The sequence below is a fragment of the Achromobacter animicus genome, from assembly GCF_902859585.1.
In the GTDB taxonomy this organism is placed as follows: domain Bacteria; phylum Pseudomonadota; class Gammaproteobacteria; order Burkholderiales; family Burkholderiaceae_B; genus Achromobacter; species Achromobacter animicus.
Map to the genome: position 1 here is coordinate 964457 of NZ_CADIJM010000001.1, position 55709 is coordinate 1020165.

55 protein-coding genes (2 of these 55 running past the window's edge) are annotated in these 55709 nt (G+C 65.6%); 20 read left to right on the forward strand and 35 right to left on the reverse strand.

The features are described from left to right. On the forward strand, positions 1 to 95 hold the end of the coding sequence (locus HV681_RS04375) for an IclR family transcriptional regulator (RefSeq protein WP_056570413.1). It extends 664 nt beyond the left edge of the window; 95 of the gene's 759 nt are visible here — the last part of the coding sequence; the start codon falls outside the window, past its left edge; the stop codon is at positions 93 to 95. A 9-nt stretch (positions 96 to 104) separates the two neighbouring features. Here HV681_RS04375 and HV681_RS04380 read toward each other — a convergent pair whose 3' ends face one another. Then, positions 105 to 623, reverse strand: coding sequence for a hypothetical protein (locus tag HV681_RS04380; protein WP_175121876.1), 519 nt, complete (start codon positions 621 to 623; stop codon positions 105 to 107). Positions 624 to 769: 146 nt separating this feature from the next. Between HV681_RS04380 and dbpA the strand changes: the two genes are divergently transcribed. After that, complete coding sequence (dbpA, locus tag HV681_RS04385) at positions 770 to 2158, forward strand: ATP-dependent RNA helicase DbpA (protein ID WP_175121877.1); 1389 nt, start codon at positions 770 to 772, stop codon at positions 2156 to 2158. Between the two features lie 93 nt (positions 2159 to 2251). Here dbpA and HV681_RS04390 read toward each other — a convergent pair whose 3' ends face one another. From HV681_RS04390 to HV681_RS04400, 3 genes are read right to left on the reverse strand one after another with little or no spacing between them, the layout of a single operon-like run. Further along, positions 2252 to 4621, reverse strand: coding sequence for a DUF6493 family protein (locus HV681_RS04390; RefSeq protein ID WP_175121878.1), 2370 nt, complete (start codon positions 4619 to 4621; stop codon positions 2252 to 2254). An 8-nt stretch (positions 4622 to 4629) separates the two neighbouring features. Then, positions 4630 to 7215, reverse strand: coding sequence for a DUF6493 family protein (locus HV681_RS04395; protein WP_175121879.1), 2586 nt, complete (start codon positions 7213 to 7215; stop codon positions 4630 to 4632). Further along, positions 7212 to 8603, reverse strand: a complete 1392-nt coding sequence (locus tag HV681_RS04400; RefSeq protein ID WP_175121880.1) for an SWIM zinc finger family protein — start codon at positions 8601 to 8603, stop codon at positions 7212 to 7214. The genes HV681_RS04395 and HV681_RS04400 overlap by 4 nt, the downstream gene beginning before the upstream one ends. Positions 8604 to 8952: 349 nt before the next feature. Between HV681_RS04400 and HV681_RS04405 the strand changes: the two genes are divergently transcribed. The 4 genes from HV681_RS04405 to HV681_RS04420 all read left to right on the forward strand — a co-directional run bounded on the left by HV681_RS04405 (position 8953) and on the right by HV681_RS04420 (position 12002). Further along, complete coding sequence (locus tag HV681_RS04405) at positions 8953 to 9360, forward strand: DoxX family protein (RefSeq protein ID WP_175121881.1); 408 nt, start codon at positions 8953 to 8955, stop codon at positions 9358 to 9360. Positions 9361 to 9630: 270 nt separating this feature from the next. Beyond that, a complete protein-coding gene (locus HV681_RS04410; protein WP_175121882.1) occupies positions 9631 to 9798 on the forward strand; it encodes a hypothetical protein in 168 nt (55 codons plus the stop codon). Between the two features lie 31 nt (positions 9799 to 9829). After that, on the forward strand, positions 9830 to 11389 hold the full coding sequence (locus HV681_RS04415) for an adenylate cyclase (protein WP_175121883.1): 1560 nt from the start codon (positions 9830 to 9832) through the stop codon (positions 11387 to 11389). A 76-nt stretch (positions 11390 to 11465) separates the two neighbouring features. Then, on the forward strand, positions 11466 to 12002 hold the full coding sequence (locus HV681_RS04420) for a peroxiredoxin (protein ID WP_175121884.1): 537 nt from the start codon (positions 11466 to 11468) through the stop codon (positions 12000 to 12002). Positions 12003 to 12042: 40 nt separating this feature from the next. On the opposite strand, the gene HV681_RS04425 is transcribed toward HV681_RS04420, so the two are convergent. Continuing rightward, positions 12043 to 13491 (reverse strand): CoA transferase, encoded by a 1449-nt coding sequence (locus HV681_RS04425; protein ID WP_175121885.1) that lies wholly within the window; start codon positions 13489 to 13491, stop codon positions 12043 to 12045. Between the two features lie 307 nt (positions 13492 to 13798). On the opposite strand from HV681_RS04425, the gene phrB reads away from it, so the two are divergent. Together phrB and HV681_RS04435 are read left to right on the forward strand one after the other, a co-directional pair. Then, positions 13799 to 15217, forward strand: a complete 1419-nt coding sequence (gene phrB, locus HV681_RS04430; protein ID WP_175121886.1) for a deoxyribodipyrimidine photo-lyase — start codon at positions 13799 to 13801, stop codon at positions 15215 to 15217. A gap of 94 nt (positions 15218 to 15311) precedes the next feature. Beyond that, positions 15312 to 16334, forward strand: a complete 1023-nt coding sequence (locus HV681_RS04435; RefSeq protein WP_175121887.1) for a PAS domain-containing protein — start codon at positions 15312 to 15314, stop codon at positions 16332 to 16334. Here the strand turns inward: HV681_RS04435 and HV681_RS04440 are convergent. Next, positions 16324 to 16656: a tetratricopeptide repeat protein gene (locus tag HV681_RS04440; protein WP_175121888.1), complete on the reverse strand. Its 333-nt coding sequence runs from the start codon at positions 16654 to 16656 to the stop codon at positions 16324 to 16326. The two genes, HV681_RS04435 and HV681_RS04440, sit on opposite strands and share 11 nt — an antisense overlap. A gap of 158 nt (positions 16657 to 16814) precedes the next feature. Here HV681_RS04440 and HV681_RS04445 point away from each other — a divergent pair, with 158 nt between their 5' ends. Next, the gene (locus tag HV681_RS04445) at positions 16815 to 17306 is read left to right on the forward strand and encodes a glutathione peroxidase (protein ID WP_175121889.1); all 492 of its coding nucleotides are present in this window, start codon (positions 16815 to 16817) and stop codon (positions 17304 to 17306) included. On the opposite strand, the gene HV681_RS04450 is transcribed toward HV681_RS04445, so the two are convergent. Next, positions 17303 to 17770 carry an Lrp/AsnC family transcriptional regulator gene (locus tag HV681_RS04450; RefSeq protein WP_175121890.1) on the reverse strand — a complete coding sequence of 156 codons (468 nt, stop codon included), beginning with the start codon at positions 17768 to 17770 and terminating at the stop codon, positions 17303 to 17305. The genes HV681_RS04445 and HV681_RS04450 overlap by 4 nt on opposite strands. After that, the gene (locus tag HV681_RS04455; protein WP_175121119.1) at positions 17748 to 17894 is read right to left on the reverse strand and encodes a hypothetical protein; all 147 of its coding nucleotides are present in this window, start codon (positions 17892 to 17894) and stop codon (positions 17748 to 17750) included. The genes HV681_RS04450 and HV681_RS04455 overlap by 23 nt, the downstream gene beginning before the upstream one ends. Here HV681_RS04455 and HV681_RS04460 point away from each other — a divergent pair. The 6 genes from HV681_RS04460 (at position 17893) to HV681_RS04485 (ending at position 22081) form a co-directional block, all read left to right on the forward strand. Next, the gene (locus HV681_RS04460) at positions 17893 to 18798 is read left to right on the forward strand and encodes a DMT family transporter (protein ID WP_175121891.1); all 906 of its coding nucleotides are present in this window, start codon (positions 17893 to 17895) and stop codon (positions 18796 to 18798) included. The two genes, HV681_RS04455 and HV681_RS04460, sit on opposite strands and share 2 nt — an antisense overlap. A gap of 168 nt (positions 18799 to 18966) precedes the next feature. Next, positions 18967 to 19665, forward strand: a complete 699-nt coding sequence (locus HV681_RS04465; RefSeq protein WP_175121892.1) for a glutathione S-transferase N-terminal domain-containing protein — start codon at positions 18967 to 18969, stop codon at positions 19663 to 19665. A 17-nt stretch (positions 19666 to 19682) separates the two neighbouring features. Next, complete coding sequence (locus tag HV681_RS04470) at positions 19683 to 20147, forward strand: GNAT family N-acetyltransferase (protein ID WP_175121893.1); 465 nt, start codon at positions 19683 to 19685, stop codon at positions 20145 to 20147. A gap of 38 nt (positions 20148 to 20185) precedes the next feature. Further along, positions 20186 to 20461 carry a lipoate-protein ligase small subunit gene (gene lplB / locus HV681_RS04475; RefSeq protein ID WP_056318682.1) on the forward strand — a complete coding sequence of 92 codons (276 nt, stop codon included), beginning with the start codon at positions 20186 to 20188 and terminating at the stop codon, positions 20459 to 20461. Then, a complete protein-coding gene (locus tag HV681_RS04480; RefSeq protein WP_105238573.1) occupies positions 20458 to 21234 on the forward strand; it encodes a lipoate--protein ligase family protein in 777 nt (258 codons plus the stop codon). Before lplB ends, HV681_RS04480 begins: the two co-directional genes overlap by 4 nt. 28 nt (positions 21235 to 21262) lie before the next feature. Then, positions 21263 to 22081 (forward strand): RsiV family protein, encoded by an 819-nt coding sequence (locus HV681_RS04485; protein WP_175121894.1) that lies wholly within the window; start codon positions 21263 to 21265, stop codon positions 22079 to 22081. 187 nt (positions 22082 to 22268) lie between these two features. Here the strand turns inward: HV681_RS04485 and HV681_RS04490 are convergent, their stop codons facing one another. The 11 genes from HV681_RS04490 to mltG form a co-directional block, all read right to left on the reverse strand. Further along, positions 22269 to 23558, reverse strand: a complete 1290-nt coding sequence (locus tag HV681_RS04490) for a Glu/Leu/Phe/Val family dehydrogenase (protein WP_175121895.1) — start codon at positions 23556 to 23558, stop codon at positions 22269 to 22271. Positions 23559 to 23896: 338 nt separating this feature from the next. Continuing rightward, positions 23897 to 24844, reverse strand: coding sequence for a formimidoylglutamase (gene hutG, locus HV681_RS04495; protein ID WP_175121896.1), 948 nt, complete (start codon positions 24842 to 24844; stop codon positions 23897 to 23899). Next, positions 24841 to 25629 carry an amino acid ABC transporter ATP-binding protein gene (locus HV681_RS04500; protein WP_302478736.1) on the reverse strand — a complete coding sequence of 263 codons (789 nt, stop codon included), beginning with the start codon at positions 25627 to 25629 and terminating at the stop codon, positions 24841 to 24843. Before HV681_RS04500 ends, hutG begins: the two co-directional genes overlap by 4 nt. Continuing rightward, positions 25626 to 26294, reverse strand: coding sequence for an amino acid ABC transporter permease (locus HV681_RS04505; RefSeq protein WP_056570374.1), 669 nt, complete (start codon positions 26292 to 26294; stop codon positions 25626 to 25628). Before HV681_RS04505 ends, HV681_RS04500 begins: the two co-directional genes overlap by 4 nt. Next, the gene (locus HV681_RS04510) at positions 26291 to 27034 is read right to left on the reverse strand and encodes a transporter substrate-binding domain-containing protein (protein ID WP_175121897.1); all 744 of its coding nucleotides are present in this window, start codon (positions 27032 to 27034) and stop codon (positions 26291 to 26293) included. The genes HV681_RS04505 and HV681_RS04510 overlap by 4 nt, the downstream gene beginning before the upstream one ends. Before the next feature lie 126 nt (positions 27035 to 27160). Continuing rightward, the gene (locus HV681_RS04515; RefSeq protein ID WP_175121898.1) at positions 27161 to 27901 is read right to left on the reverse strand and encodes an IclR family transcriptional regulator; all 741 of its coding nucleotides are present in this window, start codon (positions 27899 to 27901) and stop codon (positions 27161 to 27163) included. A gap of 181 nt (positions 27902 to 28082) precedes the next feature. Next, on the reverse strand, positions 28083 to 28961 hold the full coding sequence (locus HV681_RS04520; RefSeq protein ID WP_175121899.1) for an ankyrin repeat domain-containing protein: 879 nt from the start codon (positions 28959 to 28961) through the stop codon (positions 28083 to 28085). Between the two features lie 38 nt (positions 28962 to 28999). Continuing rightward, complete coding sequence (locus tag HV681_RS04525; protein WP_175121900.1) at positions 29000 to 29770, reverse strand: TatD family hydrolase; 771 nt, start codon at positions 29768 to 29770, stop codon at positions 29000 to 29002. Between the two features lie 17 nt (positions 29771 to 29787). Then, a complete protein-coding gene (gene holB / locus HV681_RS04530) occupies positions 29788 to 30837 on the reverse strand; it encodes a DNA polymerase III subunit delta' (RefSeq protein WP_175121901.1) in 1050 nt (349 codons plus the stop codon). Beyond that, positions 30834 to 31457: a dTMP kinase gene (gene tmk / locus HV681_RS04535; protein WP_175121902.1), complete on the reverse strand. Its 624-nt coding sequence runs from the start codon at positions 31455 to 31457 to the stop codon at positions 30834 to 30836. Before tmk ends, holB begins: the two co-directional genes overlap by 4 nt. Continuing rightward, complete coding sequence (mltG, locus tag HV681_RS04540; RefSeq protein ID WP_376784685.1) at positions 31454 to 32554, reverse strand: endolytic transglycosylase MltG; 1101 nt, start codon at positions 32552 to 32554, stop codon at positions 31454 to 31456. Before mltG ends, tmk begins: the two co-directional genes overlap by 4 nt. Before the next feature lie 159 nt (positions 32555 to 32713). Here mltG and ygfZ point away from each other — a divergent pair, with 159 nt between their 5' ends. Continuing rightward, a complete protein-coding gene (ygfZ, locus tag HV681_RS04545) occupies positions 32714 to 33712 on the forward strand; it encodes a CAF17-like 4Fe-4S cluster assembly/insertion protein YgfZ (protein WP_175121904.1) in 999 nt (332 codons plus the stop codon). Positions 33713 to 33765: 53 nt separating this feature from the next. Here the strand turns inward: ygfZ and HV681_RS04550 are convergent, their stop codons facing one another. The 7 genes from HV681_RS04550 to HV681_RS04580 form a co-directional block, all read right to left on the reverse strand. After that, a complete protein-coding gene (locus HV681_RS04550) occupies positions 33766 to 34455 on the reverse strand; it encodes a VIT1/CCC1 transporter family protein (protein WP_175121905.1) in 690 nt (229 codons plus the stop codon). Positions 34456 to 34544: 89 nt separating this feature from the next. Then, on the reverse strand, positions 34545 to 34982 hold the full coding sequence (locus HV681_RS04555) for a PaaI family thioesterase (protein ID WP_175121906.1): 438 nt from the start codon (positions 34980 to 34982) through the stop codon (positions 34545 to 34547). Between the two features lies 1 nt (position 34983). After that, positions 34984 to 35874, reverse strand: a complete 891-nt coding sequence (gene mmsB / locus HV681_RS04560) for a 3-hydroxyisobutyrate dehydrogenase (protein ID WP_175121907.1) — start codon at positions 35872 to 35874, stop codon at positions 34984 to 34986. A gap of 124 nt (positions 35875 to 35998) precedes the next feature. Continuing rightward, the gene (locus tag HV681_RS04565) at positions 35999 to 37174 is read right to left on the reverse strand and encodes an enoyl-CoA hydratase/isomerase family protein (RefSeq protein ID WP_175121908.1); all 1176 of its coding nucleotides are present in this window, start codon (positions 37172 to 37174) and stop codon (positions 35999 to 36001) included. Further along, the gene (locus HV681_RS04570; protein ID WP_175121909.1) at positions 37171 to 38325 is read right to left on the reverse strand and encodes an acyl-CoA dehydrogenase family protein; all 1155 of its coding nucleotides are present in this window, start codon (positions 38323 to 38325) and stop codon (positions 37171 to 37173) included. Before HV681_RS04570 ends, HV681_RS04565 begins: the two co-directional genes overlap by 4 nt. Before the next feature lie 261 nt (positions 38326 to 38586). After that, complete coding sequence (locus HV681_RS04575) at positions 38587 to 38934, reverse strand: RnfH family protein (protein WP_175121910.1); 348 nt, start codon at positions 38932 to 38934, stop codon at positions 38587 to 38589. Continuing rightward, positions 38924 to 39358 (reverse strand): type II toxin-antitoxin system RatA family toxin, encoded by a 435-nt coding sequence (locus HV681_RS04580; protein WP_175121911.1) that lies wholly within the window; start codon positions 39356 to 39358, stop codon positions 38924 to 38926. Before HV681_RS04580 ends, HV681_RS04575 begins: the two co-directional genes overlap by 11 nt. A 137-nt stretch (positions 39359 to 39495) precedes the next feature. On the opposite strand from HV681_RS04580, the gene smpB reads away from it, so the two are divergent. Further along, positions 39496 to 40005, forward strand: a complete 510-nt coding sequence (gene smpB / locus HV681_RS04585; protein WP_224776897.1) for an SsrA-binding protein SmpB — start codon at positions 39496 to 39498, stop codon at positions 40003 to 40005. A gap of 1 nt (position 40006) precedes the next feature. On the opposite strand, the gene HV681_RS04590 is transcribed toward smpB, so the two are convergent. The 3 genes from HV681_RS04590 to HV681_RS04600 all read right to left on the reverse strand — a co-directional run bounded on the left by HV681_RS04590 (position 40007) and on the right by HV681_RS04600 (position 42675). After that, a complete protein-coding gene (locus HV681_RS04590; RefSeq protein ID WP_175121912.1) occupies positions 40007 to 41194 on the reverse strand; it encodes a GGDEF domain-containing protein in 1188 nt (395 codons plus the stop codon). 26 nt (positions 41195 to 41220) lie between these two features. Beyond that, the gene (locus tag HV681_RS04595) at positions 41221 to 42147 is read right to left on the reverse strand and encodes an SPFH domain-containing protein (RefSeq protein WP_008167745.1); all 927 of its coding nucleotides are present in this window, start codon (positions 42145 to 42147) and stop codon (positions 41221 to 41223) included. Between the two features lie 96 nt (positions 42148 to 42243). After that, complete coding sequence (locus HV681_RS04600; RefSeq protein WP_175121913.1) at positions 42244 to 42675, reverse strand: NfeD family protein; 432 nt, start codon at positions 42673 to 42675, stop codon at positions 42244 to 42246. Positions 42676 to 42846: 171 nt separating this feature from the next. Between HV681_RS04600 and HV681_RS04605 the strand changes: the two genes are divergently transcribed. Beyond that, positions 42847 to 43587 carry a glutamine amidotransferase gene (locus HV681_RS04605; protein ID WP_175121914.1) on the forward strand — a complete coding sequence of 247 codons (741 nt, stop codon included), beginning with the start codon at positions 42847 to 42849 and terminating at the stop codon, positions 43585 to 43587. Between the two features lie 136 nt (positions 43588 to 43723). Continuing rightward, entirely contained in the window at positions 43724 to 44569 is an 846-nt protein-coding gene (locus HV681_RS04610; RefSeq protein WP_175121915.1) for a bifunctional transcriptional activator/DNA repair enzyme AdaA, read from the forward strand. 135 nt (positions 44570 to 44704) lie between these two features. Here the strand turns inward: HV681_RS04610 and HV681_RS04615 are convergent, their stop codons facing one another. The 5 genes from HV681_RS04615 to ppsA form a co-directional block, all read right to left on the reverse strand. After that, positions 44705 to 45688, reverse strand: a complete 984-nt coding sequence (locus HV681_RS04615; RefSeq protein ID WP_175121916.1) for a DUF6708 domain-containing protein — start codon at positions 45686 to 45688, stop codon at positions 44705 to 44707. Positions 45689 to 45739: 51 nt separating this feature from the next. Continuing rightward, on the reverse strand, positions 45740 to 48385 hold the full coding sequence (locus tag HV681_RS04620; RefSeq protein WP_367647230.1) for a T6SS effector BTH_I2691 family protein: 2646 nt from the start codon (positions 48383 to 48385) through the stop codon (positions 45740 to 45742). Beyond that, a complete protein-coding gene (locus HV681_RS04625) occupies positions 48298 to 49170 on the reverse strand; it encodes a DUF4123 domain-containing protein (protein WP_175121918.1) in 873 nt (290 codons plus the stop codon). Before HV681_RS04625 ends, HV681_RS04620 begins: the two co-directional genes overlap by 88 nt. Positions 49171 to 49177: 7 nt before the next feature. Next, positions 49178 to 51328 carry a type VI secretion system Vgr family protein gene (locus HV681_RS04630; protein WP_254594881.1) on the reverse strand — a complete coding sequence of 717 codons (2151 nt, stop codon included), beginning with the start codon at positions 51326 to 51328 and terminating at the stop codon, positions 49178 to 49180. Between the two features lie 268 nt (positions 51329 to 51596). Next, on the reverse strand, positions 51597 to 53963 hold the full coding sequence (ppsA, locus tag HV681_RS04635) for a phosphoenolpyruvate synthase (RefSeq protein WP_175121919.1): 2367 nt from the start codon (positions 53961 to 53963) through the stop codon (positions 51597 to 51599). A 215-nt stretch (positions 53964 to 54178) separates the two neighbouring features. On the opposite strand from ppsA, the gene ppsR reads away from it, so the two are divergent. Beyond that, entirely contained in the window at positions 54179 to 55006 is an 828-nt protein-coding gene (ppsR, locus tag HV681_RS04640; protein ID WP_175121920.1) for a posphoenolpyruvate synthetase regulatory kinase/phosphorylase PpsR, read from the forward strand. Positions 55007 to 55069: 63 nt separating this feature from the next. Here the strand turns inward: ppsR and HV681_RS04645 are convergent, their stop codons facing one another. After that, positions 55070 to 55709, reverse strand: the 3' portion of a protein-coding gene (locus HV681_RS04645; protein ID WP_175121921.1) for a TrmH family RNA methyltransferase. Its footprint extends 149 nt past the window's final position; the window shows 640 of its 789 coding nt (coding positions 150-789); its start codon lies off the right edge, out of view; the stop codon is at positions 55070 to 55072.

The window sequence follows — 55709 nt, forward strand, 5'->3', positions numbered from 1 at the left end:
TGGCCAGGTTGTCGATCGATGGCGCCCGGGCGTGGCTGCCGCGCATGCAAGAGGCGGCGCGGGCGCTGGCGGGGACGTATGAGGCGTCCGCGTAACGCCGTTAATCAGCCGTCGCGGTCCTTGTCTGCGGCGCCCGATTGCGCGCGCTCCTGACGGCGGTTACGTGCCCCTTCAATCTTCGCAAGCAGCGGCTGCTTCTTCTGGATGACGATTTCCAGATAGCGTTCCCGGGGCAGGACCAGCCTGATGACGGTGGGCAGCGCCTCGTAAGCGCGTTCCAGCACGTCCTTGACCATCGCATCGTCCTTGAGCTTTTCGGCCGACACGCTGAGCAGGCCGTCGACTGTCACGCGCTCGATCGTCTGCCAATGCTGCTCAACAAGCGCGCTGCCTTTTTCTGCCGTGGCGCCGGCCAGTTCCCGGCCCTTTTCTGCGGTGGCGCCTGCCAGTTCACGCCCCCTTTCCGCCGTGGCGCCCGCCAGCTCAAGGCCCTTGGCCCGCGCATTCGCCACGGCATCGCCCAACTGGGCTTTTGAGCTTTCGAGCGCGCCTGCCGTGCGGCTGGTCAGCGCCTTTGCCTTGACGGCTGCGCCTTCCCGTAGCGCCTTCAATTTGTCGAACATGATCCACCCTGACGTCGGTTGCTTGTTGTGATCGAGTCAGGCCCGCCCCGCAGCCGGCCATGCCCGTCGCCAGATCATACCGACTCAGGCTTTACACTAACGCGCAACTCAGCCTTTTTCCGATCCCTTGCGGGATCCGCCCCGCCGTGACCGACACCGCCTTCTCCTCCCTCCCCCTCCTGCCGCCCCTGCTTGAAAACCTGAAAACCCTGGGTTTCGAACAGATGACGCCGATCCAGGCGCAGGCCCTGCCGTTGATTCTTGAACGGCGCGACGTGATCGCGCAGGCCAAGACCGGCAGCGGCAAGACCGCCTCGTTCGGCCTGGGCGTGCTGCAGAACCTGGACGTGAACCGCCTGATCCCGCAAGGACTGGTGGTTTGCCCCACCCGCGAACTGGCCGACCAGGTCGCCCAAGAGCTGCGCCGGCTGGCGCGCCTGATTCCCAACGTCAAGATCCTGACGCTGTGCGGCGGCGCCGCAGCCCGGCCGCAGGCCGAATCGCTGGCCCGCGGCACGCATCTGGTGGTGGGCACGCCCGGCCGCATCCAGGACCACCTGGAACGCGGCAGCCTGGACCTGTCGGGACTGAACACGCTGGTGCTGGACGAAGCCGACCGCATGGTTGACATGGGCTTTTACGACGACATCGTCGCCATCGCCTCGCACTGCCCCGCCAAGCGCCAGACGCTGCTGTTCTCGGCCACCTACCCCGACAACATCCGCAAGCTCAGCGCGCGCTTTCTGCGCAACCCGGCCGAGGTCAAGGTCGAGGCGCAGCACGACGCCAGCCGCATCGAACAGATTTTCTACGAGATCAATGAAGGCGAACGCCTGGATGCGGTGGCCAAGCTGCTGGCGCATTTCCGGCCGGTGTCCACCCTGGCTTTCTGCAACACCAAGATCCGCAGCCATGACCTGGTAGAACGTCTGCAGGCCGAAGGCATCAGCGCGCAGGCGCTGAACGGCGACCTGGAACAGCGCGAACGCGACGAAATCCTGATCCAGTTCGCCAACCAGAGCTGCGCCGTGCTGGTCGCCACCGACGTGGCCGCGCGCGGGCTCGACATCCAGAATCTGGGAGCCGTCATCAATGTGGACGTGACCAAGGACACCGAGGTCCACGTGCACCGCATCGGCCGCAGCGGCCGTGGCGATCAGAAGGGACTGGCGCTCAGCCTGTGTTCGCCAGAGGAAATGCGCTGGGCCAATCTGATCGAGCAATACCAGGGCGCGCCGCTGAAGTGGGCCGACTTGAAGTCGTTGCGCCCCAAGGCCGACCGCCCGCTCCGCGCCCCCATGGTCACGCTGAGCATCCAGGGCGGCAAGAAGGACAAGCTGCGTCCCGGCGACCTGCTGGGCGCGCTGACCGGCGACGGCGGCCTGACGTTCGAGCAGGTCGGCAAGATCAACATCACCGAGTTCAACTCGTACGTGGCCCTGGACCGGCAGATCGCCAAGCAGGCGTTCTCGCGCATTTCCAACAGCAACATCAAGGGACGGCGCTTTCGCATGCGCTTTCTGGAAGAGTTCTGAGCGCGTTGCTGCCGAAGCGGATTGAAGGCGGGTTTACACCTTGGCGTTCTTTCCGCCCCGCGAGCGACGGCGGCGCTGACGCCGCCGGTCGCGCTATGGCGTCTTCAGCGCCAATAGTGCCTTGGCAGCCTTGCCGGCGGCTGACGTGCCGGTAAAGCCCGCCAGCCAGCCGCGCAGGTCCGCATCCGCCACAGGATGCGCATGGCGCAGCGACTCATCCAGCAGCACCGTGAGCAACGATCCGATACCGCGCGCTTTGTGATCCAGGTGGGGCAACAGGCCGCCCAGCACAGCGATGACGGCAGCAGGCGCCAGCGTCGCCGCATCGGTGAAGGCCGCTGCCCAGCGCGTGAGGACGATCGCCGGCGCGCAGGCGGCGTAGGCTTGCGCCGCGACCGTTGCGTCCACGCGGTGCGGGATCGCGGCCGCAAAGACTTCCACCGCTTGCGCGCGCACCTCGGCCTGCTTGGCCGACATTCCCAGGGCCAGCAACTGGACCGTTTCCGGCTGCCAGACGCCCGGATGCACGGCCAGGACGCGCAAGACGGCAGGCGCCCGATGCTCGGCCTCATCGCCCGCCGCCGCGTTCATGATCTCAACGCTGGCCGCGGCCAGCGGCAGGGTCGATGCCGGATTGGCCAGACCGAGTTCGGCGCAGACCAGCGCGTGGGCGTCGACGCCTTCCTGGTGCTGCGGCGGGCCTGACGGAATCAGCGCTGGCTGCGTGGCCGTCGGCGCCTCGGCCGGCTCGGCATGGACCGCCGGACTCCACCACACCCACTGCGGCGAGCCATCGGCCTTCAAGGCGCTCGATCCGCGGCTGCGCCACTCGATCCGCACCGTGTCGGTGATCTGCGGCCCTGCGCCGCCGGTCGCCTCGACCACCCTCGCGCGGTCCCCGGGATGCACGCGTAACAAGGCCTGCACGAGATCCACCGGGAGCGGCGCGCCGCTGTCCCTGCCTGCCGCGAATCGGGCCAGCAGGACATCGGCGTCGATCCAGCCCTGCGTGTCGGTGGGCGTGGCCAGCAACGGCCGGCGCGGCGCCCTGCCTTGAACGATCCCGGCTACCTCGCGCAGGCGGGTAATGAAGCTGGGCAGCAGGGAGGATTGTTCGGCGCTCGGCAGCGGCTGGGGTTCGCCCACTTTCTCATACACCCACTCGCCATGGACGACCTGGCTCGTGGTTTTCTGCCAATATTTTTGCGGCAGGAACGGGGCCTTGGGATCCTGCGCCGCCAGCAGCAGCGCCGCCGCGTAGTGCTGCGCGTCGCGCTCCACCAGTTGGCGGGCGCGCTTGGCCAAGGGCGCGACGGTGGCCGCCACTTGTCCGGACGTTGCCAGCCACGCCAGCGCCAGCTCGAATTCCAGCACGTCGGCGGGCGCTTCCAGCAGCGCCGCATAGCGTTCAAGGGCGTCAGTGTCGGTCCACGGGCGCAGCGGCCCGGGCGAGGGCAAGCCGGTCGGCATGTCTGACGGGAGATGCGCATGGGCGCCTTCCGCGGCCCCATCCGGCAGCAGCACGGCCACCGCCGGCGCCAGCGCGTCGCGCTGCTGCTGCGCCAGGTCTGTCCGCCCCAGCTTCGCCAGCGCCTTCACCGCCGCCCGCTGCACGTCGGCATGCGGATGCGCGAGGCCCAGGGCCAGCGCCTGCGCCACGGATTCGGGTTCGGCACGCGCCTGCGCGCCCAGCGCCTCCAGGATGCGCACCACAGACAGCGCCGCAGCCTTCGATCCCGAGAAAGCGCCTCCGCAGGCGTCCACGAAGGGCGCGGCGTCGAGCAGACCCTGCTTGTGCAGGGCTTCGAACTGCTTCACGGCCAGCGCGACCGTGGCCGTGATCGGCGAACCCAGACTCTGGCGCAGCAGCGGCTGGTCCGCCGCTGCCTCGTCGGGCGCGGGGGCCAGCGTTACGTACAGACGCGAGAACCAGCCGGCGCGATAGGCGGAGAAATCCCGGTTGAGCGCCTCCAGGCAGCTGCGCAGCACGCGCCGACGATCCAGCGTGCCTTCGTTGGTCAGCAGCACGACCGTGTTGTGCCAGTTCAATTCCTCACGCGAGAACTTGTCGATGTTGGCGAGCGAGATCTCGCCGCCGCCCTCCACCTCGAAGATCCGCCAGAACGCCCCATCGCGCAGCGCATGATCGTGGCGCAGCATGAAAAGGCGCACTTCCTGTTCCTGCCGCCCGCCCAGCCCGCCGACCATCGCCAACACGTAGTCATCCGTAGGGTCGACCTGCAGCCCGTTGAATAGCTCGTTCAGGCGGATCGGCAAAAAATTCGGGCGCTGGGACCAGCCCTGCGCCATCTCCCGCAAGCGCTTGGGCGAGGCCTGCACCGCGCGCATGTCTTCCGACTGCACGCCCAGCATGGCGTCGTACAGCGTGCGCAACGTTGCGCCCTCCTCGACCAGCCGCGCCGTATCGCGGTAGAAGTCCCAGAGGTTTTTGTAGGGGGTCATGCGAGGGGCTATCCTTCGAGAGATCGCTGCGCGGCGGCAGCGGCGGTTGTGGCCAACGACGTCACGCGCGGCGCGACGGCTTCCAGACTGCGCAGGGTCACCGCCAGCACGGACGCGCCCTTGCGCCGCGCCGCCAGCGTGGCGGGCAAGGCGATCGGCATACCGTAGTCGTTGGACAGGCGCGCAGCCAGTTCGATGAGCTTGCCGGCCTGGGCCAGCGGCTTGCCTTCGGCATCGAGCAATTGCGGCAGCAGCGCCTCCAGCGTCTGGAGCGCGCGGCAGCCGGTGATCGCGCTGATGGATGCGGCGTCTGCCAGCGTCTGCGCGAGCCGTCCGGCCAGGGCGAAGCCCTGCGCCAGATGCGCCGCGATCTGCGCGGCGAACGGCGCGGGGTCCAGTAAACCGGCGTCGGCCAGCCGCGCGATTGCCTCAGCCGCCTGTGCGCGCTGTTCGGCCATCTTCGCCGATGCGGCCAGCGCCAAGGCCGAGTACACGGGCTCGCCGGGCGGCAACCGGGACGCGCCCAGCGCCGTCAGCAGCGGCCCCAGGCCGCGCACGTTGATGACCTGCACCGCCGCGCACAACATTGGATGGAAATGCGCGGCCAACGTGTCGGGGTTGGATTGCAGCAGCCAGGCCGTCCATTGCACGACCTGGTCGTAGCCATCCTGCTCGCGCGCCTCCTGTGCGCGGAAAGTGAATTCAGCGGGCACGTCCCCGACATCGAGGGCCGGCGACGCGGAGGCCGCGGCGTCTGTCGCCATCCAGAACGGCTTGGCGCCATCGCCCAGCACGGCCAGGTCTCGCGAAAACGTGCCATCGCCCGGCTCGGCAAGCACGCGCTCCCACCCGACGCGCTGCGCGGGGACGGGCGCCGGCGGGCGGAACGGCTTGCCCTGCGCCCGGCTCGACCGCAGGTCGTGAAAGACGCCGGCCAGCAAGGCCAGCGGCGAATGCGTCGGCAGGTATTGGTAGCCCCAGCGGGAAGTCCAGGTTTCATCGGCCTTCCAGTCGCCAGTCTCTGCGTCGTAGCGGCTGCTGGAGACCGTTTGTTCTTGCAAAGCCACGCCGACGGGATCCGGCTTACCCGCGATGGCCACGACGTACCGGGCATAGCCTCGAAAACTGACGTTTTCCCGGCCCAGCAGCGCGGCGGCCAGCAGGCGTCGCGGCGACGCGTCGCGTTCCTCCCACACCGACTCGATGATCTCGGCGGCGCGGTGTTGCAATGCTTCAGGCAACGATTGGTGCGGACGGACGGCCAGGTAATCGAAGATGCGCGGCAAGTCGGCGCCGTGTCCTGTGCCCTCGAACTGCGCCGCGATCAGCGCGTGCAACTCCTCGTCGCCGCAGATGCCGGGCGCTTGCTCGGGGAGATCCGGCAGCGGCTTGCGGCGCGGCGCCGGCATCGTGATCGCCTGCGATGCACAGTCGCCGCCAACCTTGGCGCGCGCTTGACCATGCGCCTGACCGCTGGCCTCGGCCGGTTGCGTTTCGCGGGATGGCGTCACCAGCTTGCGCGCCAGCGACGCCAGGTCCAACGGCATGCCGTCCAGCGCGTCGCCCACGATCCGCGAGACGCGATCCTGCTGGCCGGCATCTGTCTTTAGCGCCGCAAACAGCCCGAGCTGGGCCTTGACGAGCTTCTTTTCCGAACGGGTCAAAACGGCGGACCCGGCCTCGATCATCGCGTCCACATCCAACTGTCCGGTGGCGCGCTTGAGCATGTCCAGCGCCAGTCCGACCGCCGTGCTGGGCGCTGTGCCCAGCACGGCAAAGTACGTGTGCTGACGGGCCGCGATCTCGTGCGCGGCCGGATCGGCCAAGCGATGCATGCGCAAATACCACGCAATGGTCTTCGCTGGAAAATCGCGCAGCAGCGCTTCCAACGATTCGGCGAGCAGGCGGTCGCGGAACGCGGGGTTGTCCTGGCAAAGCGTGAGGACGGCGGCGTCCCAGGCGGGCCCGGTGCGCTCCATGAGCAGGTAATCGGCGCCCATGCCCTCAACCCGGAACAGAGCCCAGAACTCGCGCTCGATCTGATCGGGGTTGGCCTGCAGATAGGCGGCCATGCACTTGCCATGATCCGCGTCCAGCTGTCCGTCCCCGCCGACGGCGCTGACCTGTTGCACGAAACAGCGCAGATACGGCATGGATAACGGCGCATCGCCGTCCAACCGGACCAGCGCGTGGCATACCGGCCAGGCCAGATCCTCGGCCCACCAGCGCTGCTCCGCCAGCAGCTCGACGAACGCGGCGCGCCACGGCGCGTCCCGTCCGGCCGCAGCGTCGGTGACAGCCGGCGCCATCTCGGCGTGTCGCCCGGCATATTCGCGCTTGCGCACCATGTCCGCGGGCGCCAGCGTGTCCGCCACGAGCTTGGGCTTGCCCAACGCCGCCAACACAAAGCACGCCCGGGGCGTGGGACCTTCCGCGCTGAACAGGCGGGATGGCGGCAAGGTCTTGGCCAGCGCGGCGCGATCCTCTTCGTTCGCGCCATCCAGTGCGCGCGCCAAAGACGCAATATCCGCCGCGTCGCCGCCGGCGGCGGCCTCGCGCAGCGCCGCACGGCGTTCGGTCAGGCAGAGGGTCATGCGTCGGTTCCAGATGCATTAAGCGGGTCAAGAAACATGCGTACCGCCAGCGTGTGCTTGCAGGGCCCGCGCGTGCCTTGATATTTGGCGTGCCAAGGGCAGGTGCAGCGGTCCAGGACAGGCTCGGCGCCCAGCGCAACCCGGTAGCGCTGCTGCGCCGACTGCACGGAGTACTGCCCCTCGCCTTCCCGCCGGACGCCACCGCCGGCCACCAGCTTGCGCGCGTCGGCAAGCCGCGGATGCAGCGTATCGAGCAGCCCAGCCTGCACCGGCAGCGGCCGATGGAAATACGCGCCGGCCGCCAGATCGAAGCCCACCTGGCCGGAAGACGCCAGCACGCTCAGCGCGGACAGGATCTGCGATTCCGGCAGCAGAGCCCGCTCGGCCAGCCGCGCAATATCGATGCGTGGCTCGAAAGCCAGCAGCGTCGATACGAACGCCGCATCCTCATTCGCATCTGCGCCCGCGACCCGATGCAGCACCGCCCCCTCGCCCGAGAATCCGCGCGATTTCTCCGGGCTGAGGCCCAGCGTGACCCGCGCACCCGGCAGCTCCAGCACCCAGGCGCTGGCTAGCGGCAACGCCCCTGCCGCCACATCGGCGCCATACGCGCGCAGCGCCGTGGCATGTCGCAGCAAGGGTTCCAGGACGCGCAGCCGTTCCGGTCCCGCCACGCAGACCGCGCCGGGCGTGGCCTGCGTGGCCAGCCGTAGCGAGCGGGCAGCCTGCGTCGCCCACATCACGGTCTTGGTCGCCGACGACCGCGGCAAGGCCTGCACGAACTGGCGCAAGGCCGGCCCCGTCAGCGCGTGGCGGCACGCCATGTCCGCCGACAGCATCTGCGTCTCGGCAAAGCCTTTGAGCCAGCGCGCGGGCAGCGGCACTTTCTCTTCGACGATCTCACCCGCCTGCGTCGTCACCCGCAACGCATCGCTACCCACGTTCAGGTGCAGAGCCTCCGACGGGCGCAGCCCCGCCAGCGCCTGGCGCAACGGCGGATTCACGTCCACGTTGGTGACGCCTGCCGCCAGGTGCGTGGCGTCCAGCGCCTCCGCGTCCACGTCCAGGCGCGCGTACACGCCGCAGCACACGCTGAAGGACTCGAAGCGCAGGCCCTCGGGCGTGGACGTCACGACCGGATCCGCCGCCCGCAGCACCGCCGCCAGCGTGTTTGGCGGCACGTAGAAGCGCGTGCGCGCCACCCGCGCCAGCATCAGCAGCGCTTGCGCCACCACGGCGGGCTGCGCGACAAATCCGGAAAAGAAGAAGGGATGCGCCACCGCGCCCGACGGCGCAAGACCGCCGCTGGTGGCCAGGTTGAGGTCGGCCTGGCCCTGCCGCTGGGCGATGTCGGAGGGGGCAAGATAGGCGTAGGCCAGCTCCGTCATGCTTCGTGGCTCCTGGACCGCGGCGGAACGCGGCACGGATCCTTTGCCGTCAAAGGCAGGGACGAATACAGGCGATCTGGCTTGGGCGCACGCCTGCCGCAGGGGGTCAGCGCCAATGAGACTTTCAGCTGCTTGTTCATTGGGGACACATCTTAACTGGCCTGGGCAGGCGCCCGGCCACCGACTGCGCGCAAAGCTTGTGGGTTTGACACCGGCTTTGCCATAATGGCGCCGCCTGTACGCCCGTATGCTGGATTTTTCGAATGTGCGGCGGGCACGGAACCAAAGGCAAGCGGTGCGTTCCAACTCGGCGCACTGTCCCCCTTAACCATCAAAAGAGAAACTCACCATGATCAAGTCCGATGACACCGGCAAGCTGATCCTGCGCCTGACCCTCGGTATTCTGATTCTGCTCCATGGCCTGGCCAAACTGACCGGCGGCGGCGTCGGCGGCATCAGCGGCATGCTGTCCTCCCACGGCTTGCCCGGGTTCCTGGCCTACGGCGTCTACGTGGGCGAAATCATCGCCCCTGTCCTGCTGATCATCGGCGTCTACACGCGTCTGGGCGGTCTGATCATCGCCATCAACATGGTTGTCGCCATCCTGCTGGCGCACAGCGGCAGCATTGCCAGCATGACCAACAACGGCGGCTGGGCGCTTGAACTGCAGGGCATGTTCCTCTTCACCGGACTGGCCATCGCCTTCATGGGCGCCGGCCGTTTCAGCCTGGCCGGCAACGGCGGACGCTGGAACTGACCTTACGTCGCGCCCGCTGCGCATTGCCGCGGGCGATCAAGGCAACAGGGGGACCGCATCATGCGGTCCCTTTCTTTTTGCGACGCAAATCACGCGTATCCGCAGACATTGATACGAACGACATCGACCGTCACGCAGGCGCAATCACTGGTCACGCGAAAGCTGTTTCGGAACGATTACAGTCCCGAACTCGACCCCGCGGCCGTGGCCTAATCCCTATGAGCGCAGGAAAGGCGTATCTCGCGCCTTGCGCCCGGCGGGAGCCGAAATATGAAGAAGCTTGTGTTGTTGTTGATAGCGATGGTCAGTGCCCTGAGCGGCTGCGTGGTTGTGCCGGCCCGGCCGGCCTACTACCGGCCCGCGCCGGTCTATTACACGCCGCATTATCACTACTACCCGGCGTATCCCGCCCCGCATTATTACTATCGCGGCTATTGACCCGCGGACCTGCTGCGCAAAGGACATTCTCATGAACCCATCCTTCCAGATCGCCCGCTTGCGCCCCCTCGCCACTGCTGCGCTCCTGGCAGCCAGCGCGGCCGCTGCCGCGCAGAACGTCTATTCCACGCAGCAGGTGCCGGTTCCATCCGGCGCGAACGTCTATTCCACGCAGCAGGCGCCGGCTCCATCCACCTATCAGCCCGGGTACGACGACGGCGACCCCGCCAACGCAAACCTCGCATTGGTCGACCGCAGTCCCGAACCACCCCCGCCCCTGCCCGTCTATGTGCAACCGCCCGCCCCAGCCGACGGCTATATGTGGGTACCCGGCTACTGGAGCCGCAACCGCTACGGCTTCTTCTGGGTCCCGGGCGCGTGGGTGCTGGCGCCGTATCAGGGTGCGCTCTGGACGCCCGGATACTGGGGCTTCTCAAACGGCGTGTACCTCTGGAATCCGGGCTACTGGGGTCCGCATGTGGGCTTTTATGGCGGGATCAACTATGGCTTCGGCTACACCGGCCTGGGGTATGTCGGCGGCTACTGGAAGCGCGACCGCTTCTACTACAACCGGTCCGTCACGAACGTGAACGTGACGCGCGTGACCAATGTCTACCACCGCGACATCATCGTCAACAATGTGGACAACCGCCGTGTCAGCTATCACGGCGGACCTCAAGGTGTGCGTCGCAACGCCGACCCGCGTGAACTGGCCGCGCGCCGCGACCGCCATTCCGGCCCCACGGACGTGCAACGCGGCTACATCCGCGATGCGGGCGGCAACCGTGCGCAGTTCTTTGAACACAACAAGGGACGGCCGCCTCAGGCGTACCTGGATCATGCTGACAACGGCAGACCAGGTCGGGATGGCAGGAATGCGCAAGGCCGTCCCGACAGCGGCCCCACCGCCGTCCAGCGGAGCTTGGGGCTGACGGAAGATCGGGGCCGCGACGGTCGGCGGCAAGGGCCGTCGCCGCAGGACCGCCTGCCGCAGGACCGCCTGCCGCAGGACCGCCAGCAGCAAGCGCGTGACCAGCAGGCCCGTGACCAGCTCGTCCGCGATCAACTCAAGAACGACCAGCGGCGGCAGCAACAGGTCCGTGAGCAGGACAACCGCAACCGCCTGCAGAACGACGCCCAGGCCCAACAGCAGCTCAGGCAGCAGCAGATGCGGGACCAGCAGGCGCGCCAGCAACTGCAGCGTGACCAACAGAACCAGCAGGATCTGCGTGATCGGCGGCAACAGGAACAACAGGCGCGCCAGCAGCGCGATCGCGATGACCGGGCCAGGCAGATGGCGCGCGACCGGCAGGAGCACGAGCAACAGGCGCGGCAGGAGCGGCAGGAGCGGCAACGTGACCAGCAGCAGTTGCTCCAGCAATCCAGACAGCAACAGCAACGCGATCAGCAGTCTCAGCAAGCCCGCCAACAGCAGCAGCAACAGCTGATTCAGACCCGACAGCAACAACAGCGTGATCAGCAGGCCCAGCAGGCTCGGCAACAGCAGCAGCAGCGGGATGCCCAGCAATCCCGCCCGCCCTCCGTGCGCGACCAGCTCAAGGGCAATGGGCGCGGGCCTGATGGCGGCTGAACTGGACCCTCGTTCGCCTCGCCGCTACAGTAGGCAGCTTGCCGCGGCATTTCCGCGGTCCCGATAGGAGACACCCATGAAGCGCATTGCCCCCTGGATCCTGGTCTGCGGCCTGATGGCCGGGACGTCGGCGCACGCGGCACTTCCCGTGGGCGCAGCCGCGCCGGACTTCAGCGTGCCCGCCTCGCTGGGCGGCAACGAATACACATTCAAGCTGAACGAAGCGCTCAAGCAAGGCCCGGTGGTGCTGTATTTCTTCCCGGCGGCATTCACGCAGGGCTGCACCATCGAAGCCCACAACTTTGCCGAAGCCACCGACGAATACAAGGCGCTGGGCGCCACCGTCGTCGGCGTCTCCACCGACAACATCGACACGCTCAAGAAGTTTTCCGTCAGCGAATGCCGCAACAAATTTGCCGTCGCGGCAGACAGCGACGGCAAGGTGATGAAGGCGTATGACGCTGTGCACGACAGGCGGCCCGAGTATGCGCAACGCGTGTCGTACGTGATCTCGCCCGAAGGCAAGATCCTGTATGAATTCACGGACATGAGTCCCGAATCGCACGTGGCGAACACGATGCGGGCGCTGCGGGACTGGAAGGCAAAGCAGTAGGACGGCAGCGCGCCAACAAGATGCGCGCCGCCTGCAAGCCTTAATCGAACGGCCAGACCGTCGGGTGCGTGCCCGGGGGGCTGGACGGCCGGATCCATCGCGCCGGCGTCTCCGAAAAGCGCGCCGCATGGCGCACGGCGACCAGTTCACCAAAGCCTGACGGCGACGTCTCCATCAGCCCGTCAAATCCAGGCATCGCACAGTCCAACCCGCCGTCCACCCGACCCAGGCCGCGCAGCCAGTGCGCCGTCTGAGCAAGCGACACGCGCACGTGCCAACTGCCGCCTTCGGTCGCCTGACGCGCCAGCGCCACCTGCGCGCCGAACGCCATCAGATAACCGGACGCATGATCCAGGATCTGCATGGGCAGCGCTTTGGGCGCGGCTTGGCCGGCCGCCAGCGCTTCCGCGTGGTTGAAGCCCGTGGCCGTCTGCACCAGGGAATCGAAGCCGCGGCGGTTCGCCCACGGGCCCGTCGTGCCATACGCACTAAGCGACACGTAGACAATGCCGGGCCGGATGCGCGCCGCATCCTGCGGACCGAAGCCCAGCGCGGACATCCCGCCCGGCCGGTAGCCCTGCACAAAGATGTGCGCGCTGCGCAGCAGGTTGCCCAGCGCGATGCGCCCATCGGCCGTGTCCAGGTCGGCCAGCACAGACAGCTTGCCGCGGCTGGTGTCAATGATGTTGTCGATGTTGGGCAGTTGCGGACTGTTGACCAGCATGACGTCCGCGCCGTAAGCCGCCAGCGCCCGGCCGCAAACCGGACCGGCGATGATGCGCGTCAGGTCCAGCACACGGATGTCCTGCAACGGACGCGCGTTCTGTGCGTACTTGGGCAGCGGGCGCGGGTCGGCCTCGCCGATGCGTTCGATGGTCAGCAGCGGCTGCGCCGCGACGGCCTGCCCTTGCGGGTGGCGGTCCCATTCCTCGAAAGAGCGCATGGCTGACACGACCATGCCGGCATCGGCAGCAACCTGTTCGAAGTCCAGCGCCTTCCAGCGGCTCAGCGCGCGCTCCACCGCCTCGCGCGTCGCGCCGTCGCCGGTCGGGCAGCCCAGCAACGCCAGCGCCCCGTCGCGGTGATGCGCGAAATTGGCGTGAATGCGCACCCAGCCGCCATCGCCGCAGCGATAGACACCCGTAATGGGATCCCAGATGTTGGGCGTGACCCCGTTGATCGTGAAGTGGCTGCGGCACTCCTGCGCCGCGTGCAGCATGTCGACGCTAACCTGCTGCCGCGCGCCGCCGCGCAAATGCCAGACCTCTGCAGCGGCCAGCGCGGCGGCCGACATGCTGGCCTGCGCGGCGGTACCCACGGCGAACGAGGAGGGGACGACAGGGTCGGCGCCCGTCAGCACCACGTGCTCCAGCGACTCGCCCGGCAAATCGACCGATTGCCAGAGCTTCTGCAAGACATCCCGGGTCGTCTTGCCGGCGGGTGTTCGTCCCTTCAGAAAGGACGGGCGAAAGTCCATCAGATTTCCCATAGCGTTTGCCTGCTTTAGTCGTTTATTTGCATTACATGGCGCGCCCCACCCTGCGTCAATACGCCCCGCGCGCCAGCGTGTTTCGGGGTTTGACGGCAGAATCCGGCCCGCCGGCCGCCCGCAGGCCTGCCCGCCGCTGCCCCTCGCTCGGGCCCGGCACAGCGGGTTGCACCGCAACACCCGTCACATCTCCTCGTAGTTTTTACATCGGCTTCCAAGCGCCGCCCGCCGGGGACAGGGGCAGGCACAGGATAGAATCGCAGCCTCGCCGGCCCGCCCGCCCGGCCCGTCTCCTGGAGCCCTTCCGATGAATACGCTGCTCTGGCTGCGCACCGACCTGCGCATGCACGACAACGCCGCGCTGGCCGCGGCGGCCGAGGCCGGCACGGTCACCGCCCTATTCCTGGCCGCCCCGGGTCAATGGCGCCAGCATGGCGATTCCCCGGCCAAGGTGGATTTCTGGCTGCGCAACCTGCGTGAGCTGTCCCGCGACCTGGCGCAAGTCGGCATTCCCCTGAAGCTGGTGACCGTGGACGACTGGCGCCACGCGCCGCGCGCCTTGGCCGAGTTCTGCCAGGAGCACGCGATCGAACAGGTCCATGCCAACGCCGAATGGGGCGTCAACGAGCGGCGCCGCGACGACGCGGTCGCAAGCGCCCTGGGGGACATTGGTGTCGACTGGACCCTGCACCATGGCGCAACACTGCTGCGTCCGGGCACCGTGCTCAACGGCAAGGGCGAGTGCTACCGCGTCTACACGCCCTACGCCCGCACCTGCCGCGAGCGACTGCGCAGCGCGCCGCTGCGTCCCATCCCCGCGCCGCGCGCTCAGACGCCACCGCGCTGGCAGGCCGATCCGCTGCCGGAATCGTTCAAGGGGTTCGACGCGCCCAATGACGCCGTGCGGGCGCTGTGGCCGGCGGGGGAAACCGCGGCCAGCGACCGTCTGGCCGCCTTTGCCGACGACGCCATCTTTGCGTACAAGGACGAGCGCGACTTTCCGTCGCTGCCCGCAACCAGTTGCCTGTCGCCTTACCTGGCCGCGGGCGTCCTGTCGCCGGGGCAGGCGCTACGCGCTGCGCTGGCGGCCAACCAGGGTGAGATCGACAGCGGCAAGGCCGGCGCCGCCACCTGGATCAACGAACTGCTATGGCGCGAGTTCTACCAGCACCTGCTGGCCGCCTTTCCCGCCCTGTCCATGCACCGGCCCATGAAGCCGGAAACCGCCGCCGTGCCGTGGCGCGACGCGCCCGACGACCTGGCGGCCTGGCAGCAGGGCAAGACCGGCATCCCGATCGTGGACGCCGCCATGCGCCAGATGCTGGCGCTGGGCTGGATGCACAACCGGCTGCGTATGGTGACGGCCATGTTCCTGTCCAAGAATCTGCTGATCGACTGGCGTCTGGGCGAAGCGTGGTTCATGAGCCAGCTCGTGGACGGCGACCTGGCCGCCAACAACGGCGGCTGGCAATGGAGCGCCTCGACGGGCGCCGACGCCGTGCCCTATTTCCGCGTCTTCAATCCGTTGTCGCAATCGCGCAGGTTCGATCCGCGCGGCGTGTTCCTGCGCGAATGGCTGCCCGAGCTGGCGCACCTGGACGACAAGGCGATCCACGATCCCAGCCCGATGGAGCGCGCCGCCGCAGGCTATCCCGAGCCGATCGTCGACCTGGCGCAAAGCCGATTGCGCGCGCTGGAAGCCTTCGGCAACCTGCCCGCCGCCTGAGGGGCGTTGAACCCTGAGCGGCGTTGACGTACGTCATTGCCGCCGCCGCGGCAGTCCCCGATGATGCCCTCGCCCATCACAGGACGAGCAACGCATGCGCAGCAGTCAGCCGGTCAATGACCGGGAATATGTACTACGCGACGAGCAATACCTGATCTCCCGCACCGATTCCCGCGGCCGGATCATCTATGCGAATCCGGCCTTTGTCGAGGTCAGCGGCTTCTCGCGCGAGGAACTGGTCGGCGCGCCCCACAACATCGTCCGCCACCCGGACATGCCGCCCGCCGCCTTCGACGACCTGTGGCGCACCATTCAGCGCGGCGAACCGTGGACGGGCATGGTCAAGAATCGCCGCAAGGACGGCGGCTTTTATTGGGTGCTGGCCAATGTCACGCCCATCATCGAGCGCGGCGTGACGGTCTGCTACGCGTCGGTGCGCGTCAAGCCGACACGCGCGCAGATCGAGGCCGCGCAAGCCGCCTACGACAGGCTGCGGACCGCCACCGCGCCAGGCATCCGCCTGCACGGCGGCCAGGTCCAGCCCACCGGGCTGCGCGGCGTCCTGGCACGGCTGACGCGCGGGCGGCTGACCGGCGTGCGCGCCCGCATGCTGGCATGGGCGGTGCTGTCGTCCTTCCTTTTCCTGGCCGCGGCCGGCGCGGCGATCTACGGTCTGCACACGCGCCTGACCCCCGAGGCATTGGCCTTTGCCGCGGCGTTGACCGCGGGCGGGGTCGCCCTGATCTTTGCGGCGGGCTGGGGCTTTGCCCGGTCCATCGCCGGGCTGCTGGGGTCGGCAACCGACTTCACGCGCCAGATCGCGGCGGGCAACCTGAGCACGCCGCTTCCCGGCGCTCTGCCCCGGGACGAGATCGGCGAGCTGAAGTTCTCCCTGGAAGTCATGCGCAAGAGCCTTGTCAGCATCACCCGCGACGTACACGCCGGCATCGACGCCGTAAGCCGCACGATTACCGAAACCGAAAGCGCCGCGCAGGACAACGCCGCGCGTGCCGAGCTGGCCTCGCAGGCCGTGGAAAACCTGCGCACCGATGGCGCCCGGTTGCGTGACGCCATCGAAGTGTTCCGCGTGTCCGCCACCGGCGCGTTCAGGCGCTAGCGGCCGCTTCCTTATCCAGGCGCTTGATGAACACCTGCAACTCCTTGACGACCTGCTGGTCGCCCCGCGCCTGAGCCGCTTGCAATCCGGACTCCCAGGCGGCGCGCGCGCCCGGCTTGTCGCCCAGCCCGAGGTTGGCCTTGCCCAGCCACTTCCAGGCGACGGAATACGTGGGATCAAACGCCAGCGCCGCGCGCAGATGCGTGGCGGCTTCGGCATAGCTTTCCTGCTCCGCATAAGCCTTGCCCAGCGAATACCGCAGCAGCAGGTTGTCCGTGCCCTTGGCCAGCATCGCCTCAAGCCGCTCGATCATTCCTTCCATGCGGGGCTCCTCTCATCTCTGATCTTCAGCAACACCGCATCATAGAACCGGCATGGCCTCGCGGCGCCAAAGCCCCCACGCCCCTGTCCGGCGCTACACTCGCAGGTCTGCCCCGCGCCCGCGCCGCCGCGCACGGACGCCCGATTTCAGGAGCCCGCATGAGCACGATCCATGATTTCTCCGCCCGCGCCATCGACGGCACGGAACAGTCTCTAGAAACGTACCGCGGCCGCGTGCTGCTGGTGGTGAACGTCGCGTCCAAATGCGGATTCACACCGCAATATGCGGGCCTCGAGGATCTTTACCGGTCGTTCCACGACGACGGACTGACCGTGCTGGGTTTTCCGTGCGACCAGTTCGGCCACCAAGAGCCCGGCAACGAGGCCGAGATCCAGAATTTCTGCAGCACCCAGTACGACATCACTTTCCCGCTGTTCGCCAAGATTGACGTCAACGGCGCAAACGCCCACCCGCTGTACCAGTGGCTCAAGGGCGAGAAGCCGGGCGTCTTCGGCACTGAAGGCATCAAGTGGAACTTCACCAAGTTCCTGGTCGGGCGCGACGGCCGCGTCATCAGGCGGTATGCGCCCACCGACACGCCGGCCAGTCTGCGCGAGGACATCGAGAAGGCCCTGTCCGCCCCCGTCTAACGCAGCGGCGGCAGCCGCCTGCGCACCGTGTGCGTCTTGACGATGGCGGTGTTGGTCTCGGCAAATTCGGTCACGCGCTCCAATATGCCATCCAGATGCGTGATCGACCTGAGCACCATGCGGGCGATGAAGCAGTCATCGCCCGTCACCTTGTCGCACTCCACGAATTCCGGAATCTGCTGGATCAGGCCCTCGACGTGGCGTAACTGCCCAGGTAGCGGCCGGATGCGCACAATGGCTTCCAGCGTATAACCCAGCGCCACCGGATCCACATCCAGCGTGTACGCGCGAATCACCCCCGACTCTTCAAGCCGCCGCATGCGGTCCGCGACGCTAGGCGCGGACATGCCGACCTGCCGCGCCAGATCGGCCGTGGTGGTGCGCGCATTGGCCGACAGCATCTCCACCAGACGGCGGTCGATTCCATCCAGCACCGGACTTTCATTTTTTAGGTCGTTCTGCATAAATTCCACCCAAAGCAAGGTTGAATCGCGAAAGTGCCACCGCAAGATCATATAAGCAGATTGAACCGCCTGGGATAATTTCTCCATCAAATTCCTGGCCAGACGGCCCTTGGAGAACCATCATGATCCCCTCAACCGAACGCACCGGCCTCCTGCAGATGGCAGCCGCCATGACCCTGTCGGGCACCCTGGGCGTTTTCGTACTGGAGTCCGGGCAAAGCGCCTGGAACGTCGTCTTCTTTCGCTGTGTGTTCGGGGCGCTCTCGCTCTTTCTGTATTGCTGGGCGCGCGGTCTGCTCAAGCCCGGTCTTTTCACCGCGAAAACACTGGCCCTGGCGCTGATCGCCGGCGCGGCGCTGGTGCTGAACTGGGTGCTGCTGTTCTCGGCCTATCGCCTGGCGTCCATTTCGCTGGCCACCGCCGTCTACAACGTGCAGCCGTTTTTCCTGATCGGTCTGGGCGTGCTGTTCCTGGGTGAACGTCCTTCGCGCGGCAAGGTCGCCTGGTCGCTCGTGGCCTTTGCGGGCCTGCTGCTGGTGCTGCGTCTAGGCGACTCCGGCGCGGCGGGCGGCGGCGCGTATCTCTCGGGGCTGATGCTGGGACTGGGCGCGGCCGCGCTCTATGGCATCACGGCCATCATCGTGAAGCGCCTGAAGGGCATCCCGCCGCAAGTGCTGGCGCTGGTGCAGGTGACGCTGGGCGCGGTCATGCTGCTGCCCATGGCGGACTTTAACGCCCTGCCCGCGCAGCCCGTGCAATGGGGCTATCTGGTGGCGCTGGGCCTCATCCATACCTGCCTGATGTACATCCTGATGTACTCGGCCATCCAGAAGCTGCCCACCACCTCCACCGCCGCGCTCAGCTTCATCTATCCCGCGGTCGCCATCCTGCTGGACTTCGTGGTCTACGGCCATCGCATGGATGCGACGCAGGTGGCGGGCGTGGCGCTGATCTTCCTGGCCGCTGCCGCCGTCAGCCTGAACTGGAACTGGCGCCTGCCGCGCAGCCCGCGGGCCGGTGCAGTCTGAACAGGCGGCATGGCCGGGGTCTTGCCCGCAGGAGCTGTCGAGGCAGCCTGCGGGCAAACCCGCACCCGGTCCCCGGTTATTCAGGCGTGCGTCCGGTTCGCGCCGCTATCATGGCCCTTCCCATCCGCGGGCGGCTGCCCGCGGCGCCATGATGAACAGGACACTCCCATGATCGATCTCTATTACTGGACTACCCCCAACGGTCACAAGATCACGATGTTCCTTGAAGAGACCGGGCTGCCGTACAAGATTCACCCCGTCAACATCGGCCGCGGCGACCAGTTCAAACCCGAATTCCTGGCCATCGCGCCCAACAACCGCATCCCCGCCATCGTCGACCAGGCCCCTGCCGATGGCGGCGCGCCGATTCCGTTGTTCGAGTCAGGCGCCATCCTGCAGTACCTGGCCGAAAAGACCGGCAAGTTCCTGCCCGCCGACGTGCGCGGCCGCGCCGAAGTGTCGCAATGGCTCTTCTGGCAGATGGGCGGCCTGGGCCCCATGGCCGGCCAGAACCACCACTTCTCCGGCTATGCGCAGGAACGCATCGCCTACGCCATCGATCGCTACGTCAACGAAACCAATCGCCTGTACGGCGTGCTGAACAAACGGTTGGCCGACCGCGAATTCGTCGCCTGCGACTATTCCATCGCCGACATGGCGGCCTACCCGTGGATCGTGCCGCACGCCAAGCAGGGCCAGGACCTGAACGACTTTCCGCACCTCAAGCGCTGGTTCGACACGATCCGCGCGCGCCCCGCGACGCAACGCGCGTACGCGCTGGCCGACACGGTCAACACCACGCCCCCGCTCAGCGACGACGAGGCGCGCCGCATCCTGTTCGGCCAGACCGCCCAACACGTCCGCTAACGCCCAAGGAGCGTGCCATGAACGCACCGGAACGCGTCTTTCGCCGCGCGCGCGCGGCCGATCTGCCTGCCATCGTGGCCATGCTGGCCGATGACGACCTGGGCGCCGGTCGCGAGGACGCCTCCGTCCCGCTGAACCCGCGCTATGTTGCCGCCTTCGAGGCAATTGAGCAGGATTCCAACCAATTCCTGGCCGTGGTTGAGCAGGATTCACAACTGGTGGGCTGTTTGCAGTTATCGTTCATACCCGGCCTGTCGCGGCTGGGCCTGTGGCGGGGCCAGATCGAAAGCGTGCGCATCGCGTCGGCGTTCCGCGGCGCGGGCCTGGGCCGCGCCATGTTCGAATGGGCCATCGAACAGTGCCGCAGCCAGGGCTGCGGGCTGGTCCAGCTCACCACGGACCGGGCGCGCCCCGATGCGCGCCGGTTCTACGAAAGCCTGGGTTTCAAGGCCAGCCACGATGGCATGAAGCTCAGCCTGTAACGTCTGATTCTGATTTTCGAAAGGAGCGCCCAATGCCCTTGCATGGCGAATACAAAGTCCCCGGCGGCAAACTGGTGGTCGCGGATCTGGAAGTGCGCGATGGCCGCCTGGCCGACGTGCGCATCAGCGGCGACTTTTTTCTTGAGCCGCCCGAAGCGCTTGAAGCCATCAACCGCGGCCTGAACGGCATGCCCGCGGACGCCGGTGAACTGGAACTGGCGGTGGCCGTGCAATCGGCCCTGCCGGCCGACGCCGAAATGTTCGGCTTCTCGGCCGAAGCCATCGCCGTGGTGCTGCGGAGGGCGCTGGCATGAGCCGTACCGACTGGAACGACTACGACTGGCAACTGATCCACGAAGGCCCGCAGCCGCCCGCGCTGCACATGGCGCTGGACGCAGTCATTACCGACGAAGTGGGCGCCGGCCAGCGGCCGCCCACGCTGCGCATCTGGGAATGGTCGGCGCCGGCCGTCGTGATTGGCCGCTTTCAATCGCTGAAGAACGAAGTCGATCCGGACGGCGCTGCGCGCCACGGCATCGAGGTGGTGCGCCGCGTGAGCGGTGGCGGCGCGATGTTCATCGAGCCGGGCAACTCCATTACCTATTCGCTGAGCGCTCCGCAGGCGCTGGTCCACGGCATGAGCTTCCAGGAGTCATACGCCTTCCTGGACGCCTGGGTGCTGACCGCGCTGCAAGGCCTGGGGATCAAGGCCTGGTATCAGCCGCTGAACGACATCGCCTCCGACATCGGCAAGATCGGCGGCGCGGCGCAGGCCCGCCGTGCGGGCGCCGTGCTGCATCACGTCACCATGTCCTACGACATCGACGCGGACAAGATGGTCGAAGTCCTGCGCATCGGCCGCGAGAAGCTCTCCGACAAGGGCACCACCAGCGCCAAGAAGCGCGTTGACCCCCTGCGCACGCAGACCGGGCTGGCGCGCGAGGTCATCATCGACCGCATGGTGGAAACTTTTGCCGGCCTGCATCGTCTGACCCCGGGCAGCGTAGGCAGCGAAACGCTGGCGCGCGCCCAGGCGCAGGCGGACGAAAAGTTCTCCCGCGCCGAGTGGACAGGCGTCGTACCCTGACGGCGCCTCGGTTTTTGGAGGTAATTGCATGAGTCGCACATTCACGCCGCCCGGCGCGATACGCGGTCTGATCCTGGGCGCCGCCCTGCTGGCCATCGCCGGCTGCAGCAGCACGCCCCCGTCGAACATCACGCTGGCCGATTCCAACGCCCAATCTTCAGCCACGCCCCAAAAGGTGGGCGACCTGTCCACCGAGCGCATCAAGTGGGCCGCCAGCAAGCCGGGCTGCGAGGGAGACTGCCCGCGCATCGAGATCGACAGCGTGGCCTTCCCGGGCATCCCGAAGCTGACGGCGCTGGTGGACCACGTTCTCGCCTACATGACCGGCACCGACGCCAACCGGCGCGGCCCCTACGACACGCTGTCGGAATACACGAAGTATTTCTGGTCCACGGCGCGCCCGCGCGACGCGACCTACTTCAAAGCCAGCGTGAAGGACACGGTCGGCGACATCGTTGCCATCGAACTGCATACGGAGCAGTACCTGACCGGCGCCGCGCACGGCATTCCGGCCACGCAATATCTGAACTGGGAGCGCAGCCGCGGCCGCGTCATGAGCCTGGACGAAGCGCTGATCCCGGGGCGGCGCGCCGAGTACGTCGCGGCCCTGCAGCGTGCGCACGCAAAATGGCTGACCGGCAACCCGGACGCCAAACGCGACCCGGCGGCGTACAACAAGATGTGGCCGTTCCAGGAAAGCGACAACTTCGCGCTGACGCGGGACGGCATCGTGGTCAAGTACGACGCCTATTCCATCGCGCCGTATTCGCACGGCGAGCCTGAGTTGGCGATTTCGTACCAGGATCTGCGCGGCATACTCAAGCCGGAGCTGCTGCCGGCGTCGTAAAGCCCCCCGCGGCGGCCGGCTTCATGAATCCACGGCCCCGGCCGGCCTCCGCAAACGAAAATGCCGGGCATCCGCCCGGCATTTTTTTGCGCCACAAATAGGAATCGCCCCTTGCGGAGCGATTCCTTTTTTTGTCTCTCTCTGCCTCCTCGGCGACGCGCCCGCGGGCGCATCGCCGATTCAGTCTTTACGGATACAGACCGCGCACCTGGCGGGCCTGCAGGATCCGCGTGCAAGCCACGATGAACGCGGCGGTGCGCAGCGTCACCTTGTGCTCGCGCGACACCTGCGCCACCGCGGCGTAGGCCTCGCGCATCAGGCGTTCGAGGCGCTGGTTGATCTCTTCTTCGCTCCAGAAGAAGCTGGAGAAGTCCTGCACCCATTCAAAGTAGCTGACCGTCACGCCGCCGGCGTTGGCCAGCACGTCCGGCACGACGTAGACGCCGTTCTCGGCCAGGATGTCGTCCGCTTCCGGGGTCGTCGGGCCGTTGGCGCCTTCGACCACGATCTTGGCGCGCACCTTGGCGGCGTTGTCGACGGTGATCTGGCTTTCCAGGGCTGCCGGGATCAGGAATTCGGTTTCCAGCGTCCAGAACTCAGCCTTGTCCAGCGCCTGGCCGCCCGAGAAGCCGCCCACGCCGCCGGTCTGCGACACGTGCGACAGCAGCTTGTGCACGTCCAGGCCAGCCGCGTTGTGCACGGTTCCGGTGTGATCCTGCGCGGCAATGACCTTGGCGCCGGCTTCATGGAACAGGCGGGCGGCGGTGCCGCCCACGTTGCCGAAGCCCTGCACGACAACGCGCGCGCCGGCCACATCGATGTTCCGGTCGCGCGCGGCTTCGCACGCCACGACGAACACGCCGCGGCCAGTGGCCTCGACGCGGCCCAGGCTGCCGCCCAGTGCGATCGGCTTGCCGGTGACCACACCCGTGGCGGTGGCGCCTTCATTCATGGAGTACGTGTCCATCATCCAGGCCATGGTCTGGGCGTTGGTGTTCACGTCAGGGGCGGGAATGTCCTTGGACGGTCCGATGATGACGCCGATTTCGCTGGTGTAGCGGCGCGTCATGCGTTCGAGTTCCGAGGCGGAGAGCTTGCGCGGGTCGACACGGATGCCGCCCTTGGCGCCGCCGTACGGCAGGTTGACTGCGGCGTTCTTGACCGACATCCAGGCGGCCAGCGCCATCACTTCGGACAGCGTCACGTCCTGGTGGAAACGCACACCACCCTTGCCCGGACCGCGCGACACGTTGTGCTGCACCCGGTAGCCCTCGAAGTGGGCGATGGTGCCGTTGTCCAGTTCGATCGGCACATCGACGATCAGCGAGCGCTTCGGACGCTTCAGCGTCTCGACCCACCGGCTCAGGGAACCGAGGTACGGCGTGACCCGGTCGACTTGTTGCAGGTAATTACCCCAAGGGCCGAGGTCCTCGGCATTCAGATAAGACGGCAAGGCATGGGTGGGAGTTTGAGACATGAGCATGCTCTCCTGACAAAGTTGCGCCATTTTATCCACGAAAGTTATAGCGTCCCTATTTAAAGTTTAAATATTTTAAATAGGGACGCATTAACGTTGCGGATACCGAACGGGTCGCAGGCGGGCCCGGAAGCTGCACCTATCCTAAGCCGCGAAATTGGCGGCGTCCAGCCTGCGGCCGGGATACTCGGGGCGAAAAAAAGGCGGCCTCTTTTGGAAGACCGCCCTTTACATCCACGCCTACCTTGCAGACCGCCCCGGTGTCGGACACCGGGGTAAGGCGCGCTTTCACGGTGTGCCACCGAAGCAAAGGCGTCGGACACCTCTGCCGCGCCGAGTCACGCCGACAGCAACTGCCACGCCAGACGCGCCGCCGCGCGCGCGCCATGGCCGTCGACGTCGAACTTGGGGTTGAACTCCGCCAAGTCCGCCAATCGGAGCTTGCCGCTCGCCTTGACCCGCAGGACGATTTCCTCGATCACGGCCATCGGCACGCCATAAGGCGCCGGCGCGGACACCCCCGGCATCACGCCGGCGGGCAGCACGTCCAGATCGATCGTCAGATACACGTGCTGCGCCTTGGCCAGCAGCGCATCCACGTCGGCCAGACGGGCTTCCAGATGCCGCTCCTGCATGTCGCGGTCTTCGATCCACACGGCCCCGATTTCCGCGGCGCGGGCGTAGAGCGCTGGGGTGTTGGCCAGCCGCGAGACGCCAAGGCAAGCGTATTGCAGGTCGCGCCCGCGTGCCTCGCTGTCTGTCGAGATCTGGTCGAACGGGGTGCCGGAACTGCCGGGACGGCCCGTGCGCAGATCGAAGTGCGCATCCAGATTCAGCACCAGCACGGCGCCCGCGTCGCCGCGCGCGTCCAGCCAGCGGGCCAGTCCCTGGAAACTGCCCCAGGCGATTTCATGGCCGCCACCCAGGACGACCGGCCGCGCGCCCCGCCCCATCAGTTCGGCCAGACGCAGGCCCAGGCGTTCCTGCGCGTCTTCCAGCTTGTCGCCGTGGCAGTCGACGTCGCCGGCATCCAGCAGGCGCGTCAGCCCATGCGCCGGCAGGCCCGCCAGATACTTGCGGATGCCCGCAGGTCCCGCGGCAGCGCCCACCCGGCCCTGATTGCGCGCCACGCCCGCATCGCAGGCAAAGCCCAGCAGCACGGCCTCACCCATCTCGCCCTGCCCCGCTTCGGCCTCGACGATGTGCGCGAGCCGGCGGGTGTCGCCCTGCTCGGCGCTGTCGTCGCGGGCCTTCCAGAGGCTCTTGTCCAGTGTCGGCGCGCTCATGCTGCGGCTCCCGGACCGGCGCTCAGGACCGCCTGCAGGAATTCGCGGGTGCGGGCTTCGCGCGGCTCGCTGAAAATCACCTCCGGCGGCCCGGATTCCAGGATGACGCCGCCGTCCATCACGGCCACCACGTCCGCCACATCACGGGCAAAACCCATCTCGTGCGTCACGACCATCATCGTCATGCCTTCGCGGGCCAGCAGCTTCATGACCTGCAGCACTTCCCCCACCAGCTCCGGGTCCAGCGCCGAGGTCGGCTCGTCGAACAGCATGACCTGCGGCTGCATGGCCAGCGCGCGCGCAATGGCCACGCGCTGCTTCTGACCGCCGGACAGGCTGGCGGGCATGGCCGCCATCTTCTGCGACAGCCCCACCTTGTTAAGCAGGTCCGCCGCCAACCCATTGGCCTGTTCGCGGCCCATGCCCAGCAGCGTGCGGGGCCCGACGGTCACGTTGTCCAGCACCGACAGATGCGGGAACAGATTGAAGCCCTGAAACACCATGCCCACCTGCGTGCGCAACTGGTTCAGTTCGGCTTCTGGCAACATCGCCCCGTCTTCCTGCAGCGTCTGGCCGCAGATATCGACCGTGCCGCGCTGGGCGACTTCCAGCCCGTTGCAGCAACGCAGCAAGGTGCTCTTGCCCGAGCCGCTGGGCCCGATGACCACCACCACCTGCGACTTCAGCACATCGAAATCGATGCCGCGCAGGACGGCGTGATCGCCGTAGGACTTGTGCAGGCCGCGGATGCGGATCATTTCCTGACCTTCGATGACGAGGCTCATTGCACCATCCCTCCCGCGCGCAGACGATGCTCGATCTTGCGCAAAATCACCATGGCGGTCGTGGTCAGCGCCAGATAGATCAAAGCCACTACCAGGTAGGTTTCCAGCGAGCGATATGACACGCTGATGATCTTCTGCCCTTCGTGCATCAGATCGTGAATGGTCAACAGCGAGACCAGCGCCGAGTTCTTGATGAGCGCGATAAACTCGTTGCCCAGCGGCGGAATCATGCGCACGAATGCCTGCGGCAGGATGATGATGCGCATCGCCTGGCCGGACGACATGCCCAGCGAGCGCGCCGCCTCCGTCTGGCCGCGATCCACCGACTGGATCGCGCCCCGCACGATCTCCGACACATAGGCCCCGGAATACATACCCAGGCCCAGCACGCCGCAGGCGAACGCCGGGAGCGTCACGCCGAACTGCGGCAGGCCGAAGAACCAGATGAACAACTGCACCAGCAGCGGCGTGCCCCGGAAGAACAGCAGGTACGTGCTGCACAGGTGGTACGTGATGCGGCGCTGCGGGTTGAGGCGGCCGATCCCGACCAGCAGCCCCATCACGCAGCCCAGCAGCAAGGCGCCGGCGGTCACCTCGATGGTGACCAGCGCGCCCCGCATCAGCGCGTCGAAGTCGGCGAAGACGGGTGAAAATTCCAGGTTCATTTCGCGGGCGCCTCGAACCACTTGTTCACGATGGCCTGGTAGCTGCCATCGGCCTTCAGCTTTTGCAGCGCGGCGTTCAGGTCGCGCGTGAGCTCAGGCTTGTTCTTGGGCACGGCGATGCCATAGTCCTCGGTCGTGACCTGATCGTTCAGCACGGTCAGGCCGTTGGTGCTCTGCGCGAACAGCTTGGCCGCGGGCTTGCCCGTCACCGCGGCATCGGCGCGGCCGATCTGCACCAGGTTGAACATCTCCTGGTTCTTTTCGACTTCCACGCGCTGCACCTTGGGGAAATGCTCTTTCAGGTAGTTCACTGACTTCGTGCCGACCTGCACCGACACCTTGCGGCCATCCAGATCCTTGATCGACTTGACGGGGCCGTCGGCCTTGGTCAGGACCACAAGGCCGCCAGCGTAGTACGGATCGGTGAAATCGACGACCTTGCTGCGCTCGGGCGTGATGTAGATGGCGGACACCGCGATGTCGGCGCGGCCGGCCTGCAGCGCCGGAATCAGGCCCTTGAAGTCGATGTCGATCCATTCAACCTTCTTGCCCATCGCGCCGGCCAGCGCTTCGACCAGCTCGATGTCAAAGCCGGTGCGCTTGCCGTCCTTGACGAATTCCATCGGCGGGAAGGTGGCGTCGGTGACGGCGCGGATCGTTTCCTGGGCGTGCGCGGCGCCAGCGGCCCAGGCGAGGCTCAGGGTCAGGGCGGCGGACAGCAGGGTGCGGCGAGTGGTCATGGTGGGGTCCTATGGAGGTGGGTGCGACAGGTGGTACGACGGTGGGTACGACGATCGTTGCGGCTAGGTACGGGCTAAGCGATGAAGCAGGTGAAACAGGTATTCGATAAGGCGGACGACACGGCGTCAGGCGGCCTTCAGGCGCTCCGAGATGCGGCGGGCGGCCGCGAGGGTCATCTCGATCAGCGCGTCCGGATGCTGCGCGGCGCGGGTGGACGGCGCCATCAGCGTGATCGAGGCCACGGCCTGGTTTGCCCGTTGAAAGATCGGCACGCTAACGCCCCAGACGCCGGCGTCGACTTCGCTGTCGGTCACGGCATAGCCCTGCGCGCGGATGGCCTCCAGCTCGCCGGTCAGGCGGGCGGCATCCACGCCGGCTTCATCGGCCAGGTAGGTCAGCGCGGCCTGCAGGCGGGCCTGCGGCATGAACGCCAGCAGCGACTTGGCCGACGCGCCGCGCGCCAGCGGCAGCCCGCGGCCCTTGGTGAACGAGCAGCGCAGCGGATGCTGGCTTTCCACCATGTCCAGGCACACGGCCTGGTCCTTCACGGCGACGAGCAGGCCGATGGTCTCGCCGGACGACGCGGCCAGCGCGGCCATGTCGGGTTGCGCTTCGTGAATCAGGAACGACGACTGGTCAAAGCCCCAGGCGAGCTGCACGCACAGCGGGCCGGGTCCGTACTCGCCTTCGTGTTCGGCGACGAATCCCCAGCGCTTGAGGAGCGCGATCTGCCGGTAGAGCGTGCTCTGCGCCAGGCCCGTTTTCTCGGTCAGGGCGGCAATGCTGAGCGGGCCGTCGTGCCGGGCCAGGGTGGCCAGCACATACAGGACGCGATCCGCGCCCGCCCCGACAGACGATTCCGACATGAAGATTCAACTCCCAGCAATATGGGAGCGAGATTATCAATTTGTGGCGGTTTCCCTTCTGATTTTTCCCATCGATTGAGAATCGCAAGGGAAAACCCCGAAATCCGGGCGTAAAAAAACCCGCCGTGAGGCGGGTTCTGATGGGCCGGTAGCGGGATGTTTCCGCATCTGCCGGCGATCGTCACGGCGCGGGGGGCTTCTCGTAATCCGACAGCCCGACGCCGGAGACGCCCTTCACACCACCACCGGGCGCCGCAGCGGCCGGTGCCGGCGCCGACGGGGCCGCAGGCGCTGGAACCGCCGCCGGCGCCTCAGCCGCCGGCGCGGTATCCGCTTGCTGGGGCGCGCCCTGCGCGGCTGCGCGGCGTTTGCGCCTGGCGTCCTCTTCCTTCTTGACCAGCGCCGTCAGCTCGGCGGCGAGCGACGCCGACTTGCCCGTGGCCGCCCACGCGGCGGCGTCCTGCCCCTTCGTGTCCTGCGTGGTGACGTCGGCGCCGGCCTTGAGCAGCAGCTCGACCATGGGCTTGCGGCCGGACAGCGCCGCCATCATCAGCGGCGTCTCGCCATTGGGCGCGGGCGCATTGACCATGGCCTTGTTCGCCAGCAGCAGCCGCGCCATTTCCATCTGCCCCTTGGACGCGGCGTAATGCAGCGGCGTCCAGCCCAGGCGGTTGACCTGCGCGCCACGGGCGATCAACTTCTTGGCGCGTTCGGTTTGCCCCGCGATGGCCAGGTACATCAGCGGCGTCTCGCCCGCCGGGTTCTCGGCATTGACGTCCGTGCGCTTGTCCGCGGCCAGCACGTCGAAGACGTTCCAGGCGTTGTCCACGACCGCGCGCATGATGGCCGGCTGGCCGTTCTTGTAGCGCACGTTGGGATCCGAGCCTTGCGCCAGCAGATCCTTGATGTCGTCGGGATAATCATTGGCGACATAGACCCACCAGTCGGCGGGATTGGCGGCCTGCGCCGCGGGTGCGGCCAGGCCGATGGCCAGCGCCAGCAGACCGGCGCGGCCGCATGACAGTAAGGCTTGATGGGCGGAGGCGATGCGGATGGCCATGGCTGTCCTCGGATGCAAATTCAGTGAATCGGGATGACCTATTTCTTGATCTTGCTGAACAGCTTGAAGAAATTGTCGGTAGATGCGCGCGCGACCTCGGCCGCCGTGATGCCGCGCAGGTCCGCGATCTTTTCGGCCACGTGGATCACCTTGGACGGATCATTGAGCTTGCCGCGGAACGGCACCGGCGCCAGGTACGGCGAGTCGGTTTCGATCAGCAACCGGTCCAGCGGGACCTTGGCGGCCACTTCGTGCACGATCTGCGCGTTCTTGAACGTGACGATGCCGGACAGCGAAATGTAGAAGTTCTGGTCCAGCGCGGCCTGCGCCACTTCCCAGGTCTCGGTGAAGCAGTGCATCACGCCGCCCGCCTCGGCCGCCTTTTCCTCGGCCAGCATGCGCACGGTGTCCTCAGCGGACGACCGGGTGTGTACGATGAGCGGCAGGCCCGCGTCGCGCGCGGCGCGGATGTGGCGGCGGAAACGTTCGCGCTGCCAGTCCAGCGGCTCGGACAGCCGGTAGTAGTCCAGCCCGGTTTCGCCAATGGCCACGACCTTGGGATGCTCGGCCAGGCGCACCAGTTCTTCGGCCGTGGGGTCCGGCGTATCTTCGTAATCGGGGTGCACGCCCACCGACGCCCACAGGCGCGGCTCGGGCTCGACCAGCGACATCAGGCCGGGCCATTCCGGCATGTTGACGCTGACGACCAGCGCGTGCGTGACTTGATTGGCGGTCATGCGGTCAAGAATGGCCGGCAGATCGTTGGCAAGCTCGGGAAAATTCAGATGACAGTGTGAATCGACGTACATGGAGAGTCTGGTAGGGCTTACGCCTGGCAGGATAGCACCACGCGTTGCAGGGTGGCGTGGGCGAAAAGCTTGGCGTTCAGGGGGTGCGTGGCCAGCGCGCGCTGGCGCGTCAGCCAGCGGGCCGATTCGGCCACGCGGGCGGGATTGATACGGGCGGCAACCTGCGCCACACCGGCTTGCAGCGACGGGAAATAGCGCACCGGCGCGCCCGCGCTGGCCAGCATCAGATCGGTGTAGAGCCGTTGCAAGGCATCGATCCATTCAGCCGCCGCCACCTTTTCCAGGGATTCGGCCAGCGTGCCGACATCGGGCGTCTGGCACTTGGACAACGGATTGACCAACTGGCCCAGCCACGCCGGACAGGCGGATTCGCCCGACTGCGCCAACCGCAATGCCGCCAGCGGCGCGCCGCCTGCGGCAGCCAGCCATTCGCGCGCCGGTTCCACGTTCTGGTCGCGCAACCATTGCAGCGCCGTATCCGCATCGGGCGCGGGCAGCGGCAGCCGGCGGCAGCGCGACACCAGCGTGGGCAGCAACCGGTCCGGCGCGTCCGCGACCAGCAGGAAGACGGTATGGGGAGGCGGTTCTTCCAGCACCTTGAGCAAGGCGTTGGATGACACGACGTTCAGCGCATGGGCGGGATACAGCAGCGCCACGCGCCAGCCGCCACGGTGCGTGGCGGTGTTGAACCAGGATTCCAGCGAGCGGATCTGGTCGATACGGATTTCCTTGGAGGGCGCGCGCTTGGCGGCGCCCGCCGCCGGCTCGGCGTCTTCGGCCTGTTCGGCCGCGTCCGCGCCCTCTTCCACGGCCACCGCCTCGGGGCGGATACGGCGCAGGTCCGGGTGATTGCCGCTGGCGAACCAGTTGCAGGCCGCGCAGTGGCCGCACGCCAGCCCGTTCTCGGGCGTCTCGCACAGCAGGCTGGCTGCCGCCGCGATGGCGAAATCCAGCTTGCCGATGCCGGCCAGCCCGTGCACCAGCCAGGCATGCGCGAACCGGTCACGATTGCCCAGCCACGCACGGGCCGTCTCCATCTGCCAGGGGTGGAACTGGGGCGCGCTCATGCAGGAACGGCCAGCAGCTCGCGCAGGCCCGCCTCGAGGTCTGCGCGGATCTGAGCAATGGAACGGGTGGAATCGACGACTCGGATGCGGTCGGGATCGGCCTTGGCGCGGGCATGGTAGGCCTCGCGGGTGCGCTCGAAGAACGCCGCGCCTTCGCGTTCGAAGCGGTCGGGCTCGCGCGCATCGGCCAGCCGCGCCCGCGCGACTTCAAGCGGCACGTCGAACAGCCAGGTCCGATCGGGACGGCCGGCGCGCATCCAGTCTTCCAGGACCGCCACGCGCTCGGCGCCCAGGCCGCGGCCGCCGCCCTGATAGGCGTAGCTGGCGTCGGTGTAGCGGTCGCAGACGACCCACGCGCCGCGCGCAATCGCCGGCTCAATGACCTGGCGGGCGTGTTCGCAACGGGCGGCAAACATCAGCAGCGTTTCGGTGTCCAGCCCCATGGCATCGTTCAGCACCAGCGCGCGCAGTTTTTCGCCAAGCGGGGTGCCACCCGGCTCGCGGGTGGACACGACCTCAAGGCCCTGCCCCCGCAGGAAATCCGCGATCCAGTCCGTGTGCGTGCTTTTGCCCGCGCCGTCCACGCCCTCCAGCGTAATGAAGCGTCCGCGTGAGGTCATTGATCTTGTCCTTGTGCTGATTCGGGTTCGGGGTCGGCCGGCGCGGCGGCGGGCGCGGGAGTTGGCGTAGGCGTGGGTGCGGGCGTGGCGCGCTGGCCCTGACCCAGAATGTAGCGGGCGACGTTGCGGTTGTGCTCGGACAGATTGGCCGAGAACTCGCTGGTGCCGTTGCCGCGCGAGACGAAATACAGGAACTTGTGCTGTTCAGGCTGCACGGCGGCCAGCAAGGCGGCGCGGCCCGGCGCGGCGATCGGCGTGGGCGGCAGGCCCGGACGCGTGTAGGTGTTCCAGGGCGTGTCGGTCTGCAGGTCGCGCTTGCGGATGCGGCCCTGGTAGGCCTCGCCCATGCCGTAGATCACGGTCGGGTCGGTCTGCAGCAACATGCCGATCTTCAGCCGGTTGGTGAACACGCCCGACACGCGCCGGCGCTCCGGACCGTGGCCGGTTTCTTTCTCGATGATCGACGCCAGGACCAGCGCTTCATAGGGCGTGGCGACGGCCACGTCGGATTGGCGCTTGTCCCAGGTGTCGTTCAGGATGCGCTGGCCTTCCTGGTAGGCGCGGCGCAGCAGGTCAAAGTCGGTGCTGCCCGGCGTGAAGATATAGGTGTCGGGGAAGAACAGGCCTTCGGGGTGCTTGATGGTCGAGCCCAGCCGTTCCAACAAGTCTTCGTCGCTGACGCCGTCCAGCGTCTGCTTGACGTCCGGGTTGTCGCGCAGCGCCTGGCGGATCTGGCGATAGGTCCAGCCTTCCAGGAACGTGATCTGGCGCTGGGTCATGTCGCCGCGCGCCAGGCGTTCGAGCAGCAGCCACGGCGTATCGCCATTGATCGCCTGATAGCCGCCCGCCTTCATCAGCTTGTCGCGTTCAGACAGACGCGCCATCCACACGAAACCGGGCTCCCACATCGGCACGCCGGCCGCGTTGAGCGCGCGCGCGACAGTGCGCGGACTGCTGCCCGGATCAACCACGAAGTCAATCTTGTCGGCCGCCAGCGTCATCGGGCGGTGCATCCACATGTAGGCAGCGCCCACCGCGCCGCCAACGGCCAGAACGATGAGCAGCAGGAACCACAGGACGAAATTTCGGAGTCGCATCTTCATAAGTGTCGGAAGTTTAATGGATCGCGGGCCTTGCCCGGGACACAACCGGGGCCGGATGGCGCGACGCGCCCCTTTGCCCATCGGGGACATGGCAAGCCCGTGCCGGGATCGGGGCTATCATCAGCACTTTGATGACGCGATAACCCCGCCGCCATGCACGCCTATTACGCTTCGATTCCCGTCCGCGCCGAAGGTTGCGCCCAATGCGCCCCGCTGGAAGATCTGACGGTCTTCACCGCCGCCGGCGCCGACGCCCTCACCTTTCTGCACGGCCAGCTCACGCAGGACGTCACCGGTCTGACCCCGGACGCCGCCCGCCTGGCCGGCTATTGCACCGCCAAGGGCCGCCTGCTGGCCACGCTGGTCATGTGGCGCGGCGCGGGCGATGCCGATGACGCACCCCAGTTCTACGGCATGGTCCGGCAGGACCTGTCCCAGGCCCTCATCAAGCGCCTGTCCATGTTCGTGCTGCGCGCCAAGGTCAAGCTGGCCGCCGCGCCGCTGCACGTGGCCGGTGTGCAGGCCACCTCGGAACAGGCCGCCGCGCTGGAAGCCCTGACGGGCACGTTGCCGCGCGCCACCTGGCAGCGCGCGGACCTGCCGTCCGGCACGTGGATCGTCGCGCCGTCGGCCGACGACCGCCTGCGCTGGTGGTGGATCGCCTCGGACGCGCAGCTGGAACAATCCGGCGCGCTCACGCAGGCGCTGGGACTGGCGCCGGCCGCGCACTGGCATGCAGGAGACCTGGCGGCCGGCATTCCCTGGATTGCCGCCGCCACGCAGGATGTCTTCATTCCACAAACGGTCAATCTGGACCTGATCCAGGGCGTCAGCTTCACCAAGGGCTGTTATCCCGGCCAGGAAGTCGTGGCGCGCAGCCACTACCGGGGCACCGTCAAACGGCGCATGGCTTACGGCACCATTGCCGACGCCGGCCTGAAAGTCCCGGCGCTCGCGGGGGTGGATGTGTTCGACGCCGCGCAGCCCGGCGAAGCCATTGGCCGCGTGGTGCAGGCCGCCACCGACGCGGGTGTCGTGTCGGTGCTGTTCGAAACCACGCTGGCCGCGCTGCCCGAAGGCGATCTGCGTCTGGCCAGCGCCGACGGTCCCCGCATCGCGGCGGCGCCGCTGCCGTACTCGATCAATCCCTGATCTTCCGGGCCTGCTCGCGCTGATTTCCGCGCGCGCAGGCCTGGCGGCCATCGTCAGACCGCCACCCCGAACAACGCTCCCACACCGGCCGTCACGGCCATCGCCGCCGCGCCCAGCACGGTGACGCGCAACGCCGCGGGCAGTTTGGGTGCGCCGCCCGCCTTTGCGGCCATGGTGCCAAGCGCCGCCAGACAGCACACCGACGCGCCGATGACCCAGCCGATCAGGTGCGGTCCGGGCGACACCGCCGCCACCGCCAGCGGCACTGCGGCGCCGCCGGCGAACGACGCGGCCGACGCCAGCGCCGCCTGCACCGGTCGCGCACGGTTGTGCAGCGAGATGCCTAGTTCGTCGCGCGCGTGCGCGTCCAGCGCGTCGTGGCTGGTGAGCTGGCGCGCCACCTGTTCCGCCAGATCGCGCGTCAGCCCCCGGGCCACATAAATGTCCACCAGTTCGGCCAGCTCTTCGCCGGAATTGCGCTTGAGCGAGCGTTGTTCCATGCGCAGGTCGGCGGCTTCGGTGTCGGCCTGGGTGCGCACCGACACGTATTCGCCCGCCGCCATCGACAAGGCGCCGGCCACGAGGCCCGCCAGTCCGGAAGTCAGAATTGCGCCATGCGAGGCCTGGGCCGCGGCAACGCCGGTGATGAGGCTGGCTGTCGAGACGATGCCGTCGTTGGCGCCCAGCACCGCGGCGCGCAGCCAGTTGCTGCGGAAAATTCGATGATGTTCTTTTGCTGGCATTGCCGGAAAACCCATGCGAGGCGCGACAGACGCGAGGCGCGACAGACGCGAGGCGCGCCAGGCATGGCCCGGCGCGCCCCGCGCGGAGTTCATCGCGGCGTCACGCGTACCGCGGTCAGCAAGCCTATCACGCACAGCGTGGCGTGTTCGCCGTCGTAGGCATGCATTTCCACCTGGCAGACCGAAAGACGCTTGCCCGGCTTGACCACGCGCCCGCTCGCGACAAAACGATCACCCTTTGCGGGCGCCAGGAAGTTCATTTTGAACTCCGACGTCAGCACGTCCTCGCCCGGTCCGAACAGCGTGAACGCGGCATAGCCGCCCGCACTGTCGGCAATGGTGGTGGAAATGCCCGCGTGCAGAAAGCCGTTCTGCTGGCAAAGGTCGGCGCGGTAAGGCAGAACGATGTCCACCCTGCCCGGCTCGACCGTGTCCAGCTTGGCGCCCAGCAGCGCCATGATGCTTTGCTGGCTGAAACTGGCCTGGACCCGCGAGGCCGGGTCCACAGCGGCGTTGGACGGCGTCACGTCAGTCCTGCTCGCGCTTGACCAGGTTGACGATGCTGGAAAAGTCCAGCTTGCCGGAGCCGCCGCCGCTGTGCAGCGAATACAGATTGCGCGCCAGCTCGCCCAGCGGAATCGAGGCACGCGCCGACAGCGCCGCCTCGGCCGCCAGGCCCAGATCCTTGAGCATCAGGTCCACGCCGAAGCCGCCGGCATAGCCCTTGGACGCCGGCGCATGTTCCATGACGCCCGGCCACGGGTTGTAGAGTTCGGTCGCCCAGTTGCGTCCCGAGCTCTTGGCGATGATGTCCGACAGCACCTTGGGATCAAGACCGTTGGCCACGCCCAGCGCCAGCGCCTCGGACGTGCCGGCCATCAGGATGCCGAGCAGCATGTTGTTGCAGATCTTGGCCACCTGCCCCGCGCCTGCCGGGCCCGCATGGAAGATGTTCTTGCCCATTTTCTCGAGCACGGGTCGCGCGCGTTCCAGCGAGGCTTCGGCGCCGCCCACGATGAAGGTCAGCGTGCCCGCGGCCGCGCCGCCCGTGCCGCCCGAGACCGGCGCGTCGATCATGGCGATGCCGCGCGCCTCGGCCGCCTGGGCCACCTTGCGCGCCGAGTCGGGCGCTATCGTGCTGCATTCAATGACCAGCGCGCTCGAAGCGATCTTGCCGAGCAGATCCTGATCCAGGTACAGGCCCTCGACGTGCTTGCTGGCCGGCAGCATCGAGATCACGACTTCGGCCCCTTCGACCGCTTCCGACGCGGACGCCGCCGCCGTCGCGCCGGCGTCGGTCAGCAGCTTGATGGCCGCCGGCACCAGGTCGAACACCTTCAGGGTGTGGCCGGCCTTGACCAGGTTCAATGCCATGGGCGCGCCCATGTTGCCCAAACCGATAAACGCGATGCTGCTCATGATGTCTTGTCTCCTGTTGCTATTGCTGTAGGTATGGATTCATCGTGACCTGCGAAACTGCGTGACCTGCGTGACGGGCAGAAGCCAAGGGCCGGCTGGCGGGCCGGCCTCTATCAGCGACCAATCAGCGCCCTTCCTGCCCCAGATCGGCCAGCGGATGCGGCTCGCCCTCAGGCCAGGGTTCCTCAAAGAATTTCTGCACCCAGGCGTCGGTGGCCATGTCGATGACGGCCGGGTTCCAGCGCGGGTTCTTGTCCTTGTCGACCAGCAACGCGCGAATGCCCTCGGCAAAATCGCCATGCGCGGTGCATGCCAGCGCGGCGATGTACTCGACGCGGAACACGTCATCCAGCGACCGCAGGCGCGTGCGCTGCTGCAGCGCGAACGCCAGCCGCACCGATCCGGGCGAGCCCGCCAGCATGGTCTTGGCGGCGCGCGACAGCCACGGATCCTCGTGGTCCTTCAGGAAGGACAGTTCCTCGTAGATGTCGTCCAGCCGGTTGCCGTTGCACAGGTTGTTGACGACAAACGAGTGCTGGCGCAGCGGGCCGGGTTCCAGCGGCGTGGCCGGCTCAAGGGCGGTCAGTGCGCGGCGCAACAGGCCGTCGTTGATGGAGCGCGGCGGAATGGCGTCTTCGGCAGCGCCTGCGGCCTGCCCGGCCCACGGCTGCTGTTCCAGCGACGACAGCAGCGCGGGCCAGTCCGCGCTGTTCAGGCGGAAGTCCGCCAGCCCCGCAAAGAAGGCGTCGGACGTGTTCAACTGCGCGCCCGTCAGCGCCAGGAACACGCCGCTGCGGCCCGGCATACGGTTCAGCAGCCAGCTTCCGCCCACGTCCGGGAACAGCCCGATCGACACTTCCGGCATGGCCAGGCGGGAGGTCTCGCTGACGACGCGGTGGCTGGCGCCCATCATCAGGCCAATGCCGCCGCCCATGACGATGCCGTGGCCCCAGCACAGCACGGGCTTCGGATAGGTGTGGATGCGATAGTCCAGCCGGTATTCGCGTTCGAAGAAGGTGCGCGCGTAAGTGTTGCTCCAGCCGGACCTTCCCGCGTTCTCTTGCATGCTGCGGTAAAGGCCGTGCAGATCGCCGCCGGCGCAGAACGCCTTGTCGCCCGCGCCTTGCAGCACCACCAATGCCACACCGGGATCCCGCGCCCACGCGTCCAGACGGTCAGCCAGCAGGTCCACCATCTCGAGCGACAGACCGTTCAGTGTTTGCGGCGCATTCAGCGTCGCAATGCCGAAACGCATTCCATTGGCAGCGGATCTTTCTTCGAACAGCACCGGTGCATTCATCTTATGTCGGCTCCTTTTTCCAACAATTGGCGGGCAATGATCACGCGCATGATCTCGTTGGTGCCCTCCAGAATCTGATGAACGCGAGTATCGCGCACCAGACGCTCCAAGGGATAGTCTTTCAGGTAACCATAACCACCATGGATCTGTTGTGCGTCCAGGCAGATCTGGAAGCCCATGTCGGTGGCAAAGCGCTTGGCCATCGCGCAATAGGTGGACGCGTCCGCCGCGCCAGCGTCCAGCTTGCAGGCTGCAAGCCGCACCATCTGGCGCGCCGCGACCAGGTGGGTGGCCATGTCCGCGAGCTTGAATTGCAACGCCTGGAATTCCGCCAGACGGCGGTTGAACTGGCGGCGCTCATCCATGTAACGGCGGGCAGCGTCCAGCGCGCCTTGCGCGGCGCCTACCGAGCAGGTGCCGATATTGATCCGGCCGCCGTCCAGGCCCTTCATGGCGATCTTGAAGCCCTCGCCTTCCACGCCCAGCATGTTGGCGGCCGGCACGCGGACGTTTTCAAAGGTGATGGGGCGCGTGGACTGGCTGTTCCAGCCCATCTTCTCTTCCTTGCGGCCGTAGCCGATGCCCTCGCTGTCGGCCGGAATCGCGAAGGCGCTGATGCCCGCGGCGCCCTCGCCGCCGGTGCGGGCCATCACCACCAGCAGGTCGGTGTCGCCGCCTCCGGAGATGAAGGCCTTGGCCCCGTTGACGATGTAGCTGTCGCCGTCGCGCTGCGCCCGCGTGGCAAGCGATGCCGCGTCGGAACCGGCGCCCGGCTCGGTCAGGCAATAGGAGGCCAGCTTTTCCCCGCTGGCGAGCAGAGGACCCCAGGCGTCCCGCAGGCCCGGCTGGCCCCACTTGCCCACCATCCAGGTCGCCATGTTGTGTATCGTCAGGAACGCCGTGGTGGACGGATCCACCGCCGCCATTTCCTCGAACACCAGCGTGGCATCCAGTCGCGGCAGACCCAGGCCGCCGATATCTTCGCTGGCGTAGATTGCGCAAAAGCCCATTTCGCCCGCCCGGGCGAAGGCTTCGCGGGGGAAGATGCCCTCGGCATCCCAGCGCGCGGCGTGGGGAGCCAGTTCGCCCTCTGCGTAATCGCGCGCGGCCTGCGCAAACGCGCGCTGCTCGTCGGTCAGTTCCAAGTCCACAGCCTGTCTCCTGTTGTAGTCGGTATTGTCTGGTGGCGTTGCTGCCGTCTCGTGAACACCAGCCCGCCGATTTTGACATGACGTTGACGTAAACGTAAACGGACACCCGGCTTAATGTTACGCCCGAAGCGGCCGGGCGTTTTGTCTTATTGACGACAATGTGCGGAGACGGCCGCCGGCGACGGCCGCCAGCAGGGAAACAGGGCGACGCGCCACGGCGGTGTCACGCCTGGGTGGCGATCAGGGCGTCGGTGCAGCGCGCTACAGCAGCCCCGCCGGCCTGACGCGCCCATTGCGGGCGGTCTTGGTGCGGCGGTGCTCGGCGCGGCGACGGCGCGATTCCTTGGGGTCGAAGGTCAGCCCGCGATAGATTTCCACGCGGTCACCATCGGCCAGACGCGCGTGCGGCTCGGTGGCGCGGCCAAACACGCCCACGCCCCGTTCCCATGGTTTGACCACAGGAAACGCCTGCGCAAATCCGCTGGCGGCCAGCGCGTCTTCGACCGTCGCACCGTCAGGCAGGCGCACTTCCCGCTGCCACGCGTGGCCGGGCAAGGCGTAGCAGACGACCACGCCGATCTGCCCTGCCGCGGACGCCTCACTCGCCATACTTGGCCTGCGCGCGCTTGGTGAAGGAATCAATGAAGCTGGTCGCAATGCGGTTGAAGACCGGCCCCACCACCATTTCCAACGGCCGGTTCGAGAACGCATATTCCATGGTGAACAGGACCTTGCAGGCGTCTTCGGCCAGCGGCTGGAACACCCAATGGCCCACCAGGCTGGAGAACGGGCCATCCACGAGTTCCAGGTCGATCCGCTCGGGATAGACGTGGGTATTGCGCGTGGTGAAGCGTTGCTTCATGCCCGCAAAGGAAATCAGGATGGAGGCCTGCATGCCGTGTTCGTCGCGGCTCTGCACCTCGGCGCCGCCACACCACGGCATGAACTCGGGGTACTTCTCCACGTCGGCGACCAGGTCGAACATCTGGGCGGCGCTGTAAGGCACCAGGACGGATCGTTGTACTTTGTGCATCGACTATCGCAAATGGCTAGAATGGCAAGATTTTACCGGCACAGCGCTTCGTGGGCCTAAATGGGCCGAAACACTGGACCAGCACATCGCGCAGAATAACGAGCAATCCCCGTTCGCAACAACCCGCAATCGGCCGGATAGCCAGATTCGCAGAATCCCAGCAAGAAGGCTTTATGAGCATTATCGACAACCGCAAGGCCACGCACGACTATTTCATCGAAGACCGCTACGAGGCCGGCCTTGTCCTGCAAGGCTGGGAAGTCAAGGCGATCCGGGACGGCCGCGTGCAGCTCAAGGAAAGCTACGTCATCGTGCGCGATGGCGAACTGTTCCTGCTGGGCATGCACGTCAGCCCCCTGCCCACGGCCTCCACGCACATCCACCCGGACGCCATGCGCACGCGCAAGCTGCTGCTCAAGGCCGAAGAAATCAGCAAGCTCATCGGCAAGGTCGAGCAGCGCGGCTACACGCTGGTGCCGCTGAACCTGCACTACAAGAACGGCCGCATCAAGCTGGATTTCGCGCTGGGCCGCGGCAAGAAGCAGTTTGACAAGCGCGACACCGCGCGTGAAAAAGACTGGGCGCGCGAAAAAGAACGCATCATGAAGCACGACACCCGCGCCCCCCGCCGCAGCAAGGACGACTGATCTACGCGGCCACCGGCAGCGCCGGGCGCTCGGCCTCGTGGCCGGGGCCCACGATGCGGTTGCGCCCCGCCGACTTGGCCGCATAAAGCTTGCGGTCGGCCCGCTCAAACAGCACCTGCAGGTTCTCGCCGGGTATCCAGTCTTCCACACCCGCGCTGAACGTATACGAAATCGTGCTGCCACCGTGCGCGCACGGCGTGCGCCGCACAGAATCCAGCAGCCGCTCGGCCACCTCCAGCACCGCGTCGCTGCGCATGTCCGCAAACAGCACGCAGAACTCCTCGCCACCCACCCGGCCCACGTGATCGCCGGTACGCAGCGTAGCCGTTGCCAGCAGGCCAAAATGGCGCAGCACCGCATCGCCGGCTGCGTGGCCGTGCGTATCGTTGATGCGCTTGAAATGATCGATGTCCAGCAGCAGCAAGGTCAGCGGACGGCGCATACGCAGGGCCTGGGCGCAATAGCGCTCGGCCTGCAACCACCACGCCTTGCGCGACATCAGACCCGTCAGGAAGTCAGTACTGGCCTCTTGTTCGCGATCGGCCAGCATGCGGTCGTGGATGATCATGATGGTGCCCAGTGTCAGGCAAGGCATGATCAGCACCCCCAGCGTCAGGAACGCGACGCTCCACAAAGTGGGCTCCAGAAAGGCCGACACCATGTCCAGCTCGACCAGGTAAACCGCCGCACGAAGCGCGCACACCACGGCGGAGATCAGCGTCACCACCCACACGAAACGGTAGCTGTAGCGCGAGCGGTGCGCCGGCATGTTGCGCTGGACGACGATGGCCACGGCCAGCATGAAGCCCATCTGCAGCAGCGACATCGCCACGATGCGCGGCCCCACCTGCCAGTCCACGTACGTATAGACCGCCACGACCGACAGCGCGGCCACGCAGCCCAGCGTCATCAGATGCCGGGGCACCGTCAGCCCGAGCAGCCGGCGCACGCCCGCGTAGTACGCACAGAGGGCAAGCGCGATGGCCGTATTGGGCACCAGGATGGACGCCCACAGCGGCGCCTTGGTGTTCTGCAGCGCAAAAGTAGAAAACGCCAACAGCGTGAGCAGGTTGGCGCGGATAGTTTCGCGGATGCCGGCCATGCCGCTGCGCGCCAGCGACCCCAGCACGCAAAGGGAAAGCACTCCCGCCAGCGCTGCTATCAGAAGCAAATTAACGGGAGCGATCATGGGCGGGCGCGCCGCAAGGCGCGGTATCAGGTGTTGCGCGTGGACTTCACGATGGTCATGGCGGAGGCGATCATGCCGCCGACGTCGGACAGGTTGGCCGGCAGGATGAGCGTGTTGCCTTCCTTGGCCACGTTGCCGAACGCCTCGACGTAACGCTCGGCGACCTTCAGGTTCACGGCTTCCATGCCGCCCGGCTGGCGTACGGCATCGGCAACCTGCGTGATGGCCTTGGCGGTGGCTTCGGCGATCGCCAGCACCGCGGCGGCTTCGCCCTGCGCCTGGTTGATCTGCGCCTGCTTCTCGCCCTCGGAACGTGCAATGGCGGCTTCACGTTCGCCGGTGGCGATGTTGATCTGTTCCTGACGGCGGCCTTCGGAGGCGGCGATCAGCGCGCGCTTCTCGCGTTCGGCGGTGATCTGTGCCTGCATCGAGCGCAGGATTTCGTTGGGCGGCGTCAGGTCCTTGATTTCGTAGCGCAGCACCTTCACACCCCAGTTCAGCGCCGCCTCGTCCAGCGAAGAGACGATGTTGCTGTTGATGGAATCGCGCTCTTCAAAGGTGCGGTCCAGTTCCATCTTGCCGATGACCGAGCGCAGGGTCGTCTGGGCCAGCTGCGTGATCGCCGAAATGTAGTTGGACGAACCGTACGACGCGCGCATTGGGTCGGTGACCTGGAAGTACAGCACGCCGTCGACCTGAAGCTGCGTATTGTCGCGCGTGATGCAGACCTGGCTGGGCACGTCTAGCGGAATTTCCTTCAGCGAATGCTTGTAGGCCACGCGTTCGATAAAGGGAATCACGAATCCGGCGCCCGGCGACAGGACGCGGTCAAACTTGCCCAGCCGTTCGACCACCCAGGCATGCTGCTGCGGCACGATGGCGATCGCCTTGACGACGATCAGGATTGCCAGTGCAACGATGACGAGCAGCACGATGGTTGAAGTATCGATCATGGTGTGAAGCCTCTTTTCGAGTGGGTGCGCTGGCCTGCCCCGCCATGCCGGCCAGGGTTCCAGCGTTTGCCCGCGGCGCTGCGCGGGCGCGTTCTGCTATGTCGAGCCGCCGCGCTTGGGAGTAAGCACGAGGATCGAGCCGCGCAATTCAGTAATGGTGTGTTCGCCGGGCTGGGCGGCATGTCCCTTGGCCAGTTCAGCCTGCCAATGTGCGCCGCGGTACCAGACGCGCGTCGACCCGCTGTCGGACCAGGCCTCGACCGTGACGGTCTGGCCTATGTCCAAAATGACGTCGGCGTTGCGGGCCGAATTGACCTCGCGCTTTTTCAGTACCCGCGTTTTGCGCAGCACCACGAGTCCCAGCAGCAGCACGACGCCGCACGCCACCAGCTCCCATTGCAGGCCCGCATTCAGCCAGGCGGCAATACCGCCGGCGGCCAGACCCAAGGCGACCAGCAGCAAATAGAAGGTTCCTGTCGCCAGCTCACCGATGAGGGCCAGCGCGGCCAATCCCAGCCAAATCCACATAGTCTCGAGAATCGTCTGTAAGGATGAGTATCTGAGCGGATTGTACGTATTTCCGGGACGGAGCGGGAATTGCCGTGCGCCGACCAGAACATTTTCGCTGGATTATGATGTGCCCCTGGCGCGCCGGGTCGCGGGACCCCTCACGCCGCCCTTATTCATCCACACGCTTTTATGACCGCCGCAACTTCTTCTGCTCTCCCCGTCCTGATCCTGCATACCGGCGATCCGGACGACACGCTCAAAAGCCAGTTCGGCGGCTATGCCGAACAAATCATGCAGGCGGCCGGACTGACCCCCAGCGCCGTCGACATCGTCGCGGTCTACGAAGACCAGCGTCCGCAGGCGCCCTCCAGCTACCGCGCCGCTTTGATTACCGGTTCGCCCGCCATGGTCTCCGACAAGGAACCCTGGAGCGAAGACACCGCCGCCTGGCTGCGTGAGGCCCTGGAGGCCGGCCTGCCCATGTTTGGCGTCTGCTACGGCCATCAATTGCTGGCGCACGCGTTCGGCGGCAAGGTCGGCTACAACCCCGCCGGCCGCGAAGTCGGCACCCAGACCGTCGAATTGCTGCCGACGGCCGGCGGCGATCAGCTCATGGCCGGCGTGCCGACCACCTTTCCCGCCCAGATGCTGCACGCGCAGACCGTGCTGCAACTGCCCGCGGGCGCAGCCGTGCTGGCGCGCTCGGACCTGGACGAGCACCAGATGATCCGCATCGGCCGCAACGTCTTTTCCACCCAGTTCCACCCCGAGTTCGGCCCGGACTTCATCCGGGCCCACCTTGAACGCTATGGCCGCCGCTACGCAGCCGAAAACCTCGACGTGCCGGGGCTGTCCGCCAACGTGCGCGCGACGCCGGTGGCGGCCGGCCTGCTGCGCCGGTTCCTGGAAACCTACGCGCCCGGCGCCTGACGCCTGCGCCCGCGGCTCCGCCGGCAATGCGGAGACCGTCGGCAGGGACAGCCGCAACAAGCGGAGTGCGCAGGCCGGCCCGCCTTGAGACCATAGCGCCAAGCGTACGAAATCACGCAAGAGCCAGGAGTCCCTTATGAGCCCCGCCGCCGCCCCCTTGAGCAAACAGCACGCCGCCGCCGTGGAGCGCGCCTGCCGCGCCCTGGAAGCCGACCAGCCGCCCGATCTGTCGGCGCTGGCCGAACAGGCTGGCATGAGCCGGTTCCATTTCCACCGCATTTTCAAGGCCGCCACGGGCATCACGCCCAAGGCCTATGCCAACGCCCTGCGGGCCAGCCGCGCCCGCCAGCGCCTGGAAGACAGCGCCAGCGTCACCGACGCCATGTACGACGCCGGCTTCAATTCAAGCGGACGCTTCTACGAAGCCGCCCCCGCCATCCTGGGCATGACGCCCACCGCATTCCGCAAGAACGGCGAAGGCGTGGACATCCGGTTCGCGGTGGCGCAGTGCTCGCTAGGCGCGCTGCTGGTGGCCGCCAGCAGCACCGGCATCTGCGAAATCGCGCTGGACGAGGACCCGGACCGATTGGTCCAGAATCTGCAGGACCGCTTCCACGCCGCGAAACTGATCGGCGCCGACCCCCGGTTCGAAAGCTGGGTGGCGGACGTGGTCGGCTTTGTCGAAGATCCTTCGCGCGGCCTGGACCTGCCGCTGGACGTGCGCGGCACGGCATTCCAGCGCAAGGTCTGGGAGGCGCTGTGCGAGATCCCGCTCGGCGAAACCGCCACGTACTCCGAAGTGGCCGAACGCATCGGCGCACCCGCCGCTGTACGCGCCGTCGCCCGCGCCTGCGCCACCAACAACATCGCGCTGGCCATCCCCTGCCACCGCGTGGTGCGCACGGACGGATCGCTGGCGGGCTACCGCTGGGGCATTGACCGCAAGCGCGAATTGATCGCCCGCGAAGCCAAGGCAGCCTGATCCGGACCGGCCCGGCCTGCTCCAAACGCCGCGAGGCCACCTCGAAGGCCACCACTTTTTCAGGTAGGTGGAAGTGATCCTGATGGTAACTCTGCAGTTCTCAGCTTCCTCGGCGCGCTGAAAGCAGCGTCAGGACTATCGCCCCGCCTCTTCGATGTCCCGGGGAAATCGAGGTTCGTAGCAAAGCAGCAGCGAAAGCCAGTGGCCGGCCGCATGGATCAAGATAGCGGGCAACATCAACAGGTTCGCAACGACAAAAACCCACAACGCGCTGTGCCGCAGAAACTGGGTGTCCAAGCCCCAGGCCGCTTTGAACGAAAGCCAGGGCCAGGGGAACTTGCTAACGAATTTTTTGGGGGCCGGCACGGCGGCGGGGCCGTCCTCCATGTAACGGCGAATGTACTCCCAAAACGCTAGGAGTTCGCTAGCGTTGCGAGTGGGTTTGCCTACAAAAGTGACTTCGAGGTTGTCGGTGGGAGTTCCCTGCAAGTTCACACCATGACCCCTATCCCAGACCAAGACAACGAAACCTCCAGTCCCTTCCAATTCGCTCATGTTTTTGTCGATGAATATCTCGGTCTTGTCCCAGTCCATGACGCGGATGCCACCGAGATGCTCAGGGCGCAATAAGTAGACTTTACGAGTGACGCGATTAAAGCGAACCACAATGCGTCGAGCGGTAAACATCTCCAAGCGGATAAATCTGATGGTGAACTTGAAAAAAAAATAAAGGACAATGTTTGCCGTCAGCGGACTAAGCACCAGGCCAAATACGTAAAATTCCCAATCGAGCTTTCCGTCCGAGGTCAGAAGGTCTCTTGCTGCCAGCCATATGGTCGTCACCCCCGCCCATAAGAGCATTCCGCCTAAAACGAAGAAAAAAAACGTAATCACTCCCCTCTTTTCATCGTTGGGTGTGCGAGCATCAATAAAAATATTGTTTTGAGCATAGAGAGATAGATTATCGGCTGGGCTATCCGAAATCGCTTCGTGGACACCATCCGGCGGATGGAGTTTCGCCTGACCCGGCTGACGTTGTTTCGTATTGAATTCTTCAGCAGCCTCGTCATAAGTCATCAAGGTTTTGGACCATTGAAAACCTCGCTCCAATATATACATCAGAGCTTTCTCTCTACCGCGCGCTGCATAATCTCGATTTCTTCCATCTCACTATCCACGATGCCCCTTGCTACGGTCTTTTCGGAACGAACTGTGCGCTAGAAATGTTTGCAGATTGTTGGGCAAAACGAATATCTCAAACAACGCTACCGCGAGCAGGAAGACGTTGAGTCCAAAGAACAAACGAAGCATCAGCACCATACGCGATGCCATCGCGGCTGAGGCTCGGGATCCAAATTCGGCGGCCTTTGCAAGGTTCGTCTGCGTGCCAAATTTTTTGACCAAGTATTCAAAATAAGGACCTGCGTATGCCAAACCGATCGTGATCGAGAGAGCCGCCGCCCCTGTCTGCGCAGCGGCTCGGAGAAGATAGACGTATGCAATAGAGTACCTACGCATTTTCCACTGATCCGAAAACTCCGCGAAATCAAAGTACGCACCAACCGCACCTGCCGAGCCAGACAAAACTCCCGCCCCTAGGCGCAGCCCGCTTCCAAACAGCTTCGCGCCTCGCTGAACAGCAACGTTGCTGCTCCTCTCCGCAAAGCCCACCGCGCTGGCGCCCACTTCGACACCCGTTGCGGTAAGCGCTAGCAGTGCCGCAGCAAGCTCGACATATTCCTTGCTTCGCTTGTTTTCCGCGGTCATTCTGTTGTAGAGGTTCCACATTTCCAAGAACACGAGCGTGCTCCCAATGCGTAGCTCAGTCATCGGCCCCATCTTTCCGGCCCGCAACGCCTCATCAAACTGCCGGCTGGTGGAGCGGTCCATACGTGCCAATGTCCCCCGACTCAGTTCCTTGCCGTACCGCAATTCAAGACGATAATGCTGCGCGTAACGACCTAGGCGCGCGAGCAGCACTGACGCCGCGAGATTATTCAGTGGAGCATCCATAATGGCGGCAGCGGTCTTGCTTTGAAATAATGAGCTGCCTAGCGTATTGATCAGCATTGCACCGCCAACCAGATAGCCGGACGGTGGACCTCCGCCCGTTGAGGCATCTGCCATCGAATCGAGCATGGCGTGGCTCTTTTCGTAAAGATCCGCCAGCTTCTTTAGTCGGTTCTGCAACGCGACGGGGTCGACGGATTTCAGCGTCTCGCGCTCGCCGAAAAGTCCATTCACTTCGCTTTCCATGCTCTCCTGGTTCTGCGCCAACGACCGCCAGAACAGGTTTTCTCTGGATATCCCCGCTTTGCGCCAGCGATCAAGCAGTTCCTCGCCAACCGCCGTGGCATTCATGCCGGCGATAGCCTTTCCCATTTGGTCTTCAAATAGCAAGGCCTGCTCGGTATCGTTGCGGTCAAATGTGTCGAGCGCGTCGAGAAGCGGTTCGCTCTGCAGCCAGAGAAGGTGGTCCGAGGCCCGCGCGTCTTTGGCCGCGTCCGCCTTATCGACTTCTTCCCGATAGCGCTTCAGGAAATCCTGACGCATTTCCTCATCGATGTAGTCGGCGTACTTGCTCCAACTTTTGGCACGGCGCTCCTTGGCTGCGGCTTCCTGAACTTGCCGTTGATGCTGCGGGTTGCGAAAGTTGATGAAATCACCCCGCGATTGCAAAGTCATGTGGTTGTTGCTCATCTCGTACCCGCGATCCGAGTAACGCACGCCGTAGTTCTGCTGCTCCTTGTAATAGAGTTTCTCGGCTTCGTCCTCTACCAGTTTCCTGATGTTTTCAATGCCGAAAGCGATCGTGAACTTGCGATGGTTGGTAAGCTTTTCGTTGTCCTCGTACGCCATGAATGCATCGAGTGCGTCGACACTCGCATTGCGCCAGGCGTTCAGTTCCTGAGTAATGCCGAGAGCGTCCTCTACGACGACGGCCGCACCACGGAACCGATTGTGCGCGGCCGTGGGCCGCATTTCAGCCTGGGTCGCCTGCAGGGGTGGCGCAAGAACACTGAACGCCTGCGTTTTGAGCAGCGTACTCAATCGGGGCTGGTTTACAGCCGCGAAGTCGGCAACGCAATCAAGCTGATCAAAAGTCAGCACGCCGTCTTGCGAGCGGACACAATCCATTTCTTCGGGAGGCAGCGACGATAGTTTGGCGATATCCACCGAGACCAACTTATCCCTGCTTGCCGGGAGCGAGCGATATCTGCGCAGCGTTTCCTTGGTCAAAGGGCATGGGCTAAAGAGCAGGCGAAGATCCTTGATGTCGTCTACGTCATGGACTTTGAACATCCACTTCCAGCCGGTGTATGCATCCATGATGCCCTGCCCCGCGGCGGGTTTCGGCTCCCACGGCTCGTCGGCATTCATATAGGCGAGCGTTCCGGCTTCCGATACCCGGTACTGGCTGTGCCATTCATAGGTTCCCGCGCTCACGCGCTGCACAAGGACGTACAGGAATCCCTGGCGCAGCGGGCGTATGGCGTAAGTTGATTCGCTCACACTGCCCACTCTGCTTGGCTTATTCAAATGCTCGGGCAAAGACGGAAGGAGTTTGCGCTGTTCGGCGCTACCTCCCACGACGCCATACCGTAGCGGAAGTATCGTGAAGGTGCGAGTGCAAGTTACCTCCGCCCCTCGATTCAAGATTCCATCGAGAAGCGTGCGATTCTCTGCACACGCATTAAAGGTGTCGTTCCAATCGAACATTGGCGTCCTCAACCATTTAATCTGCGCATGCGCACTTGCAGGGCCTGCGCCAGGGGTTCGCGCAGCGCTTTCGCCTCGTGCAATGCGTCGTTCCATGCCGAAGAACCGTCGAGCGCCTTGCCTTGCAACGCCATCAAGGTCACGTAGTCGATCCGGTCGCTCTGTCGGCTCAGACCGATGCGATCCGCTTCAGCTAACAAGTCATGTACGAGTCCAAGCCGGGTGCCATGGCAGTTTTCGCGGTCGCCCTTCTTTTCAAGCGGCGCCCGAAGCTGGTCCGCCAGACGGTACGTGAGCGGGTCGCCCGCGAGCGCCTCCCAGCATGACTCGTCCAATTGAATAGCTGGCGTCCGATATGACTTGGCCGAACCGTGACCTGTAAAGTGTTTCCAGGCCTTGCGCTCTCGGTGGGGAAATACCAGCCACCATGATCGAACCGGCGCCAGCCAGTCTGATATTCCGGGGAGATCCTGGCGCGCATGAAGCACGGGAAACGCCATTTCCGTATGAAAGCGCAGTAAGTAAGTACCGCCATCCGGGCCCTTCGCAGTCGTGGCGTGGCCAAGGTGCTCGGCCAACTGAGGCGGGGACATGGCACTGGTCAGCCAGACGCAAACTGCGTCTCCGGCAATGCCAGCAACGTCGCAGAGAAAGTCGTACTGTCCTTGCAGGTTGTTCTGGGCGGAAGGCGTGAACAGCCATGGGCCAATCTCGCGGAGATTCTCCAACTCTCGCTGCTGCAGTAGCGGCCAACCGGAGAATCGCTCCATCAGGTGCCTTCGGACATCAGCCTTCATGCGAGCCATTTCGATGATGGCTGTCAGCCCATGATCGGGGAGCTGGCGCAGTTCGTTTACAACGCTTTCAGAAAATGGATTCATGTGTGGCCTATCCACCGAACCGCACGACGCTGCGGCCTTCTGCGATGGCTTTCAGCAGGCATCCCACACAAACGGGTTCGCCGGGTTCCGGCGTGCCGTTGACGGAGATAGAGTTCGTGCCGCCACCGGGCTTTTGATTCATCGGACCCTCGATCAGAATGGCGACCCCATCAAGCGTGATACCTGACGCGTCGATTCGGATGGTTCCCCCCGGCCCCTTGATAGTCAGGCTCTCTGCCGCTTGGCTCTCAAAAACCTTCGTGCGCTGCCGGATCGCCTGCCCCGCCTGCAGTTCCGAGTACCCCTCGACCGTATGCTCCTGGTGTCCGCCTATACTCACCCAATGATTCGCTGCGGTCTGGTCGCGGCGGTTGTTGCCCACTTCCTCGGTGCGGTCCTTGGCGGTGTGGACGATGTGATTGCGCCCCACGGTCAAACAGTCATCCCGCCCTATGTCATGCCGCCGGTCCTGGCCGATGTTGACCTGTTCGTCGTTGCCCACCGTCTCCATGCGGTCGTGGCCGATGATGATGGTTTCATCGTTCTCGACCTGCTCGCTGCGGTGATGGCCCACGAACGTCGACTCGTCGTTGTTGACGTGGATGTTCTGGTCCTTCTGCGCATGGACGTAGATTTCTTCCTGGTCCTTCTCATCTTCAAAACGCAGTTCGTTGTACCCCTCGCCCTTGTGGGTCTTGCTCTTGATCGTCATCCGCGTCTTATGTCGCGGCAGTTCGTAGGGCGGCAATTGCAGGCGGTTGTAGGCGCGGCCGGTGATCACAGGCTGGTCCGGATCCCCATCGAAGTAAGAGACGATGACCTCCTGCCCAATGCGCGGGATAGCCATGTGACCCCAGGTCGCGCCGGCGATGTCCTGTGAAACGCGGATCCAGCAGGAGCTGCGTTCGTCCTCCTTGCCGAGCCGATCCCACGGGAACTGGACCTTCACCCGGCCGTACTCATCGGTATAGATCTCTTCATTGGGCGGGCCGACCACCATGGCGTTCTGCGGGCCATCGATGCGGGGCCTGGGTAGCGGTTCTGCCCGCCACTCGGCGTCGTCCGGGACCAGTTCGGCTTCGTGGCTGTAGTGCGTACCCATCTGGGCTTGTGCACTTTCCTCGGCCTGACTCGTGTGTTGGATGCCCCGGTGGACAATGCGTACCGGACGCCAGCCGCGGTTCAGGTCTTCGCGCGGATGATCGGCGAGGGTGAATGAAATGCCTGGCTGGAGCCGCGGGTCATCGCCTTCAACGAAGGCGACGCGCGAATCGCGGCGATGGCCGCGCAGACGGTTCTCGGCGAAGGGCTTGCCGGCTTCGTCGAACTTGGCCCGAGCGGGATAGTCGTAGCGCTCGTAACGGCGGCCTTGATGGTCCAGATCTCGGCCATCGCGGCTGTGCTGGTGGGTGTAGCGCGGATGGTGAAAGGTGTAGTCGCGCTGGGTCTGGCGCGCGGTGCGCACGTTCTCGGTGTACGAGAAGCGGCGCAGCGCTGGCCGCGGCTGGTCGCCGCCGGGCGTGGGGTTGTACTGAACCGGTTCATCACCGACGCGGCCATGGATGAACAGGCGGTCGCTGTGGATCAGCTTATGGCCCTCGGCGGCATGGCGGAAGGAGTAGAAAAAGCCTTCCTCGCGCATGATGCGCTCGACGAAGTGATAGTCGGTGTCGCCGGCCTGCACGCAGTATTCGCGCGCCTGGTGTTCGGTGGTGCTGCGCTGCTCGTAATCCTGGTTGAGACCATGCGCCTTGAGCACCGCCTCAGCGATCTGCGGGACGCTTTGCGACTGGAAGATGCGCCAGTCGGAACTCAGTTTCAAGCGCGCCAGACGCGGCTCGACGATCACGGAATAGCGTGAGCGGCGAAAGCCCGTATCGCGCTGAGCGAAAGCGGAGACCGCGCCGTGTACGTACCGCACCGGCGTGTCGCCGTGCCAGATGGTCAGCAGTGCCGCGCCGTCCAGGACTGCGCCGAAATCGATGGCGGAATTGGCGCTGGCCAGGTCCACTTCCAGCAGGAAGGTCTCGGACAACCCTTCCTGCAGCGTAAATTCGACGACTTCAAATGACTCGTCGCCAATGGTGAAAGTGAACCGCAGATCGGATTGGGTAGGAATGACGTGCTCCCGCAGCGACAGACCTTTCGCACTTGCCATGAGCGCGCGGTCCGCCTATGGAGACGCGTCCGCTGCAAATGAAGAATTTCGCAACGGACGCGAATGGAATACGGGGTCCATTACGTCACACGATCCAATCTATGGATATCAGAAGACTCTTACTTTGATCGGGGGCATCTGAAGAGAGCATTCGTCGCCGAGGCTCGACGAGCACTTTTCCATTAGCGCGGCTGCGCCCTATTCCCACGCCGTATAAAAAAAGCCCCGCGTCCCATAAGGACGCGGGGCTTTCCCTTCAACCGGCCAATCAGTTCTTGGCCAGACGCTGCCACGTATCGACAACGGTGTCCGGATTCAGCGACATCGACAGGATGCCTTCGTCCTTCAGCCACTGCGCGAAGTCCGGATGGTCGCTGGGGCCTTGGCCGCAGATACCCACGTACTTCTTGGCGGCCAGGCATGCCTTGATCGCACGGCGCAGCATGAACTTGACGGCTTCGTCGCGCTCGTCGAAGTCGGCGGCCAAGAGTTCCATGCCCGAGTCGCGGTCCAGGCCCAGCGTGAGCTGGGTCATATCGTTCGAGCCGATGGAGAAGCCATCGAAGTACTGCAGGAATTCGTCGGCCAAAATGGCGTTGGACGGAACCTCGCACATCATGATCAGCTTCAGGCCGTTTTCGCCGCGCGCCAGGCCGTGCTTGGCAAGCAGGTTCACGACCTTCTCGGCCTGACCCAGCGTGCGCACGAACGGCACCATGATTTCGACGTTCGTCAGGCCCATTTCATCGCGCACCTTCTTGAGCGCTTCGCATTCCATGCGGAAGCACTCGGCGAAGTCTTCGGCGATGTAGCGCGACGCGCCGCGGAAGCCCAGCATGGGGTTCTCTTCCTCGGGCTCGTAGCGCGAGCCGCCGACCAGCTTGCGGTATTCGTTGGACTTGAAGTCCGACATGCGCACGATGACCGGCTTGGGGTAGAAGGCGGCGGCGATGGTCGCCACGCCTTCAGCCATCTTCTCGACGAAGAAGGCGCGCGGGCTGGCATGGCCACGGGCGGCCGATTCCACGGCCTTCTTCAGCTCGCCGTCCACGTTCGGGTAGTCCAGGACCGCCTTCGGGTGGATGCCGATGTTGTTGTTGATGATGAATTCCAGGCGAGCCAGGCCGACGCCGCCGTTCGGAATCTGGGCGAAGTCGAACGCCAGTTGGGGGTTGCCCACGTTCATCATGATCTTCAGATCGATGGCGGGCATGTCGCCGCGGCGCACTTCCTCGACCTCGGTTTCGATCAGGCCGTCATAGATGCGGCCTTCGTCGCCTTCGGCGCACGACACGGTCACGGCCTGGCCTTCCTTGAGCAGGTCGGTCGCGTTGCCGCAGCCCACCACCGCCGGAATGCCCAGCTCACGCGCGATGATCGCCGCGTGGCACGTGCGGCCGCCGCGGTTCGTCACGATGGCCGAGGCGCGCTTCATCACGGGCTCCCAGTTGGGATCCGTCATGTCGGTGACCAGAACGTCGCCCGGCTGGACCTTGTCCATGTCGGAGATGTCGCCCACCACGCGCACCGGACCCGAACCGATCTTCTGGCCGATGGCACGGCCGGTGATCAGGACCTGGCCGGTCGCCTTCAGGCGGTAGCGCTGCTGCACGTCATTGACGCCCTGCTGCGACTTCACGGTTTCCGGACGCGCCTGCAGGATGTAGATCTTGCCGTCGATGCCGTCGCGGCCCCACTCGATGTCCATCGGACGCTGGTAGTGCTTTTCGATGATGACGGCGTAGCGGGCCAGTTCGTTGACCTCGTCGTCGGTCAGCGAGTAGCGGTTGCGCTCGGACACCGGCACATCCACCGTGCGCACGGCACGACCTTCGGGGCGCTCGGGATCGAATTCCATCTTGATCAGCTTGGAGCCGATACGGCGGCCGACGATGGGATAGTGGCCCTGTTCCAGCGTGGGCTTGAAGACGTAGAACTCGTCGGGGTTGACGGCGCCCTGCACGACGGTTTCGCCCAGACCATACGAGGACGTGATGAACACGACGTCCTGGAAGCCCGATTCGGTGTCGATGGTGAACATGACGCCGGCGCTGCCCTTGTCGGAACGCACCATGCGCTGGATGCCGGCCGACAAGGCGACGTCGGCGTGGGCGTAGCCCTTGTGCACGCGATAGGAAATGGCGCGGTCGTTGTACAGCGACGCGAACACGTGGCGGATCTTGTCCAGCACGTCATCGATGCCCACGACGTTCAGGAAGGTTTCCTGCTGGCCGGCGAACGAGGCGTCGGGCAGGTCTTCGGCCGTGGCGGAGGAGCGCACGGCAAACGAGCCCTTGCCGTCAGCATCGAGCTTGGCAAAGGCTTCGCGGATCTGCGATTCGAACTCGGGCGAGAACGGTGCGTCGACGATCCATTGGCGAATCTGCGCGCCGGCGGTGGCCAGTTCGCGCACGTCTTCGGGATTCAGCGTGGTCAGGCGTTCGGCGATCCGCTTGTCCAGGCCGGAGGCCTTCAGGAAGTCGCGGAAGGCGTCAGCGGTCGTGGCAAAGCCGCCCGGCACGCGGACACCCGCGCCAGACAGCTGGCTGATCATTTCGCCAAGAGATGCGTTCTTGCCTCCTACCGAGTCCACGTCCGTCATGCGGAGCTGCTCGAACAAAACAACATACGACATTGAAGTCACCTTTTACAATGGAATGAAAGCGAGTTTGGTCAATGGCTGAATCGTGCTGTTTTTGATGCCGGAAAAAACGAGTTTTCCGGCCTTCACAGAACCGATTTCAGACGCTGACCAAACTGGCCTTGGACCGCCCTTGGGGTGACTTATAGGGGCCTGATTGTACTCGGTGGAGTACGTCCGGCCATCTGCCTGGTTGGAATTTTTTACACATGACATCTACCCCTATCGTACGCACGGTATACATCGTTTCCGACAGTACCGGCATCACCGCGGAAACGTTCAGCCAGTCCGTGCTTTCGCAGTTCGAAGAGGTCAATTTCAAGCCCATCCGGCTGCCCTTCGTGGACACGCTGGAAAAGGCTGCGGAAGTCGCCATGCGGATCGACCGGAGCGCCCAGGACGCGGGCGTCCCGCCCATCGTTTTCAGCACCCTGGTCAACCCGGAAATCCTGGCCCGCGTTCGACAGGCGAACGGAATTTTCCTGGATCTGTTCGGAACGTTCGTCAGCCATATCGAGCAGGCGCTGGGGTTGAAGTCCAGCCATTCCATCGGCCGGTCGCATATGCAGGCCAACTCGGAAAAATACCGGAACCGGATCGACGCCATCAACTTCAGCCTGGCGCATGACGACGGCCAGTTCGTGAACCAGCTCGATCAGGCCGACGTGATCCTGGTCGGGGTCTCGCGGTGCGGCAAGACGCCCACCAGCCTGTATCTGGCCATGCAGTACGCCATCAAGGCCGCCAACTTCCCGTTGACGCCGGACGACTTCGAACGCGGCACCCTGCCCTCCACCATTGCGCCGCACCGCGCCAAGCTGTTCGGCCTGTCGATCCAGCCGGAACGCCTGGCGGAAGTCCGCAACGAACGCCGCCCCAACAGCCGCTACGCCCAACTGGAACAATGCCGCTACGAAGTGGCGGAAGCCGAACGCATGATGCGTCGCGAGGGCATTTCCTGGCTGTCCAGCACCACAAAGTCGATCGAAGAGATCGCCACCACGGTGCTGCAGGAAGTTGGACTGGATCGGGGATAAGGCAGAGGGGCTGGCCAAAGCCAGCCCTTCAGTGGGGCGAAAGGCGGCGCGCCTTGCGCCGGCTCAGCGGCGAAGGCGCGCGCTGCTCTGCCGGCGCTGCTCGAACAGGCAGATCGCCGCGGCGGCGCCGACGTTCAGCGACTCCACGGCCGCAGCGTCGTGCGGAATGCGCACCTTCAGGCTGGCGGCCGCCAGCAGCGCCGGCACCACGCCCTGGCCTTCGTGGCCAAAAATCCATGCGCACTGTTCAGGCAGGCGGTCCGCGAAAAGATCGCGCGAGCCGTCCAGGGCGGTCGCCACCAGCGGCACGCGCAGGCGGGGCAGCAGAGCCTCCAGGTCGGCGTGCTCGTGGATCTCGAGAGCAAAGTGCGCGCCTTGGCCACTGCGCAGCACCTTGGGCGACCACGCCGCCGCCGTCCCTGTTGCCAGGAACACGCGCTTGATGCCCGCTGCGGCGGACGTGCGCAACAGCGTACCCACGTTGCCGGGATCCTGGATACGGTCAAACAGGACGCAGGTTTCATCGACCTGCGCAGGCAGCGCCGGAACGGGCGGCGTGACCAGGAAGGCAACGCCCTGCCCGCTTTCCACCGCGGCCACGGCGTGCATCAGCCGCGCGTCCAGCGCGAGGCTGACGTTGTCCGGCACGGCCGCGGCAAGCGCGGCGATATCGGGCTGGGACAGGCGGTCCACGTCGAAGATC

Coding starts and splice junctions, on each gene's coding strand:
- tmk (WP_175121902.1), bottom strand. CDS start 31,457: ATGACCTCACGCGGACGCTTCATTACGCTGGAGGGCGTGGACGGCGCG.
- HV681_RS04525 (WP_175121900.1), bottom strand. CDS start 29,770: ATGTACGTCGATTCACACTGTCATCTGAATTTTCCCGAGCTTGCCAAC.
- HV681_RS04610 (WP_175121915.1), top strand. CDS start 43,724: ATGAGCCCCGCCGCCGCCCCCTTGAGCAAACAGCACGCCGCCGCCGTG.
- HV681_RS04505 (WP_056570374.1), bottom strand. CDS start 26,294: ATGAACCTGGAATTTTCACCCGTCTTCGCCGACTTCGACGCGCTGATG.
- HV681_RS04440 (WP_175121888.1), bottom strand. CDS start 16,656: ATGGAAGGAATGATCGAGCGGCTTGAGGCGATGCTGGCCAAGGGCACG.
- HV681_RS04515 (WP_175121898.1), bottom strand. CDS start 27,901: ATGTCGGAATCGTCTGTCGGGGCGGGCGCGGATCGCGTCCTGTATGTG.
- HV681_RS04390 (WP_175121878.1), bottom strand. CDS start 4,621: ATGACCCCCTACAAAAACCTCTGGGACTTCTACCGCGATACGGCGCGG.
- HV681_RS04435 (WP_175121887.1), top strand. CDS start 15,312: ATGCGCAGCAGTCAGCCGGTCAATGACCGGGAATATGTACTACGCGAC.
- HV681_RS04615 (WP_175121916.1), bottom strand. CDS start 45,688: ATGTATATATTGGAGCGAGGTTTTCAATGGTCCAAAACCTTGATGACT.
- HV681_RS04415 (WP_175121883.1), top strand. CDS start 9,830: ATGAACCCATCCTTCCAGATCGCCCGCTTGCGCCCCCTCGCCACTGCT.
- holB (WP_175121901.1), bottom strand. CDS start 30,837: ATGAGCGCGCCCCAGTTCCACCCCTGGCAGATGGAGACGGCCCGTGCG.
- HV681_RS04420 (WP_175121884.1), top strand. CDS start 11,466: ATGAAGCGCATTGCCCCCTGGATCCTGGTCTGCGGCCTGATGGCCGGG.
- HV681_RS04520 (WP_175121899.1), bottom strand. CDS start 28,961: ATGGCCATCCGCATCGCCTCCGCCCATCAAGCCTTACTGTCATGCGGC.
- ppsR (WP_175121920.1), top strand. CDS start 54,179: ATGACATCTACCCCTATCGTACGCACGGTATACATCGTTTCCGACAGT.
- HV681_RS04550 (WP_175121905.1), bottom strand. CDS start 34,455: ATGCCAGCAAAAGAACATCATCGAATTTTCCGCAGCAACTGGCTGCGC.
- HV681_RS04400 (WP_175121880.1), bottom strand. CDS start 8,603: ATGACGGAGCTGGCCTACGCCTATCTTGCCCCCTCCGACATCGCCCAG.
- HV681_RS04465 (WP_175121892.1), top strand. CDS start 18,967: ATGATCGATCTCTATTACTGGACTACCCCCAACGGTCACAAGATCACG.
- HV681_RS04425 (WP_175121885.1), bottom strand. CDS start 13,491: ATGGGAAATCTGATGGACTTTCGCCCGTCCTTTCTGAAGGGACGAACA.
- HV681_RS04410 (WP_175121882.1), top strand. CDS start 9,631: ATGAAGAAGCTTGTGTTGTTGTTGATAGCGATGGTCAGTGCCCTGAGC.
- HV681_RS04580 (WP_175121911.1), bottom strand. CDS start 39,358: ATGCACAAAGTACAACGATCCGTCCTGGTGCCTTACAGCGCCGCCCAG.
- HV681_RS04490 (WP_175121895.1), bottom strand. CDS start 23,558: ATGTCTCAAACTCCCACCCATGCCTTGCCGTCTTATCTGAATGCCGAG.
- HV681_RS04565 (WP_175121908.1), bottom strand. CDS start 37,174: ATGAATGCACCGGTGCTGTTCGAAGAAAGATCCGCTGCCAATGGAATG.
- HV681_RS04445 (WP_175121889.1), top strand. CDS start 16,815: ATGAGCACGATCCATGATTTCTCCGCCCGCGCCATCGACGGCACGGAA.
- HV681_RS04480 (WP_105238573.1), top strand. CDS start 20,458: ATGAGCCGTACCGACTGGAACGACTACGACTGGCAACTGATCCACGAA.
- HV681_RS04625 (WP_175121918.1), bottom strand. CDS start 49,170: ATGAATCCATTTTCTGAAAGCGTTGTAAACGAACTGCGCCAGCTCCCC.
- HV681_RS04455 (WP_175121119.1), bottom strand. CDS start 17,894: ATGATGGTTCTCCAAGGGCCGTCTGGCCAGGAATTTGATGGAGAAATT.
- HV681_RS04405 (WP_175121881.1), top strand. CDS start 8,953: ATGATCAAGTCCGATGACACCGGCAAGCTGATCCTGCGCCTGACCCTC.
- mmsB (WP_175121907.1), bottom strand. CDS start 35,874: ATGAGCAGCATCGCGTTTATCGGTTTGGGCAACATGGGCGCGCCCATG.
- HV681_RS04485 (WP_175121894.1), top strand. CDS start 21,263: ATGAGTCGCACATTCACGCCGCCCGGCGCGATACGCGGTCTGATCCTG.
- ygfZ (WP_175121904.1), top strand. CDS start 32,714: ATGCACGCCTATTACGCTTCGATTCCCGTCCGCGCCGAAGGTTGCGCC.
- HV681_RS04470 (WP_175121893.1), top strand. CDS start 19,683: ATGAACGCACCGGAACGCGTCTTTCGCCGCGCGCGCGCGGCCGATCTG.
- HV681_RS04605 (WP_175121914.1), top strand. CDS start 42,847: ATGACCGCCGCAACTTCTTCTGCTCTCCCCGTCCTGATCCTGCATACC.
- ppsA (WP_175121919.1), bottom strand. CDS start 53,963: ATGTCGTATGTTGTTTTGTTCGAGCAGCTCCGCATGACGGACGTGGAC.
- HV681_RS04460 (WP_175121891.1), top strand. CDS start 17,893: ATGATCCCCTCAACCGAACGCACCGGCCTCCTGCAGATGGCAGCCGCC.
- HV681_RS04510 (WP_175121897.1), bottom strand. CDS start 27,034: ATGACCACTCGCCGCACCCTGCTGTCCGCCGCCCTGACCCTGAGCCTC.
- HV681_RS04600 (WP_175121913.1), bottom strand. CDS start 42,675: ATGTGGATTTGGCTGGGATTGGCCGCGCTGGCCCTCATCGGTGAGCTG.
- HV681_RS04620 (WP_367647230.1), bottom strand. CDS start 48,385: ATGGAACGACGCATTGCACGAGGCGAAAGCGCTGCGCGAACCCCTGGC.
- HV681_RS04630 (WP_254594881.1), bottom strand. CDS start 51,328: ATGGCAAGTGCGAAAGGTCTGTCGCTGCGGGAGCACGTCATTCCTACC.
- HV681_RS04575 (WP_175121910.1), bottom strand. CDS start 38,934: ATGGCGAGTGAGGCGTCCGCGGCAGGGCAGATCGGCGTGGTCGTCTGC.
- phrB (WP_175121886.1), top strand. CDS start 13,799: ATGAATACGCTGCTCTGGCTGCGCACCGACCTGCGCATGCACGACAAC.
- HV681_RS04395 (WP_175121879.1), bottom strand. CDS start 7,215: ATGACCCTCTGCCTGACCGAACGCCGTGCGGCGCTGCGCGAGGCCGCC.
- mltG (WP_376784685.1), bottom strand. CDS start 32,554: ATGCGACTCCGAAATTTCGTCCTGTGGTTCCTGCTGCTCATCGTTCTG.
- HV681_RS04595 (WP_008167745.1), bottom strand. CDS start 42,147: ATGATCGATACTTCAACCATCGTGCTGCTCGTCATCGTTGCACTGGCA.
- HV681_RS04380 (WP_175121876.1), bottom strand. CDS start 623: ATGTTCGACAAATTGAAGGCGCTACGGGAAGGCGCAGCCGTCAAGGCA.
- HV681_RS04500 (WP_302478736.1), bottom strand. CDS start 25,629: ATGAGCCTCGTCATCGAAGGTCAGGAAATGATCCGCATCCGCGGCCTG.
- HV681_RS04450 (WP_175121890.1), bottom strand. CDS start 17,770: ATGCAGAACGACCTAAAAAATGAAAGTCCGGTGCTGGATGGAATCGAC.
- HV681_RS04590 (WP_175121912.1), bottom strand. CDS start 41,194: ATGATCGCTCCCGTTAATTTGCTTCTGATAGCAGCGCTGGCGGGAGTG.
- hutG (WP_175121896.1), bottom strand. CDS start 24,844: ATGAGCGCGCCGACACTGGACAAGAGCCTCTGGAAGGCCCGCGACGAC.